The sequence below is a fragment of the Ancrocorticia sp. genome, assembly GCF_052089425.1.
Lineage (GTDB): Bacteria > Actinomycetota > Actinomycetes > Actinomycetales > Actinomycetaceae > Ancrocorticia.
Genome location: NZ_JBQCZW010000005.1, coordinates 58,021 through 113,226 on the forward strand (window position 1 = coordinate 58,021; position 55,206 = coordinate 113,226).

The window sequence follows — 55,206 nt, forward strand, 5'->3', positions numbered from 1 at the left end:
GTACGCCAAAATCGGCGTTCAGGTGGATCTTGCGTAGGAGAGCCCGTACGGGTCAGGATTGGACCACTTACGAAGGTTCTGGACAAGGTATACCTGCTCCAAGGAGTACATAAGTGGTCCAACTAGGCCGCGTGAGCTACGATTCCTCGCCCTGTGGCCGGTTCACGCGGCGGCGCTTGCGGTTACGGCGCGGGGACGCCTGCCGATTCACGTTCTCTTCGGACTTGTGGGTGTCACGCGACTTGTGGGAGTCTCCTCGGCTATTCCCGCGGCGATCCTGTCCGCCTTGGCCCCCACGGCCACCGCGTCCACCCGAACGGCCGCCTCCACGCGAGCGGCTCTGGTTTCGCCCGGCGGATTTGCCGGTTTCTCCAAGATCCTCGAGTTTCTCAGCTGAGAGGCCTTCACGAGTGCGCTTTTCCACGGGCAGCGTGCCGGTGATGTCGGACGGGATATCAAGATCCGAGTACAGGTGCTCGGAGGTGTGGTAGGTTTCCACCGGCTCGGGGTAGCCCAAGTTGAGCGTGTTGTTGATGACGGCCCAACGGGGAATATCGTCCCAGTCAACGAACGTGACGGCCGTGCCGGAATGCCCGGCGCGTCCGGTACGCCCGATGCGGTGGATGTAAATCTTGTCATCCTCGGGGCACTGGTAGTTGATGACGTGGGTGACATCGTCAACATCGATGCCGCGGGCCGCAACGTCGGTGGCAACCAACACATCAACCTTGCCGTGCCGGAAGGCGCGAAGCGCCTGCTCACGGGCGCCCTGCCCGAGATCGCCGTGGAGGGCACCGGCGGCGAATCCGCGCTCTGCCAGGTCCTCAGCAAGGCGGGCGGCCGTGCGCTTGGTTCGCGTGAAGATGATGGTGAGGCCGCGCCCGCGCGCCTGAAGGATGCGAGCGACTACTTCCACCTTGTTGAGCGCGTGGCAGCGGTACACAACCTGACGGGTCGTTTTAACCGTGGCGCCCTGATCGGTGGGGTCCTGCGCACGAATGTGGGTGGGTTTGCTCATGTAGCGGCGCGCCATGGCCACCACGGGCCCGGGCATCGTCGCGGAAAACAGCATCGTGTGCCGGTGTGGAGGAGTCTTGGACAGGATCGTTTCCACGTCCTCCAAGAAGCCCAGATCCAGCATCTCGTCGGCCTCATCGAGAACCACGGTGCGAATGGCCGAAAGATCGAGAGAGCCGTGGCGCTGAAGATCAATCAAGCGCCCTGGCGTGCCCACCACGATTTCGGCGCCCTTCTTCAGGGCATCCTGCTGTGGCTCGTAGGCGCGGCCACCGTATACCTCCACGATGCGGACCTTGCGGTACTTGGCGGCCATGGTGATTTCTGCCGCCACCTGCTTGGCAAGCTCACGTGTAGGGAGAACAACGAGTCCTTGAGGCTTGCCCTGCTGGGCCTCGGGGATCGCATCCCAGCCGTCTTCGCCATGTCCTACAGTGGCTTCCAACATGGGAATGCCGAATCCGAGGGTTTTTCCCGTTCCCGTCTTGGCCTGCCCGATAATGTCATGACGGCGCAGTGCGACGGGAAGGGTGAGCGCCTGAATGGGGAAGGGGTGGATAATGCCCTTGTCATCCAATGCGTGAGTAATAGGTTCGGAAACCTCAAAATCTCTAAAAGTCTTCTGGTCGAGGCCTTCGCTATCGCCAGTAATGTCAGCTTTCGCTTCCCGAACTTCGGGAACTACAGCAGCCGATGAATCGACAATGCCGGAGCTTGTGCTCATTCAGTCATCCTTTTCTATAGGCGCGCGGTGCGCGCATGGCAGCCGATCGTAAATGGCCTATGAGAAACGAGACGACCGGGCAACCCGTATTCAGTTAATTCTAAGACAAACGCCCCGCATGATGACTGCGGGGCGTTTGGTTTCACACTATTGGTGGATTGTGATGTTCGCTAGTCGGTCACCAAACCGAAGCCCACCCGGCGGGTGTGCGCTGAAGCAACTTCCACATAGCCGATCGCATCGGCGGGGATCACGATAGACCGTCCAGAGGAATCGGACAGACGCAGCGGGGTACTCGACGCCATGGCTTCGTCGACCAACTTGTCCAGTTCTTCAGCCGTGATATCGATATCGAGGTTCAGTTCGCGCGCAACCTGGCGAACACCGATGTTGATTTCCATAAGGATCCTCCCGGGAACGTGTGACGCAGCGCGCCGTGGCGGCGCACGCGGTGCTTGTGTCAGCTTAGCGCCCCGAAGCCGCCGGAATTGTTCGATGAGTTGCCTGTTCATTGATGGCCGAATACGCGCACGCGTGGAAGAACTGCCCGTCTGCCCAAAAGATGGTGGAGGCCCGCGATAGAGTTTCGGCGTGGAGTTAAACAACGTGGATGAATCGCAAGCCCGCGCACTGAGCGCCGCCGTAGCCCCCTGCCGCCTGAGCGTTATCGGGGCGCCCGGCACCGGTAAAACATTCCTGCTCAGCTCGCTGGTTCAGCGCGAGGTGGCGGCTGCCCAGCGCGCTCCCCGTATCGCCGTATTAACTCAGGACAGGCGCGCGGCAACGTTGCTGCGCAATCAGATCTCCCGCGCGCTGGGAGGCATGCCGGAGACGATCAAAGTCCAAACGCTGACAGCCTTTTGCTACGCGCTCGTTCAGGGGTACGCGCACGCGGTCAACCGCAGCGATCCGGAACTCATTTCAGGACCTGATGAAGATTCTATTCTGGGTGAGATTCTGGCGGCTTCACCCGAATTGGAGTTTCCTTCTTTTGTCGACGACGAGGTACGCCGCCTTTCCAGTTTCCGGGAAGAGATCCGTAACCTCATCACGCGGGCTGCCGAACTCGGATATTCTGCCGAGGATCTCGACGGCCTCTCACGGGAGTATGCGGAGCCTATGTGGCATGCCGGAGCGCAAGTCATGGAAGCGTACGAGAGCGTGACGGTCGCTCGTGCTGCCTACGCGGGTACCTCCGATGCGGCCGACATGCTCGATCACGCTCAGCTCGTGGGTATGGCGGCTTCCATGCTGGCCGGGTGGGAGCGGAGTGTCGCGGCGGCTCCCAGCGCAGACACGTTGCAGGTTCCCCGCCCTCGCTGGGACTGGGTTTTAGTGGATGATCTGCAGAACGCTCCGCGTTCGATACTCGCCTTGCTGAGTGAGTTGGCCTCCGATGGCGCCTCCATTGTGGTGGCAGGCGATCCGGACGCCGCAGTGCAGGGCTTCCGTGGGGGCGTGGCCAGCCTGCCAGGCGACGTGACGGCACCGGCGCCCACCGGGCTCGGGTGTACGCCGGTGTTCCTGACGCAGCGGCACCGTGGTGGTACGGCCATCGCGGATCTCAGCGATCGCCTTGTCCAGAGAATCCGGGTAGGAGGGCGAGTGACGGGGCACCGGCTGCCTCAGGAACGTGCGGCTGGTGGGGCTGTGGCTGATGAGGTGTCAGCTCACCGGTACGTGCACCGCGAAGAAGAGGTGACGGCCATCGCGCGGACGCTGCGGCTCCGTCATTTTCGTGACGGAGTTCCCTATGACCAGATGGCGATCGTCACGCGCTCGCGGTCAGATCATGGGCCTCTGCGCGGCTCTCTCATCCGCAAGTCGATCCCCGTCGAGCAGATCGGCTCCGACCGTCCGCTGCGTGAACACCCGGCGGTGTCCGGCCTCATTGACGTGATCCGATTGGGCCTGCGCTCTTCCGGCGAACAGGATCTTCCTAGCCTCGTGAGCGTACTGACCTCCTGCATCGTGGGAATCGATCCGCTAGAGCTGCGCAGAATCGGGCGGGTGATGCGCGGATACGAGGTAGTGAGCGATGGGAACCGAAGTGAATCGGACCTTCTGTCTCTGGCACTGAATGGACCGGATGCCGTGCGCGCGCATGCCCCACAAGGCGCTGAGCGTTTGTGTCACGCTGCCACAATCTTCGAGCATGTGCGCGTGGCCGCTGGTACTCACGGCCAACTGGCCGAAGAAGTCCTGTGGGCCGCATGGGATGCCAGCGGTATGGCAGAGGTGTGGCGCAGGCAGGCTCTATCAGGCGGCTTGGCTGGGGACTGGGCAGATATTGCCCTCGACTCGGTGATCCAGTTGTTCAGGGTGGCCCAGCGGATGGCTGACAGAGATTCAAGCACAACGATTGCCCTGTTCATCGCAGAAGTCATGAATCAGGACCTCCCGGAGGATTCGATCGCCCGGCTCGGAGCCAGCCAGGACGCCGTCACGCTCACCACACCCTCGGCCTCGCAAGGCCGTGAATGGGACGTGGTGGTCATCGCCGGCTTGCAAGACGGAACGTGGCCGAACATGCGGATACGTGACACCTATACTCACACGGCGAGGCTCACCCAGATCGCCACAGGGCGGCTGGTGCCGGGTCTGTCAGAGCGCGAGCAGAGATTTCAAGATGTCGAAGAGACGCTGGATGACGAACTGCGCCAGCTATACCACGCCCTTGGCCGCGCCCGAAAGCAGCTCATCCTCACGTGCGTGGACAGTGATGATTCCGCGCCCTCTCGCTTCTTTGAAGCGATGGACTTCGTTAAGGAAGAGGAGGCGGAGGAGGGCGAAGCGGCTGCTCATTCGCGCATTCTGCAGTCCGTGTGCGCCCAAAGCGCAGATCTGGACATGCCGGGTCTGATCGGTCAGCTCAGGCGTGCCGGCGCCACGGAGAGTGCAGAGGCGGCCAAGCAGCTCCTAGAGGAACTCGAGGATGCTGGCGTGCCCGGTGCACAGCCGCTGATGTGGTTCGATCAACTCAGCGCGCCGGAGGATTCATCTGGCGGTGGTGCGGTCTCCGTATCCCCCTCACGCGTTGAGAAACTGCTCGAATGTCCCCTGCAGGGCTTCCTGCAGGGAGTGGGCGCGGAAAGCGCCGAAGGGCAGGAGGCCGCAAGCCTCGGAACCTTTATTCACGCCTTGGCTGAAGAGCTTCCGCACGGCAGCCTGAGCGAATACATCGCGCTCATGGATGAGCGCTGGTACGCGGAATTCGGAGATCCCGAGGAAGGATTCAGCGCCGCGAAGCTTCATCGAAGGGCACGATCGATGGTGGAAACTCTGGCCGAATACGTCAAGGACCACCCCGAGCCAGTCAAACCCGAGGAGCGTGTGCATCTGGACGTGGATGCGAACACGGCGCTGAATGCCTCGCTGGACCGCGTGACTCTCACGGACGCTGGCGCCAGAGTCGCGGACTTCAAGACGGGCAAGACAGTACCGACAAAGTCCGCAGCCGCGGATCACATCCAAATGCAGATCTATCAGTGGATCGTAGAGAAAACCTACGGCGCATCAGATGGTGCGGAGCTGGTGTACTTGGGCAAGGCTATGGGAGACGGCAGCCCAGACTTCCGCGAGCAGGCGCCTTTGGACGCTGCAGGAAGAGAACGCGCCGAATCGCGAATCAACGAGGCAGCGAATATCCTTCGCGCGGCAGGCTTTCCGGCTCGGCCCGAAGAGAACGTGTGCAAGAGGTGCTCATTCAAAACAGTGTGCCCCGCCAAGTCCGAGGGAAGGATGTTCTCATGACCACCTATGAATCCATCATGAGGTGCCTGAATCCAGAATTTCTTCCCACGGAGGAGCAGCGGGCGGTCATCGAATCGGACTCCCCAGCCATCCTTGTGGTGGCTGGAGCCGGCTCTGGCAAGACGGCAACAATGGCCAACCGTATCGCCTACAAGATCGCGACGGGCGCCGTGAAGCCCAACGAGGTCCTTGGCCTGACCTTCACCCGCAAGGCAGCCGGTGAATTGGCCGAACGCGTTGATCGTGCACTCATCAGGCTGCGGGCTGGCGGCTTTGTGGGTGCGGGTGACGGTGGCATGCAGGCTCTACGCGAGCAGTTGGAGCGGCCCACGATCTCCACCTACAATTCCTTCGCATCCGAAATTGCGGCCAGCTACGGCATGCTCATTGGTACCGATCCCGGAGCCCGGCTGATCACCGATGCCGAACGCTGGCAGATCATGGATGAGATTGTGGAGACGTGGCCGCCCCGCGCCGAAGACGAGGTGCTCAATGACAGCGCCCAGTCCACGCTCACGGGCGCCGCACTCCAGTTAGCTGCCGCTCTCATCGACAACCAGTGCCCCGTGGATGAAGCCCGCGAGTTTCTCGATACTGAGGCACAGGCGATCGAGACCATGGCTCTCGATAAATCTCAGTTCAGGGGAGAAGAGCTACAAGCGATCAAGGATGGGTGGCCGCCTCTGAAGAAGGCGGTGTCACCACTGCGCATACGGCGCCAGCTCCTCGACATCGTGGAAGCATATTTTGCCCGAAAGAAGGAACTCGGCGTTGTTGAGTTCGCCGATCAGGTGGCTACGGCGGCAGCAGTGCTTGAAGCCCATCCCGCGCTCGGAGCTGAGCTTGCCGAACGGTACAGCTTGGTGCTTCTGGACGAGTATCAGGACACCTCTGTCAATCAGGCCACATTCTTGGCGGCAGCCTTAGGCCAGTCTCGCTCTGTCTGCGCCGTGGGAGATCCCTATCAGGCGATCTACGGCTGGCGGGGGGCAAGTGCGAGCGCGCTCGCGGATTTCGCCCGAGAGTTCGGCCGCCGCATGGGAACCGTCCAGCAGCTCTCTCTTGCCACATCCTTCAGAAACGACAGTGCAATCTTGGACGCGGCCAACGCGGTTGCTGGCAAGATTGACAGCACGCTAGATGTGGGCAAACTAGAACCCCGGAAGGATGCCGGTCCCGGCACCGTCACTGAGATACGGCCTTTGCTGCGCGAGGATTCTTACCGGGCTATCGCATGGCGGATCCGTGATGTCATGGCGGGCCGGGAGGGCTCGGATTCCGAGGCCGAGATTGCCGTGCTGTGCCGCAAACGCAAGTATTTCGAGCCGATGGTCGAGGCGCTCACAGAAGTGGGCGTTCCCTACGAGATCGTCGGCGGGGAGAGCCTGCTCCAACGCCCCGAGATCCTTACAATCCGTGCCGCCCTTGCCGCCGTGGCCACCCCCGGCCGTAACGATCAGCTGCTCCGGCTGCTCACCTATGCAGGAATCGGCGCGGCCGATATGCGGGCACTGAACCAGTGGGCGCGCGAATACGCCTCCGAGCAGATTGCTGCCATCTCAGGAAATCGCAAGTCCTCAACCGGTGCGGAGAACAAGTCTGGGGCCCACGAATCCGCCGTCGTCGTTCCTGACAACGAACCCACGAAGCAGGCTCTCAGCTCACGCGGCGAAAGCACTCTCATCGAGGCGCTCACCTATCTTCCTTCCGCTGGCTGGCATTCCCGTGATGGACAGCAGTTCACGGAGGCTGGGCGGGGGCGCCTGGAGAATCTGGCCGGCCTGATCCGGCAGGTGCGCGCTGCAATCCATAGTGATCTTCCGGATCTTATTGCCCACGTTTCGCAGATCTTCGGAATCGAATTAGCGGCCGCAACTCGCGCGACGGGCGGCCAACGCGTGCGCACCTCCATCGATTCCTTCGTGGCGCTGGGCGGTGGGTATCAGCGTGACCATCCGGGGGCATCGCTCGCCGATTTCCTTGCGTGGATGGAAACGAGTGATGAAAAGGAGCATGGCGGGGAAGAAGAGGCCGGCATCGAAAGCGTTCGTGCTCAAGAGGATATCGAGGTAAATCCGGGAGTTGTGCAGATCATGACGGTCCATTCGGCCAAGGGGCTCGAATGGCGCGATCTCGTGGCTATTCCGGAGGTGGTGGACGGGGAATTCTCGGACATTACCAGCGCGACGTCATGGCTGACCCGTTCAGATGTGTTCCCGTTCCCGCTTCGGGCCGATTACCAGCACCTTCCGCACTTCCGGCCATCGGACTACACGGACAAGTTCGATGCCGCAGGGCCCTCGCTTGAGTTCAAGAAAGTCGATCTTCCCAGATACGAGAGTCAGGAGGCGCGGCGTCTGGCCTACGTGGCGTTCACTCGGCCTCGCGGGGAGCTTGTTTTGGCTGGGTACGGGCTGAAATCCCCGGAAAAGGCCAAGCCTGTTGCGTCAGGTCGTGGGAAAAAGAACGTTGTGTCCGAGGACCCCCTCACTATTGAGCTGAAGGCGCGTTCAAGCTACCTGATGGATATGCGGGCGGACGCCCGCGCCCACGTGACTCCCATCGGCGATCTTGCGGGGCCGGACTGGCCCGCGGAACTGACGGAAGAAGTGGGCGAGGATGCGAGTGTCGAGTGGTTGAGTGAACGCCTCGGGGAGGATGCCGTCAATCCACCAGTACTTGAGCCTGTTCCCCACTACGATGATCTTCCCGATCTAGCGCGCTGGCCACAGGCAGTTCCGCGGACGCTCGGGGGCTTGGCTCCGCTGGCAACTGACGCCGGGCCGGATCAATGGCGGTGGCAGGCGAACGTTTTGATTGCGGAGCAGCGAGAGACGGGAGAGGTTGGTGTGACACGGCCGTATTACACGGCCACGGACATGGTGCACCTATCCGAGGATGGGGAGGCGTTCATCGCCAATCAGCGCAGGCCCATCCCGAACAAACCATCGCGAGCGGCCCGCGTTGGCACTAACACGCATGCGAAAATCGCCCATCACTTCACCGAGCCCGCCATGCTGGATATCGATTCGCTTCTCGATCTACCCGCCAGCGATGTAGATATGGATTCTGGCCGCGAGGAAACGATGTATGAGGCCTTCATGGCCTCTCCATGGGCCTCGTGTGAGCCACTGGCGATCGAGCAATCATTGGAGATCGTTGTTGCTGGGCACATCATCCGGTGCACGATCGATGCCGTGTTGGATACCTCCTCGATGGCAGGTAGGGGCGCCGTAACCATCGTCGATTGGAAAACGGGGCGGCGTCCGCGTGCTGCCGATCTTGCCTCCCGTGAGCTTCAGCTGGCGCTCTATCGGCTTGCTTGGTCGCGCGCGCATAAGGTGCCGCTTTCCGAAATCGGGGCGTGCTTCGTTTACCTCAGCGAGCCGGAGTCACGGCAGGTTCTCGAGGCAGGTGAGCTAACCGAAGAGCAGATTACCGAGAGGATTGCTGCGGCGTTGGACAGTTAAGTGGGTCAGGACGGGTTAACGTCCCATGAAGGCCCGGACTGTAGGTTGGGATCGGCTTCAACATCCGCGGCCAGATCCGTCAGCATGTTGCGGGCCTCGCGTTGGACCTCATCGTTTTCGGTGCGGATACCGTAGAAGAGCCACTTGGCCACGCTCAGCTCGGAGAGCAGGATGGCGCGCGTGTGGGTGTTGCCATCGATATCCTCGCCACGGGTGTTTTCGTAGGATTCGATCACCGTGTCAAAGGTCTGTTCCGGCAGTGACAGGAGCGGAGCGATGTCCACCGCAGGATCGCCGATGTGAGCACTGCCGAAGCCAAGGACAGCAGAAATGGTGCCACCGGACCACAGGAAGTTCTCCGAATCGACATCGCCGTGGAGAACGACCGGTTCGAACTGCCACAAGTCCGTGTTTTCCAGAGCTTCCTCCCAGCGCCTGCGCAGAAGGTTCGGGATGGTGGCCGCCTGATCGGCATCATGGAGTTCGGCCAGTTGACGCACGCGAAACTCTTCTGCCGAATAGTGGGGGAGCCCGGCGTGATCAATAGCGTCGTAGCCCAGCATGTGAATCGAGGCCAGAGCCCGGCCAACCTCGCGTGCCTCGCCCAACGTGATCGCTTCAAAATCGGTGGGGGTCCCAAACGGTTCCGGGTACACGATCGCGCGCCCGCCACTGGACACGGAGGCGAAGCCGGCGGGCCGGACAATATCGAAGGGGAGTTCCCCCTTGCGAAGTTCCTCCAGCAGGAGGGGCGCGATGGCCGCCTCGGCTTCCAGAGACGTTGCCGCGGTGGAGTTCAGGGGGCATTTGACGATCCAATGCCGTCCTTTGGAATCGAGGACGCCGCCGGTCACAAAATCGTCAGTGCGGACGTACGGGGGGCGAACTCCCACGGCGTTGAGGCCGTCAATAGCGCTCACAGCGAGTCCGGCAAGGTAGAGCTGCGAAGTTTTCACTCTCTCAACATACGTTGTTCAGGGTTGAATTGGCGAGTGAACAGGCCGCGACCACGCCACATTGTACGAGTTATCCACAGGCTGTGAATGATTTCTGCCGGAACTTGCGCTTTTCCCTACGGTGTGTTTGAGGGTGCGTGAAGGAAGGGCGATCCATGGCGGTTCAGTCTCAGGCGCGTGAAAGCATCGAGAGCGTGGTGCGGCATGTGGTGCGCCAGCGCGGCATCGATCCGCAAAGGGATGCGGGAGCCTTAGACGCGTTGATCGGGGAGGCCATCGCGGAATACGAGGGGCATTCGGTTGCCGGGCGCGCTGAACCCATCGAATCCGTTGAGCCGCTGAAGAACGAACTCCGCGATGCCATCGGCGGCTACGGCCCGCTCCAAACCCTCCTCGATGATCCCACCGTTGAGGAGATCTGGATTGATGAGCCGGCAAAGGTGTTCGTCTCCCGCGGCGGGACAAGCGAACTCACCACGATCGTCCTCCGCGATTCTCAGGTGCGGGATCTCATCGAAAAGATGCTGCGCTCATCCGGGCGCCGGCTCGATCTGTCGCATCCGTTCGTCGATGCAGCGCTGGCGGGTGGGGAACGCCTCCACGTGGTGATTCCGGATATTACCCGGCGGCATTGGGCGGTGAACATCCGCAAATATGTGCTCAGAGCGCGCACGCTTGATGAGCTGGTGGTGGCCGGGATGCTGCCGCCCGGGGCCGCGGCGTTCTTAGAGGCTTCTATGCGCGTTGGGCTAAACATTCTCGTATCCGGCGCCACTCAGGCAGGCAAAACGACGCTCCTACGTGCTCTCTTAGGCGCAGTTCCGGCCTCCGAACGCATCGTGAGCGCGGAAGAGGTGTTTGAACTCAATCTGGAGCACAGGGACGTGGTGGCTATGCAAACCCGTCCGCCCAACATTGAGGGCCGCGGGGAGGTCACGCTGCGCCGCCTCGTGCGCGAGGCCCTCCGCATGCGCCCAGAACGCATCGTCATTGGGGAAGTCCGCGCCGCGGAGGCATTTGACATGCTGGTGGCGCTCAACGCCGGAATCCCCGGAGCTTGCACCATCCACGCCAACACCGCACGCGAGGCCGTCATGAAGCTCTGTACACTGCCGCTGCTCGCAGGGGAGAACGTGACGTCCCAATTTGTTGTGCCCACGGTGGCCAGCGCCATCGATCTGGTCGTTCACGTGGAGCGTGACCACACGGGCACTCGCCGGGTCACCGAAATTGCCGGGGTCTCTGGCCGCATAGAGGCAGGCCGCGTGGAGGTATCGTCCATCTTTTCCACACGTACCCGCCCGTCTGATACGGGTTTCGGACCCGCGCACGGCATGCCCGCCCCGCAATCCCCGCCCGAGCTCGTGCGAGCGGGCGGCGAGATACCGCACATGGAGCGATTCTCCCGCGCTGGCATCAACCTTCACAAGATTCTCGGGGCATGATGGGACTGGTCATTGGCACGTTGTTTGGCGTAGGAATTCTGACCTGCGCTACCGCCCTGCGCAATCCATCACGTCCGCCATCCCCGCCCCGCTGGATGCGAGCGGTTCACGCCAATCGCCGCCAGATCGCCCTCACCACAATCGCTGGCTGCCTCGGCGGAATCATCGCCTACGCACTGATCCGCAACGCGTTCCTTGCGCTCTGTGTTGCCGCAACCTCTGGGCTGCTACCGCGAATCCTCACGCAGACTCGCGCACGGAAAGCGCGCGCCGAACGTGCGGCAGCGTGGCCAGATGCGCTAGACGATATGGTCTCGGCCCTACGTGCTGGCCTCGGGATTGGAGAAGCGTTGAGCTCCCTAGGCTCGCGCGGCCCTTCCGCCCTGCGCCCCGCGTTCGCTCAGTTCGGCGAACAGATTCAGGCAACGGGAAATCTTGAGCACAGCCTTGACGGTCTCAAAGAACGATTGGGGGACCCGGTGGCCGATCGCGTGGTGGAGGCCATGAGGCTCGCCAGTGCGCTGGGTGGCTATGATCTGGCCAACGTGCTGCAGGCTCTCGCCCGTAACCTGAGGGCAGAGAACCGGGACCGCGGCGAACTCATTGCCCGCCAATCGTGGGCCGTGAACGGCGCCCGCGTCGCGGCGGTAGCCCCATGGGTTGTGCTGGCGCTCTTGGCCTCCCGTCCCGGAACCGTCGAGGCGTTCGCCAACCCAACCGGAACCGCGATTTTGGTGGGAGGATTCCTCACCACTGTGGTGGCCTACGCCCTCATGGTCCGCTTGGGCCGCCTGCCCGAGGAACCCCGCGTACTTGCCGGGAGGGCCGAATGATTATCGGAGCGCTGGGCGGGCTAGGCATCGCCCTCATCATTACCGCGTTGGTGTCCCCGCATCCCACCCTTGAGCAGCGGGTGATGCCCTACCGCCACCACGATTGGCACCGCCCCCGCTCCCACCTACTCGACAAAGCGCTCCACGCGGCAGCAAACGTCCTCGAAAAGATCGGATCCACCAACAGTTCGGTAGAACGCAGGCTCGCCATGCTGGGCACGTCAACACTCCGCGATTTTCGGCTGACCCAGCTCCAATGGACGGGCGCAGGTTTCGCGGCAGGGCTGGCCGCCGCGCTTGTGCTACTCGCCCGAACCAACAGCCTCATCCTTGGGCTGACACTGGCGATCGGTGGAGGGCTAGCGGGCGCCTTGGCGGCAGATTCGCGGTTAACACGGCGGGCAACGAGGCATTCTCAGGCACTCACCGCCCAGCTGCCGGATGCCGCCGAACTCATGGCGCTCGCGGTTTCTGCCGGTGAACCCATGCGCGCTGCCTTGGAGAGGGTGAGCAGCATTGGCAGCGGGGAGCTGGCTAAAGAAATCGACCGCACGCTGGGAGAGGTCCGCGCGGGCTCTTCGATGGAGGAAGCGCTCGTGGTGATGGGAGAACGCTCCGGATCCGGCCAAGTTGGCAGGTTCTGTGACGCGCTCGTGAGTGCAACCCAACGCGGAACTCCCATCGCGCAGGTGCTGGCCGCCCAAGTCCAAGACGCGCGTGATCAGGCCCGCCGCGAGCTTCTGGAGATCGGAGGCAAACGGGAGATCACGATGATGCTACCGGTAGTCTTCCTCATCCTGCCCGTCACCGTCCTGTTCACCCTGTACCCAGGCCTGCAGGCCCTCACGTTTATCACCTAAGGCACAACCGCCACCACCCCAACAGAAGGATCTCCCAATGAAAAACCGCATGTTCCGGCCGCGCCGCGATCCCGATCCCACCGCCAGCGAACGCGGCGATGTCCCCGGCTGGGTCCTCGTCACGCTCATGACCGCCGGGCTGGTCATCGCCATCTGGGCTGTTGCGGGGCCTGCGCTGATTGACGTGTTTAACACAGCGATTAGCCGGATTACGAGTATTTGAGGAACGAACGTAGGTCCTCGTGTTGAGTATGTATGGACGACGACGGCGAGGAAGCTGCCACCAAGCTGGCAATGATCAAGAATCTGGGCAGGCAGTGGTCGGATTCGCGATGGTGATGCCACTGTTTCTGTTAGTTGCCCTCGCCCTGCTGGGCCTGGCGATGACGTTGCACGCTCGCATGATCTTGGTGGATAGCGCGGCCGAAGGTGCTCGGGTTGGAGCTGTTGGAGGCACTGCCCTTGCGGAGCAGCGCACCCGAGAACTCATCACGGCCGCATTGCCTGCGGAATATGCGCAGGATGTTGTAGCGAGCGAGTCCGTGATCGGGGGAGTGGCCATCCTCCGTGTGGAGGTGACGGCGCCGCTGCCAGTGCCGGGCATGCCTGGAGCGTTGGAGGTTCAGGCCGATGCGCCGATCGAGTAGATCTGAGACGAGGCAGAATGGCACGGGCGGCCCCGAACAAGGAAACGTGATCGTGGAATTCGTGGGGGTGATGGCCATACTTGTTGTTCCGGCGGTTATCGCGCTGCTGGCCGTATCGGCGCTCCTCATGGGGCAATCGGCGCTGAGTGCAGCGGCACGTGATGGTGCGCGCGCCTTCGTCCGATCTGATTCTGGCATCGATGCGTACGATCGCGCTCAGGCGGTGGCACAGCAGGCCCTCGATTCGCGCGGTGTTGATGCGGTGGCACACATTTCGGTGGTCTGTTCGGACGATCCGTGTTTGAGTCCGGGTGCAACGGTCACTCTCACGGTGCAGGCTGATATCGATCTGCCCTACGTGGCACCCGTGCGCTTGACGCAGGAGTCCACGATGCAGGTGGACGAATTTCGTCCGGTCCGAGAGTAGGCGATTGACATGCAACGCAGTGGCGAACGCGGAAACATGTTGATCCTCGGGATTGGCATCTGGACGGTGGTGTGCGCACTGTTAGTGGGCAGTGTGGCGCTCGCAATGGTCCAGCTGGAGCGGCGCGAACTGGTGGCTCAAGCCGATGCGATTGCGCTCGCGGTGGCCGATGATCTCAGCGATGAACTTTATTACGCCGGTGCCAATAGCTTCCCGCCGTCTCAGGAAACCGTTGTGGAAACGGCATCCCGGATGGTGCCGGCCGATGTACGGGTGGTCCACCCCACGGGCGTCAGTGATACGGCAGTGGAAGTTACTCTGAGCCAAACCCTGCCGCTCGCATTTGTGCCAGATGGGATGCCGCTGTCAGAGATCACTGTGAGTGTCACCAGCCGTGCGGAGTTAAGGGAAAGGTGATCCTTTGCGGTAGCCTAGGCCTGTGGCCACTGAATATCAGGCAGAAATTGACGCTCTGCGCAAAACGTTCCAACAAATCTGGATGGTAAGCAATCCCGATGGGCTCAAGGATACGGTTGCGCGGCTGACGGAGGAATCCTCTGCACCCGATCTGTGGGATGATCCCGAGAAAGCTCAGGAGGTTACATCCAAGCTCTCTCACGTTCAGGCTGAGCTGGACAAGGTGACAGGGCTTGACGAGCGCTTGGGCGATTTGGCTGCGATGCTTGAGATGGCTCAGGAAGAATCGGATGGAGATCCTGAGCTTGCTCAGGAACTGTACGCTGATCTTGATAAGGATCTGGCACGTACACGTGCGGAGTTGGACGATCTCCAGATCCGCACCCTGCTTGCAGGCAAGTATGACGAGCGTGACGCCGTCATCACCATCCGATCTGGCGCTGGCGGCGTGGACGCTGCCGATTTTGCCCAGATGCTTCAGCGCATGTACCTGCGTTGGGCCGAGCGCCGGGGATATGCGGCCAAGGTGCTCGATACCTCGTACGCCGAAGAGGCCGGCATCAAGTCCACCACCTTCGAACTTCATGCCCCATATGCCTACGGCACGCTCTCGGTTGAAGCGGGCACGCACCGCCTCGTGCGCATTTCCCCCTTCGATAATCAGGGACGGCGCCAAACATCCTTCGCCGCAGTAGAAGTGATACCCCTGATTGAGAAGACGGACCATATTGAAGTTCCGGAAGCGGACATCCGGGTGGATGTGTACCGCTCTTCTGGCCCCGGTGGTCAATCGGTGAACACCACAGATTCGGCCGTGCGCATCACACACATTCCCTCAGGCCTTGTGGTGTCTATGCAGGACGAAAAGTCGCAGATCCAGAACCGCGCGGCTGCCATGCGCGTGCTCCAATCGCGCCTGTTACTCCTCAAGCAGCAGGAAGAGGCGAAAGAAAAGAAGGAACTCGCCGGAGATATCAAGGCGTCGTGGGGCGATCAGATGCGTTCCTATGTGCTGCAGCCCTATCAGATGGTCAAGGATCTACGTACTGGCTTTGAGGCGGGTAACCCTGACCACGTATTTGACGGTGAAATCGACGGCTTCATCGATGCAGGGATCCGCTGGCGCGCTACCGGCGAAAAGGTGAGCAAGGCGGACTAAACCACTCGTGACCCGATCGGGCGGTGCCGCCAGATAACATTTTTATCACGGCGCGCCGCCATCACTCGTTTGTCCCAAACACGTATGCTCAAGGCGCACATGCCCACGACGTTTGGCGATTAAACACATGATCCGATTCGACGATGTCACGAAGGTTTACCAGAAAGGTGCCCATCCGGCGCTCGATCAGGTGAGCCTCGAAGTAGACCGAGGCGAATTCGTGTTCTTGGTGGGACCTTCGGGTTCCGGTAAGTCCACGATGATCTCGCTCATCCTAGCTCAGGAACGGCCCACATCCGGGCACGTTCACGTGCTAGGCAAAGACCTTTCTACGGTATCGGCACGCCGCGTGCCTCTCATGCGCCGTCAGATCGGCGCAGTGTTTCAGGATTTCCGTTTGCTTGGGGACAAGAACGTTTACGATAACGTGGCGCTCGCGCTTCAGGTGATTGGCGCCCCACGGCACCAGATCAAAACGGAAGTGCCAGAAGCCCTCAAGATGGTGGGATTGGACGGCAAGGAACGCCGTCAGATGACCGAACTGTCAGGAGGCGAACGCCAGCGCGTGGGAATCGCTCGCGCCATGGTGAACCGCCCACAGCTCCTCCTAGCGGACGAGCCCACAGGAAATCTCGATTTTGAAACAGGTCTCTCGATCATGCGCCTTTTGGACCGCATTAATCGCACAGGAACCACGGTTGTCATGGCCACCCACGATCAATCGATCGTCAACCAAATGCGCAAGCGTGTGGTGGAGCTGAACGAGGGGATCATCGTCCGCGATCAAACGCGCGGCGTGTATGGAGGTGATCAGCGCTAATGCGTCTCCGATTTATCCTTTCCCAAACATTCCGCGGGCTATGGGCCAACAAGGCCATGGCCGCTTCAGTGGCCCTCGTGACCTTTGTGTCCCTCCTCTTCGTTGGTGCCGCCTCACTTCTTCAAACGCAGGTATCCAATCTCAAGGGCGATTGGTACGACAAGGTGGAAGTGTCCGTGTTCATGTGCCCCATTAACTCGACGGCACCGCAGTGTGCGGCGGGGGAGGCAACTGACGAGCAGATCGCGGACATCGAGGAGTTCCTCGAAACTGACGAGATCTCTCAATACATCGATACGGTCCACTTCGAAACCAAGGCAGAGGCACTTGAAGACTTCAAGGACCAGATGGATGGCACGGCGTGGGTAGATTCCCTGTCCGAGGATCAAATGGAAGCATCCTTCAGGATCAAGCTTTCGGATCCGGAAGAATATCAGGTTGTCGCCGAATCACTTGACGGGCGTCCCGGTGTGCTTGAAGCCAAGGACCAGCGCGCTCAACTGGAACCGCTGTTCGATATGCTCAACCGCTTCACGGTGATTGCCGGTGTTCTAGCCGGTGTCATGATCATCACGGCCCTGCTCCTCATGCCCACCACGATCCGGCTATCGGCCATGTCCCGGCGCGATGAAACAGAGATCATGCGTTATGTGGGCGCCTCCAATGCGTTTATCGAACTGCCCTTCATTTTGGAAGGCATCATCGCCTCTCTCACCGGCTCGCTGCTGGCAGTGGGTGGCCTGTGGGTTACGGTCAAGTACTTCATTTCCGATTGGCTCGGCAACTCGATGGCGTGGATGCAGATCATTGGAACCGGTGATGTGTGGAAGCTTTCGCCGTTCTTAATCCTCGGCGCCATCGTGGTTGCCGGCATCGCTTCGTGGGTGACGCTGCGGCGTTACGCCAAGGTCTAACGCGTGGAAGGAAAACGAATGAACCGCAAGAAGCATCTGGGAGCACTCGCAGCGTTCGCGTTGGCACTGACCAGCTTTGCGGGCGTGGCTGGTCCTATGAGTCCAGCGGCCTTCGCAGACGACCGCGACGATCTGGTAGCCAAGCAGAAGGAACAAGAAAAGCAGATTGAATCCACCCAGTCCTCTCTCGAGGGAGTGGATAAGGATCTTCAGGCTGTTTATCTGGATCTTGAAGAGACAAAATCCAAGATTCCGGTGGCCGAACAGGAACTAGAGAACGCTGAGAATGAACTGGCTGAGGCCGAACGCGATCAACAGATCGTGGCCGGCCAGCTAGATGCGGCCCAAGGCGAACTGACAGCCATCAAGGATGAAATCACGCAGGGCGAAGAGAGCATTGAGGCCAGCGAGAACAACCTCGGTGAGATCGCTCGTTCACAGTACCGTGGGGACACCATGCCCTCCACCATGGATCTCATTGTGGGAGCAAGCTCCTCAGAGGATTTCCTCAACTCTTATCAGGTGTGGGAGGCCCTGTCTCGTAGCCAATCCACCAGCTTGACCGAGGCAGAGGTGGCCACCGCACAGAACACCACCCGCGAATCACGTCAATCGGACGTGGAGGAGCAGATTGCCGAACTGAAGGATCAGGCCGATGCTCTGGTGGTGGAAAAGGAAGAGAAGCAGGACGCGGCCAAGACCAAGCACGATGACTTGTTAGCTCTTCAAGCAGACTTCGAAAAGAAGGAAGAGAAGCTTCAGGGGCAGAAAGATGCCTTCGAATCTAGCTTGTCCTCCCTTGAGACGAAGCGTAATGACACGGCGGCTGAGATCGCGAAGATTGATGCGGAGAACGAGAAGCTCAAGCAGCAGCAAGAAGCTGCGAAGAAGCAGCAATCATCCGGATCGTCTAGTTCCGCGGCCAAGAGTGCTCCAGTGTCCAACCCTTCCGGTAGCTGGCTTATTCCTACCGTTCCGGCTCCGGTGTATGTGACCTCGCCGTTCGGTATGCGCCAGTACCCGTTCGGTGGAGTGTGGATGCATAACGGAGTTGACTTGCGCTCCTCGTGTGGCGAGGCACAGGTAGCGCCCGCCGATGGCGTGGTGGCAAAGACAGTCCCGGCCCCCGGAAACTCCACACACGGCAACCAGATATTCATTAATCTGGGCGTTGTGAACGGCTCCTCGTATGTGGCCGTCACGAACCATCTGTCCAGCTTCAACGTGAGCGCAGGCCAGTCCGTCAAGCAGGGCCAGGTCATTGGATGGACCGGTCAGACGGGACAGGTTACCGGCTGCCACGTGCACATGGAGGTCTGGAAGAACGGGAGCGTTGTTGATCCAATGAGCTTCCCCGCCTTCACTCAGCGCTAGACGAACGGGACCTTTCCCACGCACGTGGGAACCCGTCGTCGTTCTCTCAACTACGCAATGTCATCGAGCAGTGCGAGAGCACGTTCCGCGTTCCAATCGGCCTGCGGATCGGGCTCCATCTGGGCCAGCAGCGCGGAGGTCAGTGCGTAGGAAGCCGGCGTCCACTCTGCCTCGGTCTCCGAGCCGAATGCCCGCGCAGAAAACGGGTCACTCTGCACCCCAGTTGAGGCGTCAAGGACAAGCCCCGTCATAAGTGCCCCCATGGTTTCGGCGAGCAATGCGAACGCCTCCTGATCGGGCAGTGGGATACGGAACCGGTAACCGGTCAGGATGGGCAGGTGTGAGTACACGCGAGTCCGGTGGCGGATAAACTCCTGTTCCGTGGCACGCAGTTCGCGGGTCAAAGCGGTGCGCAGATCGGGATCGGTGAGCCCACCGCAGGTCAACCTAAGCGCGAGGTAATCGCGCCATTCCTGTGAGGACGCGAGGCGCTGGTGGTCCGCCCCGGTAGAAATACGCAATGCCTCGACAATCAATGTGTGCCTGTTTGTCGCGGCGCCATGGCTATCCCGATGGTGCTCCAGCAACGTCCGCAACTGCTCGATTTCCGGCTGTGCTTCATGTTCCAACTGGGCGGCGCGCACCACCCGAATGAGGACCTCCCGGGTGAACTCCGCGCGATTGGGCCAGCGCCGGTACGCAGTTGCGCGTGAAACGCCCGAATCCTTAATCGCATCCTCGAGGCTGATGCCTTCAAGCCCCACTGAGATTCCCCGGGTGCGTAGTGACCTCACGGCAGCATCTACCACGCGGTCGCGTGCATCTGGACGTGTCATGCAGACGATGATACCGTTTGAGACACAGTATCTCAAAAGACGTGCTAAGTAGATCAGTGAATAGGAAGGAATGGTTAACCATGAAGGTCTCAGTGATAGTCGAATCATGTTTCGGGAATACGATGCGCGTTGCGCAGGCCATACGTAGTGGTCTCGAAGAAGCGGGGGCCAAGGTGACGGTGATGGATGTTGCGACTGCGCCTGTTGCACCCGCCGGCGATCTGGTGGTGATTGCCGGACCAACCCACAATATGGGGATGAGTTCGGCTAAAACTCGGGCGCAGGCCCGGCAAAAGGGTGCGGATCACGCGCCAGCCATCGGCGTGAGGGAATGGATCAGTACACTTCAATCGGTATCTGGGCAGGTGGTTACCGCCTCAACCACCACTGGAGGAAGCGTCGCCGGATCTGCTGGAAAGGCCATGTACAAGGCCCTCAAGAGGAAGAAGATTGCCGCGCGGCAAGGCGAAGATTTCCGTGTGAATGGCACCAGTGGGCCACTTGCTGATGGGGAACTTGCGCGTGCGCGTGCGTGGGGATCCCGCTTGGCTGAGTAGGTTGTGGAAAACGCGGTGTTCCGCGTAGCATTGTCTATTCGTATGCGGATGTCGCAAGGGTTGGAGGTTCCTATGGCGAAGAAGCAGGGGAAGCTCTCTGCGGCCGAAAAGGCGAAGGTGGACGCTGACGCTAAGCACATGATTGCGCGCAACAAGAAGGCGCGTCATGATTACAACATTCTTGACACCTATGAGGCTGGGCTTTCGCTCACCGGAACTGAAGTGAAGGCACTGCGCATGGGGCGCGCCTCACTGATCGACGGATGGGTGGAGATTGATCGCGATAACGAGGCGTGGATTCACGGGATCAATATCCCCGTGTACGCCATGGGGACTTGGACCAACCATGCCCCTACTCGTAAGCGCAAGCTGTTGCTGCACAAGGACGAAATTGTCCGGCTGGGCAGCAAGGTTCAGGCCAAGGGCCACACCATTGTTCCGCTCGAGCTTTACTTCGTCAAGGGCCGCGCCAAAGTGGAAATCGGGTTGGCTCAAGGCAAGCAGGAATGGGACAAGCGCGAGACTTTGCGGCGGCGTGAAGCCGATCGCGAGGCGGAGCGAGCCATGTCTGCCGCAAGAAAGCGTGCGCGCGGTTAACGTGTGTTCGGCACCTGCGTCTGGGAATAGAATCTAGGGCGCGAGTGTTGTACGATGTGTAGGCGCTTCGTGCGCATGTTTCCGGATCAGCCGGTTTAACAACTGAATAAGGGGATGATCGGTTTCGACGGCGATTACTTGCCGAAGAGAAGCGGGTCGAGGATGTAGAGTCATCTCGTAAACGATTCTCTGCAAACCAATAGGTGCCAACTCAAAGCGCACCGATTTCACCCTCGCCGCCTGAGCGAGCTCTGAAATCCGTCAGCCTGAGGGTGCTTTTTCCTCAGGATCTGGCGCCGTTTTAGAAAGCCACTGCTGAGCACGCACGTCGCGGGCGTGCTCGGGACTTTTTCGCGACTAGGTTTGTCAGCGGCCTGTTTGTGAGAACGCTGGAGCCGAAAACAACGCTAAGCAAACTACACCCGTAGAAGGCTTTGACTTTGATCGTCGGACGGGAGTTCAATTCTCCCCATCTCCACTATGTATCCCTCTGACTGGACGAAAGATCTGGTCAGGGGGATTTTTGCTGTTCTGCGACGTGCGCTAGAGAATTCTGCAGTCTGAGCTCGCGTAGTGGGTTTGAGGCAACGACCCTTCAATATGTACATCTAGTTGGCTATCATGTTGGCATGACGGTCTACAACGTTTTCGAGGCACGTGACTCACTTTCGCATCTGATCAGTGAATCAGAGCGGGGTGCGGACGTAGTGATTGCCCGCAGGGGTAAGCCTGTTGCTCGGGTTGTGCCTTACGAGGATTCCCGATCTGCAATGACGGGTTCCGATTTCGCGCAATGGTTGGACAAACATCCCCTGCCTATGCGGCTGCGTTCTTCGATGGACGATATTGAGGCACGTGTTCATGAGAACCGGGACTCATGGGAATGATCTACCTAGACAGTTGTATCTTGATCTACGCTGTCGAGGCTGATGACAAAAAGGGCGATAAGGTTCGCGCGAAACCCGCCCAGACGGACCATAGACCGTGATCAGCAGATGATTGCCTGCCATCAGTAATGATATCTAGCCTGAATGATAACCAGATCGTCGCCTTGTACGAGGTAGACGAGCCGGTGCTCCTCATTGATCCGGCGCGACCATGCTCCTTGGGCTCCGTACTTGAGCTGCTCCGGCTTCCCGATACCCGCATAGGGCTCTCGCAGGCACGCGTCAATGAGTGTATTGATTCTCTTGAGAATACGGCGATCAGCAGTTTGCCAGTAGCGGTAATCTTCCCATGCTGATTTGTCCCAGACGAGGCGCACTCAGTCATCCTCTGTGAGCAGTTGATGCTCCTCAAACTCGCCAGCACGTGCCCGCTCGTATGAGTCGAGTAATCTGCGAGCGTTGCTTGGAGAACGGAATAGGTAAGCAGTTTCCTGCCAAGCTGCGTATTCGTCTGCAGGCATGAGAACGGCGTTTCCTTTTCGAGAGACGATCTCGATTGCTTCCTGATCATCGTTGATGCGCTCAATAAGTGGAAAGAGTGTCTTGCGAGCTTCGCTTGCACTGATGGACACGGGGAACCTCCTCTAGCCAGTATCTGGTACAAGGATACGGTACCAGATAGGGGTGGTGGCGCGATCGAGTTCGGCTAGTTGTGCTGCACTGCGCGCGTGGCAAAGCACTGCTGGCGCGCATGCTGGAGGGCAGATAAATGCGCATGAGCAGCCGCTCCCTGCTGCAGAAAAATCGCATTGAGCAAATCGTGAGCAGGATCTGAGCTGCCGGGATCTGAGATGGTTGTTGGGCTCGCGAGGCTCGCTAGGAGGAGCTCAAAGGTTGAGCGGCGGTGGATGAGCATCAGCCGCTCGGATCCTGAAAGCTCCACCAGCGAATCCAAGAAGGAGTACATAGAATCCTGCGCGTTGCGGCGCAGGGGACGCAAGTCGGGATCCTCTTGAAGGATGCGCATAAGGGCGAGGTTTTCGGTTGTTTCCAACAGTTTGATGATATCTGGGATGTCTTCTGGTTGGACTCTTGCCACAGTTGCCGGCATGTGGGGCTTGCGGTGGAGCAGGCCATCGCGTTCGAGTATTGCGATGGCGCTACGCACGGTTGGGCGCGCCACATCGTATTCAGCGGCCACAGTTTGTTCGGCCAGTTGGGTGCCGGCGGAAAGCCCGCCAGCCAAAATGCGGTCTCGAAGATGGACCGCAAGGTCATCTGCAAGCCTCGCGCTTGATGCCATGACGTGTCACCCCTTGATCGATCGTATACATACAATAGTACCGGCGGTCAGACACGAAGAGGAGTCTTGTGCAATTTCCGGATCGGTTCAGCCCTCGCGAGAGGCGCTCCATGGCTGAATATATTGGGGATCGCCGCATCGTCTTCTGTGTCGCCTACTTTGGGTACACCGTCTGCTATTTAGTTCGTAACAACTTCCGGCTAGTGAGTTCGCAACTTGGGGCGGATATGGAACTATCCGCAGTTGAGGTAGGAGTGGTGCTCTCCTTCTTCCCGATCGCATACGGCTTCGGAAAGCTGGCAATGGGGATTTTGGTGGACAGAACCTCGATGCCATTGATGCTGGGCGTTGCGCTTCTCGGTTCATCCGTCATCTGCTTCCTCATTCCCTTTGCTACTGGACCGCTGGCGCTCAAGATACTCTTGAGCCTCCTTGGAATTGTTCAAGGGGCTGGAGCCCCCGCCTGCCTCGCAATGTTGAATGCGTGGTATCCCAACGCCAGCCGGGGTGCCGCCGTTTCCGCGTGGAACACGTCCCAGAACCTTGGAGCTGCCGCCCTAGCTGCATTCGCCGCATGGATTCTCAGCCAGTTTGGGGACTGGCGCCTCGTGTTCTGGATTCCGGCTGCCGTGAGCGCGATCTTGCTTCTACCTCTGTATCGGTATGGGAAGGACAGGCCGTGGCGCGAAGGGTTCCCCACCCTCACGCAGATGTATGGAAAGGCCGGGGTGCCAGCACTTCACACGCCGGCGGGCGATTCCTATTGGCAGCTCATCTGGATGGCATTCCGGTCCTCTCCGGCCCTGATGATCCTTGTGGGGCTCAACGCCCTGCTCTACTTCATACGATTTGGTGTGATCAACTGGATGGTTAGCTACCTGCCGGAAGAGAAAGGCCTCCTGCTATCCGATTCACAATCCCTCTTCGGCATTCTGGAATTCGCTGCCATACCGTTTGTCATCATCTTTGCGGTGATCGCGTGGAAGATGCCGGCCAGAATGTCCAGTGTGGGTGTTGGATCAATGGCGGTGCTCGCAATTGCTCTCGTCGGGTATGCCGGTTTCGCCGGCGGATTGCCGCTGGGGGCCTCAGTGGCGGTTATCGGCGGCCTCATCTATGCGCCACAAGTAATCGTCAATATCCTGACGCTCAACTTGACCCCGCCACGGATGGTTGGCGCGGCCGTCGGGATTGTCGGGCTGTCCGGTTACTTGATCGGTGAAGTTGGGGCAAACCTCATCCTTCCGCGCCTTGCCGAGGGTGCCAGTTGGGACGCCGTGTACGTTCTTCTTTCCGCCGTGGCGCTGTGCTGCGCACTCTTGTACCGCGTCCTCAAGCCGTACGAGCGACGGGCCGTTGTGGTGGATTGAGGAAGGGGCCCCACCCCGGGGGAAAATGAGGATGAGGCCCCGTGCGCTCACGCCTAACTACGCCTGAACCACCGTCTCCTCTTGCTTGGACAGCGAGAAGTACAGGATTGCAGCAACAATCGACGTACTGGCGAGGAACATGAACGAAACGCTCCATGACATGTGCTCAGCCAAAATGGGCATGACCAGATTGGCGGCAAGCTCACCCACGATATAGCCGAATAGGCCAACAAATCCAACGGCGGTACCCGAGGCCTCAAGCGGAACAAAGTTCAGTGTCAGAATGTTGATGATGAGCTGAGGCCCGTAGATCAGCGCGCCCATGATTCCAGAGATGATCAGCAGCATCGTGTAGTTGGTATTGATGTGATAGGCGTACACCATGACGCCCAGAATAATCAGGCCAATGCCGCCAACGAGTGCCTGCCTATTCGGAAGCTTGACGGCAACCCATGCGAAGAAGAAGGATCCAGGGATGGCGATCCATTCGAGTACCGAGAATGCCATGGTGTATTGAGATTCTGTGAAGCCCATTTCCGATCCGAGGAATGCTGGCATCCAGTTGAGCACACCAAACCGCACGAAGTACAGGATGGCGTTAATGAGGCCAATGGTCACAATGAGGCGGTTGGTGAACACGTACTTCACCATGATTTGCCACGCGGTACCTTCGGGCTTGACCTCTGCCATCGGCACGCCCGTCTTGCCGTATATCTCGCGGAGGGTGGGTAGCCCCTCTTCCTCGGGACGATCGCCTCCGAACTTCCAGAACAGGAAGGAGAGTGCCAGCACGATCGCGGCGGGAATCCAGAACGAGAACTGGATGCGGTTGCTCATTGAGGAGCCCATAATGCCGCCCACCATGAGGGGGAGGAGTGCTCCACCGAGGTTCTGGGAGGTGTTCCATACGGCGATGGCTGCCCCGCGTGTTCTATTGGGGAACCAATTGGCGATCATCGATTGAGAGCCGGGCGAAAGCACACCCTGAATCGTGCCGAGTAAGAGCATCAGTCCGAACATGAGCCACACTTGGTTGACGACGCCCATGATCATGCAGACGATCGCCGATGCCCCGAGGGCCCCAGCGAAGATCTTTCGCAGTGAGACTCTGTCCACCACGATGCCCATCACGAACTTTCCGATCCCGTAGGAAATGGTAAATCCGGTGAGGATTAATCCGACCTGCGTGAGTGACCAGCCGTTTTCGAGCCGGAGGGTCTCTGAGGTGAGTTTGAAATTGTTTCGCACTAAGTAAGCGCACACATAGCCAAAATAGGCAACGGCGAACACTGTCCAGTGTCTTTTGATGTACTGAGAGAACTTCTCAGGATGTTCTTGTCTGAATGCCGATTCAGGTGCTGCGGCTGGTGGTTCTGACATTGCCTCTCCTTTGATTGCATTGCGCATCGTCGCACTACGTGAGTGATTGTAATACAACAGGAGAGAGTGTGTGTAGGCCCGAGACGATATGTGTAGGCCCGAAGAGGCAAGTGTTTCAAAGCCGTGAGTGCGGGTGGGCTTACCCGGCGAACTCAGTCCTCGTGCTGCTTGGCCAGTTCTTCGAAGGCGCTGTGAACAGTTTGAGCGAATAGATCAGATCCCGGGATATTGGGGTGAGTCTGATCAGGCTGGAGCATGTCAGGATTCTCGCTGGCGGCACTATTCCAATCGGCGATGATCGCATTGGGATAGTCCTCGACGATCTCAGCGAGCGTGTTGTTGGCTGCTTCGATGAATGTTGAGGTTCCGTACAGATTCACCACCACGATCATGCGATCGGGACCGAGCATGTCCAGTACGTTGCGCACCGTCTGTGGATCGGGAACTCCCGCGTTGGTCCCATAATCAATGATGACCGCCCGGCGCACGGTTCCGGCATCCAGATTCGATTTCACCACGTCTTCCGCGTGTTGCCATTGTCTGTTGGACTTGGCATCCATCTGAATATCGGGGAAATGGCGGGAAAGTCCGCCTGATGCCGTCACCAGCAGCGAATCGCCGAATCCCGTGATCTCGCTGCCCTCGGGAACGGTGAAATCAGCATTCGCCGCGCTGGTACCTCCCGGCATGTTCGCGGATAAATCATCCTTTGTAGGAGTTGCGCTGTTCAGGCGCTCCTCTCCCTGTTCGATAGCGGCCTGGGCGGCGGATTTCGTTGGAGCGGTGACGATGCCAACCGCACTGGTGACGATCAGGAGGGCAGTGCAGGCCGCCACGATTCGTGGTGCCTTTCCGCCATTCTTCACGGCGTTGACGCAGCGCAAGGTGGCCTCCCGGAACCCGAGGTTTCGCACGGGTTGTTCAACGGCGCGGTAGGACCATGCGGCGATGGTTAGCGTGCCTGCCAGTGCGAGGGCACGTACCACCCAGCTCATCCACGAATCAGATGCGGTGGCCGGAAACAGTGCGGTCAGCATCAGGAACACGGGCCAGTGCCACAGATAGATGCCATAGGAGCGCTCGCCGATCCACTGAACGGGCGCCGCCTCGGCCAGTGCCAGCAACACCCGGTTTTCGGGCAGGAGGGACGCAATAAGCACGGCGGTCAAGACACTGGCGAGAAGGAGCCCTCCGCGGAACGTGAAGGCGGAGTTTTCGTCCAATGTGAGCATGAGGATGATGATGCCCGCGCCCGACACAATGGCAAGAAGCGGGGAGAACCAAGAAAAGGCAGGCGAATCCAGCCACCGCGTCCCCGCCCAGATAAATGCCAGCCCAACACCCAGCAGCAACCCGAAGGAGTGGGTATCCGTTCCGTAGTACACGCGAGTGACGTCAACACCTGGAGTCACCAGAACGCCCATGAGGATCGCAGAAATGGCCGCCCCGCCACCGGCCAGCGCAATTCGCTGGACCCATGTGGTAGTGAACATCATGACGAGCACGAACAGGACAGGCCACAGGAGATAGAACTGTTCTTCAACCGCTAGCGACCAAAAGTGGGCAAACAGCTGCGGGGATGTTCCTGCGAAGTAGGAGGAACCGGCGGCGATCTCCACCCAATTCGTAGAGAAAGTCAGAGCGCCGATGGTTTGGCGCAATATGCCCACCAGCAGATCGTTGCCAAGAATAAGGCCACCGGATACGGACACAATCACCGTGAGGAACACGGCTGGCAAGAGCCGCCGCGCACGCCGGAGCCAGAACCTCGTGAAATCGATAGAGCCCTTGGAGGCGCGCTCGCGGATGAGGAGCGAGGTGATAAGGAAGCCGGATACAACGAAGAAGATGTCCACACCGATGAATCCGCCGGGCAAGGACGCTGGGCGAAGATGGAAGATGAGCACGGCGAGTACCGCGAGGGCCCGAATTCCATCGAGGCCTCGGATGCGCTTGGGCCTGCGGATCGCCCGAGCCGGCGCGACCGTTGATATCCGGCTGGTGCTCATAGCTCCTAGGCTAGAAGCTTCTGTGAAAACGATGGGCAGAAACGCGCCGCGCCCCGCAAATCCTGAGTGATCTTAGGCTCATTGCGCCACTTCAGCCGATGGCGAACCTAGGAAAAGCGTGGGATTGGACCTGAACGCCACGCCTACATACCCGAGCAATGTGAACGAAACGGACGGTTCTTAGCCGCGATGTTACGGCCCTCCCACGCGATCCGCGCGATCTCGCGGGAAGACGGCGAGCATTCACGAATCGCCATACACCTCCATTCTCTCGAAATGGCGGAATACCAACGTTTCTATACTCTCTCCCGCCGCGTTTGTCCGCTCATAGCCTCGTATATGGTCACTGACATGGAGGTGCGCGAGAGCCGTAAGAGACACCCAACTGCCCCTCAATTCCTTCGGTTTTCGTGGAGTTTGGCGGCCTGTCAATGTTCCAAGCGGGCGCCACATATGGAAAGATGCAGGTTATCTGAGGATTCGCTTGCAACGAAACTCGGCTGGCTCACAAGGCACATACCGGGATTTGATGCAGAATTTTTGGAGTTTTTCGGATAGATTCTTCCCAGTGGCCCACACGGGTCCTTGATCCTAGATAACGAGAGGTATGGGAATGTCCCTTAACCGCACTGAGCTAATTGCCAAGATTGCCGAGAAGGCTAACCTGTCGAAGACCGATGCTGATAAGGCTGTAGCCGCCCTTCAAGAGGTGCTGGTCGAGTCCCTGTCTGCCGGCGAAGCCGTCAAGATTACCGGCCTCATGGCTGTTGAGCGCACCGAGCGCGCCGCTCGCAAGGGCCGCAACCCGCGCACGGGCGAAGAGATCCAGATTCCCGCCGGCTTCGGCGTGAAGCTGACTGCTGGCTCAGCCCTCAAGAAGGCTGTTGCCAAGTAAGTATCAAACTATACAACGGGGGCTCGGCACATGCCGGGCCCTCTTTGTATGTTCGCACCACCGCCGCTGCCACCCCCACAACCGCCACCGCCAGCCCCACACCGTGCGGACTTTGACACACGCACGGGCCTTGGGAAGTTCGGCGGTTCACTCTAAACTAGCGCTATGAGCACTTCGTCTCCTGATCAAGATTCTGGCGCAACCGAAACCGGTGGTACAACGGAACTCCTTGAGCGCACTGAGGAACAACGCGTCCCGGGCGATGAGGAGCGTTATGCGCATTATGTGCGTAAGGAACGCATCACCGAATCGGCGGTTATGGGCCAGCCAGTGGTTGCCCTGTGCGGCAAGGTCTGGACTCCAACACGAAACCCGGATAGGTTCCCGGTGTGTCCCACCTGCAAGGAGATCTACGCGCAGATGAACAAGTCCGGTAAGGGTTGGCCTTTCGATTCTGGCGTCCCGGGAAACGGTAAGTGAACGCGGGGCATGCGCGCCCTGCTCTGAATCCTAAATCGGCATCGGTTTACGCTGCCGAAAGCCTCTCCCCAGCGTTTCCTCAGCGGGCCGCGTGGGGTACGGCAGGATCGCTGCGCGCTTGGCAGGCTGAAGCGCTCGAACGTTATCTCCAGGAATCGCCTCAAGATTTTCTTGCCGTGGCTACCCCCGGTGCGGGTAAGACTACTTTTGCGCTGCGGATCGCAACGGAACTGTTGTCCGCTGGCGTCATCCGCAAGATCACGGTTGTTTGCCCAACCGAGCACTTGAAAACGCAGTGGGCAGAATCGGCCGCTCGCGTGGGTGTCCAGTTGGATCCAGATTTCACGAACGTGCAGCGCGAAGAGGGCTCCTTCTTCGATGGGGTATGCGTGACCTATGCGCAGGTGGCCGCCAACCCGGAGCTTCACCGTTCGCGGACCCGCCGCCGCCCCACACTGGTGATTCTGGACGAAATCCATCACGGCGGTGACGCCCTGTCATGGGGCGATGGCATCCGCACGGCCTTCGATGCGGCCACGCGCCGCTTGTCCTTGACAGGTACCCCGTTTCGTTCCGATACGTCTCCGATCCCGTTCGTTCAATACGCGCCGGGCCCCGACGGCATCCAGCGTTCGCAGGCTGATTACACCTACGGCTACACGGAGGCGCTGCGCGACGGTGTTGTCCGCCCCGTCATGTTCCTCAGCTATTCGGGGCACATGCGGTGGCAGACCAAGCAGGGTGACGTTGTGGAGGCCACGCTGGGTGAGCCGCTGACCAAGGACATGACCGCCCAAGCGTGGCGCACAGCGCTCAACCCGTCAGGGGATTGGGTTCCAGCTGTCCTCCAGGCCGCGAACGATCGCCTGAGTGCGATTCGCGGGACCATTCCGGACGCGGGCGGGCTTGTGATCGCCTCCGATCAGAACAAGGCGCGGGCCTACGCGGCGCAGCTGGAAGCCATTTCCGGCACGAAGCCCACGGTGGTGCTTTCGGACGATTCCTCGGCATCGGGCAGAATCGCCGAGTTTGCCGAGGGAACGAATCGTTGGATGGTTGCCGTCCGTATGGTGTCCGAAGGTGTGGACGTTCCGCGTTTGGCGGTCGGCGTATATGCCACGTCCGCCTCCACCCCGCTCTTTTTCGCGCAAGCCGTTGGCCGGTTCGTCCGCGTGCGCAGGCGCGGCGAGACGGCTACGATCTTCCTTCCGTCCGTTCCCCAGCTTCTGGAGTTGGCAAATGAGATGGAGAAGTCGCGCGATCACGCCCTCCAGAACCCCCATACGTCCGAGGACGGTTTGTGGGACGACGACGAATTAGCCCGTGCTAACCGAGAGGACAAGGCATCGGATCAACTGGCCTTGCCGGGCTTTGAAGCTCTCGAATCGGACGCCTCCTTCGATAGGGCACTGTTTGATGGCGGCGAATTCGGATCGATGGCGGAAGTGGGTTCGGATGAGGAAGCAGATTTCCTCGGAATCCCTGGCCTGCTCGAACCCGAGGAAGTGACAACGCTGCTGCGCCAGCATCAGGCCAGCCAGTCAAAGCATCATGCAGCACCGGCTCAACCAGCCACCGAAAGTGAGACGCAGCGCCGTCGCAAGGACCGCAAGGAGCTTTCGGGACTGGTATCGGCGTGGGCCCGCAAATCGGGGGAGCCGCACGCACAGGTCCATGCCGAACTGCGCAGAATCTGCGGAGGGCCAGAGGTGGCCAGAGCAAGTTCCGAGCAGATCGAGGCCCGCATCGGTCAGGTGCGGCGCTGGTTCGTGGGCCGGACCTAGTTCTCTCCGCCGAAGATGTCCACCATCTTGGTGGGAACGGCCGGCTCTCCAGCGGACAGGCGCCAGCCATCGTAGGGCAGCTCGGCGCGCGAGGCATCGTGGCGCTTGGATGCTGCCCCGATCGCCTCCTTGCCTACGAACTCGCGATTGACCTGCCCGCCGGAGACCAGCTTGCGCTGGAGGGGGCGGGCCCCGGATCGCTCCAAATAGGCGAGGCCGTCCTCCCAATTCTTGGCTGAGACGATGAGCTCTTGGGCTGAGTGGCCGCGTTGATCTCTCACGCGGCCAGCAACCTTGAGTCCGCCAACGCTCTTCTTATTCGAGGAAGCCTTCGCAACCTCGTGCATCTGGCCCTCGTCATCTGCACGTGCCACCAACTTGTACACCAGTTCGGCCGTCGGCTGGCCGGAACCCGTGACGAGTTTGGTGCCAACGCCATAGGAATCCACAGGTGCAGCACCTAGGGCGGCGATTGAGAATTCGTCAAGATCTGAGGTGACGGTAATCTTCGTCGTCGTCGCCCCTAAATCATCTAACTGTTGACGTACCGTAAACGCTTGCGCAATCAAATCCCCGGAATCGATCCGGACGGTGCCGAGTTCGCCGCCGGCGGCCCGGGCCGCCGCCACGGCGCGCTCAACTCCGGTGGGAATATCGTAGGTGTCCACAAGCAACGTGGTTCCCGCGCCCATGGAAGCGATCTGGGCGGAGAAGGCTTCCTCCTCCGAATCGTGGAGCAGCGTGAAGGAATGAGCGGAGGTTCCGGCGATGCTGAGGCCGTAGCGGCGCCCGGCCTCCACATCCGACGTTCCCACGAAGCCACTGATCACGGCGGCGCGCGCGGCGTGCACAGCGGCCATTTCGTGGGTGCGCCGTGCCCCGAACTCTAGGCAGGGCCGCTCGCGGGCCGCCGCCGTCATCCGCGAGGCCGCGGTGGCCACGGCGGAATCGTGATTGAGGATGGACAGGATAACGGTTTCCAACATGCAGGTCTCGGCAAAGGTTCCGGTGACCGTGAGGATCGGGGAGTGGGGGAAGTAGCATTCACCTTCCGCGTATCCGTACACATCGCCTGTGAAATGGTAATCAGCCAACCATTGGAGAGTGCCATCGGAAACAATCCCAGTATCGGCTAAGTAATCGATCTCCTCAGCGCCGAAATGGAAGTTCTCGATGGCCTCCAAGAGGCGCCCTGTCCCCGCGACAACTCCGTAGCGCCGGCTCCCCGGCAGGCGCCGGGCGAAGGCCTCGAACACGCTCGTGCGCTCGGCTCGCCCTGATTTCAGAGCAGCGTCAAGCATCGTCAGTTCGTACATATCGGTGAGCAAAGCAGTGCTCGCGCCTGTAGTCATAGGTGACAGTTTAACCCTCGCCACTGTGATCTGCTCGCCAGATCGCTAGACTTACCGCGTGAACAACCAGCCATCGGGGGCGCCGGCCCCCACTCCGGCCCCTGAAGCCACAGCCAGCCCTTCGGTGGGTTGGCGTACCGTGGTACACAATGATCCCGTGAACCTTATGAGCTACGTGGAATGGGTATTCATGAACTATTTCGCTATGCCCAAGGAACGGGCCAACGCCCTCATGCTGCAAGTCCATGAGCAGGGAAGGGCCATCGTTTCGCGCGGACAGCGAGAGCAGATGGAGGCCGATGCCCAAGCGATGCATCGCTTCGGTTTGCAGGCAACGATCGAGGAGGACCCTGAGTGATCGCCTTTCATATCGAACGCGGCGGATACGTGGGGCAGGCCGATCCCACCGAACGCAGGCTGATGCGCGGGCTTGCCTCAGATGTGGGCACGCTGTTGGGCATTTCCCTGACCGATATCATCGAGCGGCGGAACACCCGGCGGGAGGCGGAGATTTCTGGGGACGTTGACCCCAACGATCCGCTTGCTCAGTATGAGAGCGAGTTGGGAGATCTGGCCGAACTTAAAGAGGACATCGTGACAGAGCCTCTTGGTGTGGATCCGGACGCCTTCGACGATTCGATACGTCAGATCCCGATGGATGATGCGATTGCTCGGCTCTTGCCCGATATGTCCGAAGATCCGGAGATTGCCCGCGGGCTGAGGGCCATGACGCAGGATTCTTTGGCCGCTGAGAAGGCTGAGAACTTGGCAACGTTTTTTGCTTCTTTGGATAACGATAACAACGTTGTGTGGGTGGATAACGAACATGTTGGAGCCTGGATGGCTGGAGCGAATGACATCCGAATTGTCCTTTCTTCGCGGCTCGAAATCGTGGATGAGGCAAGCTCTGAAGCCGTTTATGACCGAGCATCATATCTAACTGGTGAGCAAGCGGTCGCGGATGGTAGGGAGATCGAGGATGGCGATGATCTTCTGGCCGTGCTATACGCGATGCTGACGTGGTGGCAAGAGTCACTGCTGATTGCGGTGGGGATTAAGGCAAGGCGCCGCTAGAGTCCAGAATATGGATTCACGACCCATAGGAGTGTTCGATTCGGGAGTTGGTGGGCTTACGGTAGCCCGCGCCATTATGGACCAGCTGCCCAGCGAATCCATCACGTATATCGGCGATACAGCCCATACTCCCTACGGCCCCCTGCCGCTGGCGAAGGTGCGTGAGTATGCGTTGGATATCATGGACGCCCTTGTGGCTCACGGCGTGAAAATGCTGGTGATTGCCTGTAATACGGCAACTGCCGCCGTGCTGGCGGAGGCCCAAGAGCGATACGACGGCGAACTTGGCATACCGGTTCTTGGGGTTATTGACCCCGCCGTGCGGCGGGCAGTTTCCGCGACAACCTCTGGGCGGATTGGCGTGATTGGCACACAAGCCACCATCAACTCTAGGGCCTATCCCGCGGCGTTTGAAAAGTATCCGGAGGCCTACGAGGCCTATCCGGATCTGGAGATCACTTCGGTGGCATGCCCGGCATTCGTCCAGCTCGTGGAACACGGCATCACGGCGGGTCCACACGTTCAGCGCGTGGCTTCCGGATACTTCGGACCATTACTCGAGGCTGAGGTGGACACGCTGGTTCTGGGCTGCACGCACTACCCGCTGCTTCAGGGAGCCATTGGATATGTGATGGGCGAACACGTGACGCTCGTGTCCTCGGCCGATGAAACGGCGCGCGATGTGTACCGCCAACTCGCCGAACATGACATGTTCTCGCATCAAACCGAGCCCGTCCGCGAGTTTTATGCCACGGGTGACCCTGGTTCTTTCGGCCCATTGGCTAGGCGCTTCATCGGACCAGACGTGGGGTACGCCCGATCAACGAAGGAGTTGGATCAATGAAACTGACAATTCTGGGCTGCTCGGGATCAATGTCTGGGCCTGAAGGCGCCGCCTCGGCCTATCTGCTCCAAGCCCAAGGCGTTGATGGCAACGGCAAGGCGAAAACCTACTCCATTACCTTGGATTTTGGCCCGGGGGCGATGGGTCAACTTCTGCGTCACCTCGACCCGGCGGATCTGGATGCGATGTTCTTTTCGCATCTGCACGCGGATCACTGCGTGGATATTATCGGGATGCATGTATACCGAAGGTGGTTCCCAACCGGCCCGCTCCCGGCCATTGATGTGTATTCTCCCGCAGACGGCTTGGTTCGCACCCGGCAAATCGGCGGCGATTCCGATGAGGAAACCTACGCCAACGAGTATCGGTTCCAAGAGTTCGGTCCGGGAGCGAGCGTCAACGTGGGACCCATGCAGATCGAGGCCTTTGCCGCACAGCATCCGGTGCCGGCAGTTGGTTTGCGTATAACAGGCCCGAGCGAGGCAGATCCGCGAGCTGAGGTAACCTTCGGGTTCACCGGTGACACGGACATGTGCGAAGGTGCGGTGCAGATGGCCCGCGGCGTGGACTTGCTGCTCTCAGAATCTGCTTTCGAAGATGGCCGCGACGATGCGCGCGGCATTCATATGACCGGTACGCGGGCTGGGCAACTTGCTCACGAGGCTGGGGCACGCCGCCTCCTACTCACGCATTTGCAGCCGTGGACGTCCCCAGAGAACGTGCGCCGCGCCGCCGAATCCGTGTACGCGGGGCCAGTGCGTCCCGTGGTGGCCGGAGAGTCCTACACAATCTAACGGCGGGTAGAGTGGCCACATGAGTTTGTGGACACGCGCCGATGGGCGTGCAATCGATGAAATGCGTCCCGTTCGAATCCAACGCCGATTCCTTGATGAAGGAGAAGGCAGCGTGTTGGTGAGTTTCGGGAAAACAACCGTTCTGTGTGTGGCATCTTTTACCCAGGGCGTACCGCGCTGGCGCAAGGATTCCGGCTTGGGCTGGGTAACTGGCGAATACGCGATGCTTCCGCGCGCAACCAACGATCGATCCTCCCGTGAATCAGTGCGCGGCAAGGTAGGCGGGCGCACCCACGAGATCTCGCGGCTTGTTGGCCGGTCCCTACGCGCGGCTGTCAACATGGAGGCACTTGGCGAAAACACCATCGTGTTGGACTGTGATGTGTTGCAGGCCGATGGCGGGACGCGAACCGCTTCGGTGACAGGCGCGTTCGTTGCGCTCGCGGATGCGGTGAACTGGGCAGTGGCGAAGGGAATCATGAAGCCTTCGGCCAGCAAGCCGATCCTCAGCGATTCCATCTCCGCGGTGTCCGCGGGAATCGTGGACGGGCACGCCGTGCTTGATCTTCCCTACGAGGAGGACTCACGGGCCGATACGGATATGAACGTTGTGGCAACGGGCGCCGGTAAGTTCATTGAGATTCAGGGGACGGCTGAACACGAGCCCTTCTCGCGTGATGAGCTGGGTACCATTCTGGATCTGGCGGCAACCGGAAACGCGCATCTCGCTGGCATTCAGCGGGAGGCCCTCTTGGGCACCGATCCCATCGACACCCGGATTATTGGCGGTCAATGGTGAGCATGAATTCGGCTGAACGCAGGCCGCCGCGCCTTGTCCTTGCCACGCGTAATGAGCACAAAGTCATCGAACTGCGCAATATCCTCCAGCCGCTGTTGCCGGGCTTAGAGCCCGAAGCGGTGGCGGGCGCCGGCGCCTTCGATCTGCCCGAGCCGGTAGAGGACGAGGTAACCTTCGCGGGCAACGCGCTCATCAAGGCGCGGCAAATCGCGCGCGAAACCGGGATCCTCGCCATCGCGGATGACTCAGGGATCTGTGTGGACGCCATGGGCGGGGCGCCCGGGGTATTCTCTGCGCGCTGGTCCGGGCACCACGGGGCGGATGCTGAGAATCTGCAGCTGCTCTTACACCAGCTGGGAGATGTTCCTGATCGCTATCGTGGGGCGGAATTCCGCTGCGCGGCGGCGCTGGTCCAGCCGGACGGACGTGAGATCGTGAAGGAAGGGGTGATGCGCGGGATGCTCCTACACGAGCCGCATGGCGCTGGTGGTTTCGGCTATGACCCGATCTTCATGCCAGATGGCCTCACGGTATCCTCCGCAGAAATCTCTCCGGCAGAGAAGGACGCCATCTCTCACCGAGGTAAGGCCTTCCGCGCGCTTGCCCCTCATATCGCCGAGGCTCTGGGACATCGGGCCTAATTTACCCCCAGTAAACACAAAATGTAAGCCAGATCACCCCATTTAAGTGATAACCATCTTGCTTAAATGGGGTGATGTTCGGATACCCTAACTTACGGTTGATTGTTTACCGAGAGTGAAACCGTGAATCCAGATCTGTCGCTTTACCCGAATCGTGGTGCTCTAGACCCTGCGCTGTGGCATGAGAGGAGCGTCTCTACCGCCTACCGGCTCTTGTGCGGACTCGGTCAGGCAGAGTTGGTTGCCTACCACGTGAGTCCCATGGCAACCTTCGCCGCGGTGTCTCATGGCATGACGTCGAGCGGAGAACTGGTTGTTGCCGTATCCGGTTACGATCCGGCAATGGCAGCCTTGGGTGGAGAGCTTCCCACGGATGTCCGCCTCTCCATAGAAAAGCAGGCGCCGCGCCTTGATCTTCACATCGTTGCCTCGTCCGCACACCTGTTAGGCAAGGCTCGTTGGCTCGGCCCGGCGGAAAAAGAGCGCATGCTGATCTCCGATGAGATTCCAGCCCGTGTGGCTGATTTGGCCAGCATGGGGGAGATGGCGTTCATTTCCTTCGAACGCGTCCTACTTCACGATGCGTGTGGCGTTACCCCTCTGTGCTCTGATCTGATTCGCGATGAGCACGAATGGGCGCAGGAACTTCAGGAGCATCACCTGTTCTGCGATATTGAGCCGGACCTGTTCGGCTGCCCCGAAAATGAACTGTTGGCGGTGGAAACTGTCACTAATCCGGCAGTTGTGAACTTGCGGGAAGCGTTCGATGGGGTAGTGCTGGGCACGGTTCAAGGAGCCTTTCTAGCACGCCAGGAGATCTCCGGGGTGTGCGAGCATGCTGTGGGAGTCACATGCCTTGACGTGGACCGGACGGGTATCACTCTCATGTGTATCGAACAGGACGGCGCCGTTACCGCCTTCATCCCCTTTGCTTACCCGGTTTCGAACCGCACGGATATTGTGCGTGAACTCAGGCAGCTGGGATGAACAATGGGGGACCCGGAAGGTCCCCCATTGTGTTGGCCGCGAAGCCCCTGTGCGGCGTTGTCTGAGATCAGCGCGCCTCGAAGGTTGTGCAGTCTGCAGTATCGCCTGCGATAGCAACTTCACCTGCGGTGCACAGGAGATCCTTGTTGTGGACGCATTCGAGGCGCTTGCAGGCACCAACGGTGCCGTGCGTGCCCTCGATGCCGCCGCGGGCATCAATGTCAGTGAATGTGCCGCATGCGGGCTTGGCGGCAGTGCCTCCAACGGTGATAGCAAGTGCGGTGCAGCCGCCGTTGTTGAAGGAGCATCCGGTAACGGTGCAAGAAGAAACGAGTGTTTGAGTAGCCATGAGGGACTCCTTATGTTGACTAACTAATCTGCCTACACCTTCAAGTTAGACAGTTTGGGACTTCGTGCCTAGGCGGGTAAGGCTTACCGAACCGGGGAATTGCTTTTCACGTACCGCGCCATATCAACGTTTTCAGCCGATTTGACATTTATGCGCGACTTTGTTTGCAAATATCGATGTTGGTTATCTGTGGCAGCTGTGTGAAACAGGCAACAGTAAGCGCTCTGCCGAGAGCAGAGGGCGGCGTACTGCGCCGGACGCCGCCTTAGGATGAAGTATGGACGAAATGAAGCACGGGCATCAAGTTATCGCGGGGGCCCCGTTGTGGAGGCACATGCTAGGCGAGGAATTTCGCCGCGTCCGCCACGATCACGGCGAAACCTTGGCCCAGACTGCCGCTCGGGCAGGGGTTTCTCCGCAGTACCTCTCTGAGATGGAACGAGGTGTTAAGGACCCATCCAGCGAGATGATCGCTGCGGTTGGCCGCGCACTGGACGTGACGCTCATCGACCTGACAACTGCCGTTTCCGAGCGGCTCGCGTCCTGTGGGTATCCCACTAGCTCCGGACCAACTAATTCGCTGATGCTCGCCGCTTGATCATCTCTGCTGGATATTCGCGGGATTTAGCCACCGTGGAGCTGGCGGCGGTTGATCACATGATCGATCAGCCCGTATTCGCGTGCTTCCTCTGGTGTAAACACGCGATCGTGATCCGTATCCTTGTGTAACGTGTCAGAGCTCTGCCCAGTGTGATGAGACAGAATATCCTCTAGTTCTTCGCGGATCCGCACGGCTTCGTCAGCCTCAAGGATGAGGTCAGGGATGCTGCCTCGACGGCCCTGTTGGCCCGGCTGATGGAGAACCACCCGAGTGTGGGGTAGGGCAAGCCTGCGGGAACCTGATGCTAAGAGGATCGCCCCTACACCCACTGCTTGCCCAACACACGTTGTGCATATATCTGACCGCACATAAGCCATCGTGTCGTACACCGCCAGCATCGCACTGGGATCACCTCCTTCGCAGTTGATATACAAATCGATGTCCATTTCTGGGCTCGCCGATTCGAGGAACAGGAGTTGGGCGATCAGACTATTGGCCACGCCACCATCGAGTGGTGTACCAAGATAGATGATGCGCTCGGTTAACAGGTGAGAATACACATCCATGATCCTGTCTCCGCGGGGATCCTTGGAAACAACGTTGGGGATCGTATATGTTTGACTCATTGGGCGTTCCTCTCTGCTTGCACTGTGCTCCCCTGCTGCCCGTCTGTCGGGTGGAAGCCTGCCGCTCTAGGGTCAGGCTGAATGATTTCCTCGAAGCCCGAGACAATCGAATCGATAAAGCCATACTCTTGCGCCTCGGCTGCTGAGAACCAGTGATCGTGCAAAGAATCCTCGAATATTTTATGTAGGGGTTGGCCCGTATCCTCACTCGTGATCCCAAGGACGGTATCGCGAGTGTGCTTGAGATCCTCGGCCTGTAGCTCAACATCGGTGGTGGAGCCGCCTATCCCAGCTGATCCCTGATGCATAAGAATCCGGCTATGTGGCAGCGCACGCCGCTTGCCCGGTGTGCCAGCAGTCAAGAGAAATTGGCCGGCGCTGCATGCTATCCCGAGTGCCAGAGTCGCAACATCGTTCGGGATCACCCTGATGAGATCGCGGATTGCGAGCATCGCGGGGACAGATCCGCCGGGGGAGTGTATCCAGAGGTTAATGTCAGAATGTGGTTCCTCGGCTGCGAGGCTGGCCATCTGTACGGCCAGCAGCGTGCCATTGTCATCGTCCAGTTGCCCGTCGAGGACCAGAGTTCGGCGGGCGTATAGCTCGCGTCGGTACGGTTCCGAAAACACGGGAGGTTTTGAATCTTCGCTCATACCGAGATTCTGGCAAATGCCGCCGCACACTTGAACGGATGCTGCTGAGGGCAGCTCCGCTCATAGCTGCGCCCCACGCCTCAACGAGAAAGCAGCGCCAGATCGTACCCACCCGGAAGATGCTCTGGGGCCGCACGGTTCACGCGAGCCCGAAGCTCCGCAACGGTGGGGGCACCATCACCGCCCAGTGTTTCGGTGCTGAGCGCCCCGGCAACACTGGCCACGCTGACCGCCTGGCGCAAATCCCCGCCCCGCAGAAGCGCCCATCCAAGCGCTGCCGAAAAAACGTCCCCGGCCCCCGTTGCGTCGATTGCCTGGGCAGGGAAGGCTGGGAGCGCCGAGCCACCCATGTTCCCGCTGGCCATCGCCACGCCCGCGCTTCCTCGGGTCACAACCACCCGTTCCACCCGATCGGCCAGTGCCCGTGCGGCCTCCGCCGCCGAATTGGTTCGCGTGTAGGCACGCGCCTCATCCTCATTGGGAACGAATGCATCAACCAGATCCAGCGGCTCCAAGTCCGCCACGTCCCACGCCCCGCTCCCGTCCCAGCCAACGTCACCGATCACGCACGTTCCCTGCTGGCGCCACTGACGCACAACCTCACGGCCCTCCCCAATGGCCCGCAGATCGGCCATCAGAAGATCGGGGGCTGGGCCACTCAGCGGTGGAGCCTCATTACTTCCGCTGGAGACCATCGCACGGTCCGATTGCACGCTGATGGCCGCTGTCACGGCCTGCTTCTTCACGGGCTGCAAGAGCCGGCTGCCCACGCCGTCGTCGTCCACAATCGAACGTACGAAAGTTCCCGCGGCGTCCTCACCCACGTATGAACACAACTCCACCTGAAAACCCAACCGTGCCAACGCGCGCGCCTGATTCGCAGCCCCACCGGCCGTGAGCCCGCACTCATCGCACCACAGTTCCTGCCCGGGTTCGGGCATCCGGTCAAGGGAGGCGAAAATGACGTCCAGAAACAGTGGACCACTCACCACCGCGGTGAAGGTTTGCGCGTCATCCGCGAATCGCCGCATCGGGGCCTCCTTATGCCGGACGTTTGTCCTAGACTTTAGTCTTGATTACGCGCCCGGGCATCACGCGCCCGCTCGCCACATATTTGTATCACGCGAATACGGAGGCACGACCGGATGAAACTCACGATTGTTGGAGGCGGCGGTTTCCGCGTGCCACAGATCGTTGAAGCGCTCAGCCACCGCCCGGGGGACCAGCTGGACGTGAGCGAGCTGTGCCTGTTCGATACCTCGGCCGAGCGACTGCGCGTGATGATCCACGTGTTGGACCAACTCCCGATCGTTCGCAAACCCCGCATCACTGCCACCGCTGACCTCACCGAGGCAGTCACAGGCGCCGATTTTGTGTTTTCCGCGATTCGTGTGGCCGGAACCGAAGGGCGCGTGCGCGATGAACTGATCCCGCTCAGCCACGGCATCATCGGCCAAGAGACGGTAGGGCCGGGCGGCTACGCCTACGCGATGCGGACAATCCCCGCGGCCCTTGACCTGGCCCACCTTGTCAGCGAACGGGCCCCCAACGCCTGGGTCATTAACTTCACGAACCCGGCCGGTATCATCACGCAGGCGATGCGCCAGATTCTGGGAAAAAGAGTGATTGGCATTTGCGATACACCCATCGGGCTGGTGCGCCGTGCCGCGCGCACACTTGGTCACCGCGAGGCCGAACTGGACTATGACTACATTGGTCTCAACCACCTAGGCTGGCTGCGCAGCGTCACAGCGAGCGGCAAGGAACTGCTTCCACGCCTGCTTGATACCCCGGAGCTACTCAGCCAAATGGAGGAGGCTCGCCTGATCGGCCCGCAATGGGTTCGCGCCCTAGGCATGATCCCGAACGAATACCTGTTCTACTACTACCGCAATCGCGAGGCAGTGGCCCAGATCGCGGCAGAAGAAAAGACCCGCGGCCAATTCCTTTCCGATCAGCAGAACGCCTTCTATCGCGCCGCGCTGGCCGAACCTACCCGCGCCGCCGAACTGTGGGACGCCGCCCACCGCGAACGCGAGGAAACCTACATGGCCGAAGCCCGCGAGGTGGCAGGCGATGGAGCTCGTGAGGAGGACGATCTGGAGGGCGGCTACCAAGAAGTGGCCCTCGACCTGATGGCGGCGCTTTCCGGAGGCCCGTCAGCTCGCATGATTCTGGGCGTGAGTAACACGGAGGCCTCAACGGGTTCCGGGCGGCGCATCATTCCCGCCCTCCCGGATGACGCCATTATCGAGGTCCCGTGTTGCGTGGATACGGACGGCCCCGTTCCCGCCCCCGTGGCACCGCTGGACGGCGCAGAACTTGGGCTTGTCACTCAGGTCAAGGCGTGCGAAACCATGGTGATCGATGCCGTGACAACTAAGAACAGAGAGCTGGCGTGGAAGGCGATCGCCCTCCACCCGCTCGTGGATTCGGCCTCCGCAGCGCGTCAGATACTAGATGAATATTGCGAGGCGATCGCCGAGGTCGCCGCCGTTTTTGAGTAAGAGCACTTTGAGAAGGAACCTTGAGAAAGGGGAGTAAAGCAGTGGATCACGAGAGAATTCTTGGGGTGTTCGCGCATCCGGACGATGCCGATGTGGGTTCGGGCGGAACGCTCGCAAAGTTCGTGGAGCAAGGGGCGCACGTGAGCCTGTTGGTGGCCACGGCGGGGGATGCCGGCGGCTTCAAAGCCGAGGGGCAGGACCAGATTGCCGGCGTGCGTATGAAGGAACAGCGTGCTGCCGCAGCCCAGCTAGGAATCACGGACGTCACCTTCCTTGGGCACATGGATGGTGAGCTGCGCGTGACATCCTCCCTAGTTCGCGACATTGTGGCTCAGATTCGTATTCACCAGCCAACACTCGTCATCACGATGTCCCCGGAACACAACTGGACTAACCTTGCCGCTAGCCACCCGGATCATCGCGCCGTGGGGGAGGCCGCCATTCAGGCCGTGTACCCGGCCTCCCGCAACCCGTTCGCCTTCCGCGAGCTCAAGGCCAGCGGCATGGACCCGTGGATGGTGGAGGAAGTGTGGCTGCAGGGCCACCACGCCCCCAACCACTTTGTGGAACTGAGCCGGGCTGAAGTGGAGAAGAAGGTCCAGGCCATCCAGTGCCATGAAACCCAGTTTCAGGACATGGATTTCATGACGCAGTACATTTGGGAAGTGGCGCGCCAGTGCGCCGTGAGTGGCGGGCTAGGTAGGGACCGTTACGCTGAGGAGTTCCTCAGGTATTCGGCGAGAGAGTAATAAGATACGGTGAATCCATGAGTGATTTACAGCTGAGCGTTCTTGACCTGATTGGGCTGCGCCGCGGGCAGACTAGCCGCCAAGCCCTTCTTGCTAGCGGGGCGCTGGCCCGCGAGGCTGACCGCTTGGGCTATACCCGCTATTGGGTGGCCGAACACCACAACATGGAATCGATCGTCTCCACAGTTCCCGCCGTGCTGATTCCGTTCCTTGCTCAGGGCACCGAGCGCATTCGTTTCGGTTCTGGCGGTGTCATGCTGGCCAATCACGCCCCGTTCGCCGTAGCCGAGCAGTTTGCCCTGCTCTCGGAAATGTTTCCGGGCCGCGTGGATTTGGGGCTGGGACGCGCCCCAGGCTCCGATCAGTTGACCGCCGCCGTGTTAAGGAAGGCACTGCCCGGTGACGGTGTCCAGAACTACGTTCACGACGTCACGCTGCTGCGCGAGCTGCTGGGCGGTGGCGAGACCCCTGTGGGCGACCGCGTGCACGTCGAGATCGCTGGCAACCCGTATGCCTTGAGCGCCACGCCAGCCATGAGCACCTCGCCGGACATCTGGCTTCTGGGTTCCTCGGCGTATTCAGCCCAAGCCGCCGGCCAGCTGGGTTTGCCCTACGTATTTGCCAACCACTTCGGCATGCCGGGCATCGATGAGACGCTTGCGATGTACCGCGAGCACTTTGTCCCCTCTGCGAGTTTCCCCGAACCGAAAACATTGGTGCCTGTTAACGCCGTCGTCGCCACAACTAAGGAAGAAGCGGACAAACTTGCCCTGCCCCAAAAACTGATGAATGCGCGGCTGCGTAGCGGTGGAAAAAACGAGCCGCAGGCTCCCGTGGAGGAGCTGGAGAACTACTCGTGGCAGGCCCGCGAGTTCATGGCTCCCGCTCCCGGTCCGGATTCGCTGTTCGTGGGCACGCCCGAGCAGGTGGCCGAAGGGATTTCGGCGCTTGCGAGCAGGCTCGGCGCCGATGAGGTCATGGTTTCACCCGTGGCTGGTGCCTACGCGAACGATGATCTGGAGCGTGGGGTCAGGCGCGAGGAGACCCTCCAGCTTTTGGCCGAGGCGCTTTTATAACGACGACGACGGACTAGCTCGCCATTCGACCGCCCTACAGGACCCGCGGAGCTTTTGTGCCACCATGGGCCTATGACGTCTATACAGAACAAGGCGCGATTCTTGGCACCCGGTGTGCTGCTTGCGCTGGCGGCGGCGGCCGTTTCCTACGGTGTGGGGCAACTTGTTCCCGTGCTCAGCCCGATGATCGTGGCGATTCTGCTGGGGATTCTCGTGACCAACACGGTGAAGCTTCCGGCCAGCTTTGGGCTGGGTATTGATTTCTCCTCGAAGAAGCTGCTGCGTGCGGGAATCGTGCTGCTGGGGTTGCGGCTGGTGTTGTCCGATATCGCTGATCTGGGCGTGCCGGTGATTCTGGTTGTCGTGTGCGTTGTTGCTGGCGGACTGCTCGGTACCCTGCTTCTGGGCAAGCTCTTGAACGTATCGCCGCGGCTGACTCTGCTGGTGGCGTGTGGCTTTTCCATCTGCGGGGCCGCGGCTGTGGCCGGCGCGGCTGGCGTCACGGACCCCCGCGAGGAGCACGAACAAGATACGGTCACGGCGGTTGCCCTCGTGGTGATCTTCGGGACGATCATGATCCCGCTCGTCCCTTTCCTTGTGGGCGCGATGGGGCTAGATAATCCCACCGCAGGCATGTGGGCTGGAGCTTCCACGCACGAGATTGCTCAGGTTGTGGCCATTGGCGGGATCCTCGGCGGCAGCGCGCTGACCGTGGCCGTTGTGGTCAAGTTGGCCCGCGTGTTGCTTCTGGCGCCGGTTGTTGCGATCCTGAGTGTTCGCCAGCGCCGCATTTATCGTCAGGCTTCGGCTGAAGAGAAGGCGGCTGGATCGGATGTGCAGGCGAAGATGCCTCCCATCGTCCCGTTGTTCATCATCGGCTTCTTGGCGATGGTACTTCTACGCTCGTTCGTGGACCTCCCGGGCGCCGTATTGGATATAGGGAACGCCCTCCAGACGGCCCTGCTAGCCGCCGCCATGTTCGGGCTTGGGTGCGGTGTGAAGATCCGCAACCTTATTCAGGTGGGTATCCGGCCATTTGTGCTGGCCGCGCTGGCTACCGTGCTGGTTGCGGCAATCGCCTACGCCGGAATCATGTTGGTGGCCTGAGCTAAAGTAGCGCCTTCCAAGGGGTGTATGGTCGTCACTATCATGAAGGTCGATTTGTTTAGTTCCAGTTTCTGTGGTCCGTGCCATCGCGCAGCATCCGTGCTCGATCAGGCAAGCGGGTTGGTTTCTGAACTGAGAGTTTCCGAGCACAACGTCGCGATGGAACCCGCCCTAGCGGAAGCTGAGGCGATTCGCTCCACTCCCACAACCATCGTGCGTACTGACGAAGGTGACGAAGTGTTTCGCTCTGAGGGAGTACCAACGCTGGATCAGCTACTGAGATCTCTCGCGCTTGCGACGGATGCGTAAGAAGGCACTTTCGATCTGGGTGGGTGCCGGTGCTACTCAGCGTCGGAGAAGATCTCCTCGATGGTGCGCTCGAAAACATGAGCAAGCTGGAACGCCAGCGGTAATGAAGGGTCAAATCGTCCGCGTTCGATGGAGATGATTGTCTGGCGCGAAACCCCGAGCTTGTCAGCAAGGCGTTGTTGGGACCATCCTCGTTCCCGGCGCAGATCCGGCAGGATATTTCGCATCGGTTAGCTCTGGCGCTTTTGGATGAGGTACCGGATCGCGAACGATCCCATCGCGATCAGGATGACGCCAGCGAGGACAAGGACGGTGGACATCTCGATACCCGTGAACGCAACGGCCGCTGTCCCGAGACCGATGATGAACAGGATATCCGAGAATGCACCGCTGGCGGCTTTCTCGTACCACACGGACTCGACGGACTGCTCGGGATCGGCGGTGGCACCTCGGAGCGTGTCGCGATCAACGATCATGGCCCAGACAAGGCCGAGGCATGGCCAGATCAACACAACCGTGATGGCCGTGCCGCCAACAATAGGGCGGGGTCCGGCGCTATTCGTTGCTACCGCTACCGCTGCGATAGCGATCGCGAAAATCAGGCCGATCGGTGCGGCGAGCCACAACGCAGGTAGGTGCCCACCACCAAACTTTACGCGCCCATACTGGCTGCGATCATCCGTTTCGGCAGGGATTTCGCTCTTTTGATCTTCATACATACTGACGTTCCTATGTAAAGCGTGCTTGACTTTCCAGTCAAGGATGGCATGTCAAGTGTGCTTTACGCTAGGGCCTAGTTCGTTGTATCTTATGGCAACGTGAGAATCAGGAATTCTCTGACTCGTCTGTGGGGAGTTCGGTAGTGAGCGGCGTCCAATTATCTCCGAGCTCGTGCCGGCGTTTGAGTTCGGCGAGGCTGGCGAGCCACCCCCATTCGGAGCAAAGCCGTTCGCGTGTTCCCATACCGCATCTTGTACGACGTGACGGGAGTGAGTGAATGCCTCCAGAGATAGGCAAAACCACCAGAGATGCCGTACAACGCCAACACTCACGACGCTCACTCACTCTCGCGGAACTGACTCACTCTCGCGACACGTCAGGTACAGCCGACCGTCGAAGAAGGACTCGTATCCGAAAATGACCCCCAACCCGGAGAACTAAATTCCAGGTCAGGGGCCATTTCATTCGCGTGCGCGAGGGGGGACTTGAACCCCCACACCCGAAGGTACTAGAACCTAAATCTAGCGCGTCTGCCAATTCCGCCACTCGCGCGAGTCAACTCATCAAGTGTATAGGACGCCGTGCCGCTTCAAGGAATTGGCTGAGTGTGAGCTTTGTGGCTACCCCTTGCCTACGCGTCGATTCCTAGAGCCTTGCGAAGCCGGGCCACGTGCCCCGTTGCCTTGACGTTGTACTGAGCGGAGGAGATGGTGCCGTCTTTTGCGATGACGAAGGTGGATCGGATGACGCCCTGAACGGTTTTCCCGTAGTTCTTCTTTTCGCCGTAGGCTCCGTATGCCTCAAGTACGCCGCGATCGGGATCGGAGGCGAGAGGGAAGTTGAGGTTGTCACGGTCAGTGAACTGACGAAGTGAATCCACGGGATCCGGGGAAATGCCGATCACTGTGTAGCCCGCGGACTTGAGAGAGTTTTCGGAATCGCGAAAATCGCACGCCTCGGTGGTACACCCGGGGGTCATAGCCTTGGGGTAGAAGTAGACAACAACGCCTTTGTCAGCCTTCTCCAGTTCGGCAACCAAGTTGACCGAACCGTCGATTGTTTCAAGAGTGAATTCTGGAGCGCGATCGCCCTGTTGCAGTTTTCCCATGACTTAATAGTGACATCCGCCGCCATACGTGAAAAGGGTGTCCGCTACGAGGTGAGCATTCCGCCCGGTTCACCACCGGAGAAACAGCGAAAGTAGGGATGTCCCACGCGTGCTGCAAGCTGGCATCATTGACCTATGAACGAGATCGATTCAGCTGATATGGGTCCATGGCTTTCCCCCGAGGATCTTGAGTTTGTTCGGGGCAAGGTGCCAATGGTGTACGTGGATATTGTTCCTGTGCGTCTGGACGAATTCGGCAAGCTCGAGGCCATCGGCATGCTGCTATGCGTCACTGGTGACACGATCTTGCGATCATTTCCTTCTGGCCGGGTGCTCTTCCACGAGGGGCTCCGTGAGGCACTGGCTCGGCACATCGAAAAGGATCTAGGGCCGATGGCCCTGCCACAGATACCGGCGGCAACAGTCCCATTCGCTGTGGGAGAGTACTTTCCAACACCGGGCGCCGGATATCTCGATTCTCGCCAGCACGCGGTTGCGCTGTCCTATATCGTCCCGATGCAGGGAGACTGTAACCCGGGATCCGATTCCCTTGAGTTCACATGGTTTACCCCTGGAGATGCTCGGACCCGTGAACTTCAGGCAGAACTAGGCGAGGGCCATGCCGCATTGCTACGGCAGGCCCTCGCTCAGATGGGTGAACTGTAAAGATCAGCGAACTTAGTACAGGATGTGCGCCCAGGTAAATCCAACGATGCACGACGTGAGAACACAGATGAGCCCCGGAACGAGGAAGCTGTGGTTGATCACGTACTTGCCGATGTGCGTGGTACCCGAGCGATCGAATCCGATGGCCGCGAGATCCGAAGGATAGGTGGGCAGCAGGAAGTATCCATAGGATGCCCCGAAGAACCCGACGATTGTCACGGGATCAACGCCTAGCCCCAGCCCGATCGGCACGAACGCCGCAACGGCCGCAGCCTGCGAGTTCAGGAGCTTGGACACGATAAACAGGACGAGCGCATAGGTCCACGGGGCCGATTGGACAACTCCGCCTAGCCACCCCTCGAGATCCTCGATGTGGGCACCGAAGAATGTTTCGCTCATCCACGCAACACCGAACACGCAGAAAATCGCAACCATTCCAGCCCTGAACACGGCCGAATCGGGAATGTCTGTGGGCTTAACCTTGCAGGCCAACAGAATGATGGCACCAGCGAAAAGCATGACCATCTGGATCGTCAAGTTCATGTTGAGCGGGGCGCTGCCGCCTTCGCCGTCTCCCACAACGGGACGTAGGGATTCAAATGCTCCCAGAAGCACCACAACGGCGATGCCCGTGAAGAAGATCCCGGTTGCCCAGTAGGCGTGCTTCGTGGACTTGGTATCCAACAGTGTGGACTCGCCACCGTAGATGAATTCGCGCTGGACCGGATCAGCGATCCGTGCTTGGAAGGCTTCATCCTTGTCCAGATCCTTGCCGCGGCGCAGGGACCACAGAGCGCCCAAAATCACGCCAGCAAGAGATGCTGGGATAGAGACCGCAAGGATCTGCGGAATGGAGAAAGACTGATCGATCGTGCCGGCGCGCTCGGCAAGGATCGAGCTGAGTGATACGACGGCCACCGATACGGGGGACGCCGTGATACCCATCTGAGCGGCCACTGACGAGATCGCCATGGGCCGTTCGGGACGGATGTTCTTCTTCAGGGAAATGTCCGCGATGATGGGGAGCATTGTGTATACCACGTGGCCGGTTCCGCACAGCACTGTGAGGAACCACGTGACGAGTGGGCCCAAGAGCGTGATTTGCTGAGGATGCTTGCGCAAGAGCTTCTCAGCAAAGCGCATCATGACGTCCAAGCCACCGGAGGTTTGGAGGGTGGCAGCACAACCAATCACCGCGAGAATGGTCAGCATGACCTGGATCGGCGGTTCGCCCGGGGTCAACCGGAAGCCAAACACAAGGATGATGAGGCCTACACCGCCCATCAGGCCGAGGCTCATCCCTCCCTTGTGAGCTCCAACCAGCAGACATCCCAGAACAACTAAGAACTGTACGGCAAGTAGTAAGCCATCCATGTTTGTTCCTTAATAAAGACATTGGGTATTGAAATACAACGTGTTCAGTGTATTTTCAGCCCAGAGCGATACGTCGGGAAGCAAGTCCTAGATAGCACAGTTTTCAGTAATTAGATGGAGCTGAACACCTGCTCCCTCACGAACCCCACCGGCATGGTCCGCCCAAACCAGATTTCTTCGGCGATGGCCGCCTGCCACAGCAACATCCCCAGCCCGTCAATGGGAGTAGCCCCAGCCTGAGCAGTCACCCGCAAGAGCTTCGTCTCCAGCGGGTGATAGACGGCATCAACAACGGCCTGCCCGGGCCGTAGCCACTCGCCGCGCACGTTGGATTGATTGGCCAGCGGCGCCATACCAACCCGCGTTGCGTCAATCACCACGAGGCTCTCGCTAATTTCCCGCTCCAACCGGTCTGAATCGGAGAGCCGATAGAGTCCCAGAGAGGAGCCGCTGCGATCCGCCAGCACCTCGATGCGTTCCTCCATCGCATCGAAGCCAGCCTCTCGCGCTTTGAAAACCGATATTTCGCCGGCACCGTCCAGTGCCGCCTGAGTAAAGACCGCCGATCCCGCCCCGCCCGTCCCGATCACCGTGATCTTCTGCCCGGCCACATCAAATCCGGCCTCCGCCACCGAACGCAGCATCCCCGCCCCGTCCGTGTTGTGCCCGATCAACGCTCCGTCCTCTACGGAAATGGTGTTGACGGCCCCCATAAGCTCCGCGGCAGGCGAAAGACCATCAAGATGATCCATCACGGCCCTCTTACACGGCATCGTCACGTTCAGTCCCAGCAGCCCGAGCGCACGCGCCCCAGCGATCGCTTCGCCCGCCGTTTGCTCCGTGGCTTCGGCAACCACATACACGGCATCGATGCCAAGCTGACGAAACGAACAATTGTGGATCGCGGGGGACAGGGAGTGCTCCACGGGAGATCCGAGGAGCGCCACCACCCCAGTGCGTCCGGAAATATCCGGCATTACTTCGCCTTCTTTCCTTGCGGCTCCTCGTTTAGCTCCCCGCCGTACAGCTTCTCGATGTATTCGCCATAGCGCTCGAACACGCGCTCGCGCTTGACCTTGAGGGAGGGCGTCAGCAGCCCGTTATCCTCCGTGAAATCGCCGGGAATGATCGAGAACTTGCGGATAGATTCGGCTCGAGAGACCTGCTTGTTCGTGCGATCAACCGCGCGTTGGAGCGCTGCTAGAACGTCCGGATTGCGTGAGGCTGCGGCGGCGTCCATGGCAGGCAAGTCGTGCGTGTCCAACCAGCCGGGCAGCATCTCCGAATCGATCGTCACCAGCGCCCCAACGAACGGACGCTGATCGCCTACCACCACAACTTGGGAGACCAGCGGGTGGCCGCGGAGCTTGTCCTCAAGCACGGCGGGGGCAACATTCTTGCCGCCCGCGGTTACGATCAGTTCCTTCTTGCGCCCAGTGATGGTGAGGAACCCGGCCCTATCGATGGTCCCCACATCCCCGGTTCGGAACCAGCCGTCAGCTCCCAGAACCTCCGCCGTGGCCTCAGGATTTCTGTGATAACCGGCCATGATATGCGGTCCCTTGAGGAAGACTTCGCCGGATTCATTCAGCTTCATCGCCGTGCCAGGGATCGGCTGGCCAACGGTGCCCATGACGAAGCTGTCTGGCCGGTTCGCCGTTGCCGGCCCCGTGGATTCCGTGAGCCCGAACGCCTCAATCACCGTGAGTCCGATACCGCGGAATACGTGCCCTAACCTCTTACCGAGCGGCGCTCCCGCGGACACGGCGAATCGGCAGTCCTTGCCAAGAATTGCGGTGAGCTTGGACCACACGAGTTTTCTGGCCACGCTTCGCTTGACCCGGAAAATGGGCCCGTGATGCTTGCGTTCGGAGTTTTCCGCGGCCACTTGGGCAGCCCACCGGAAGATCTTGAGCTTGACGCCGCCACCCGATTTCGCTTCTGCGGCGTTGTATACCTTTTCCAGCACGCGCGGCACCACGAGCAGGGCAGTGGGCTTGAACGTTCCGATATCCGCGATCAGGTTGGCGGTTCCGCCAACATGCCCAACACGCCCCTTCGAAGCCAGCGCATAGAAGAACACGATGCGCGCCATGATGTGTGCTAGGGGCAGGAAGAGGAGGATCCGCGTGTGTGCCACGTTGATGATCTCGCGTTCGGATTTGAGGATCGTCAGCGCGGAGAACACGAAGTTTCCGTGGGTGAGTTCCACACCCTTCGGGCGTCCCGTTGTGCCCGAGGTGTAGATGATGGTCGCAAGCGAATCCGCTGTGAGCGCCGCCTGATAGCCTTCCACCACCGACGGTGCAACATCGTTGGCGGCTTCGTAAATGGAGGAGAGGCCGTCGTCGTCAAAAACTATCGTCCGCGCGAGGTCCTTCGTACGTACGGATTCCACGAGCGCTGCGTGGGCTGCGGTATCCGTGACCACGAGTTTGATCGAGGAGTCCTCGAGAATCCAGCTGATTTGTTCGGCGGAGTCCGATTCATAAATTGGGACGACGACGATTCCCACACTCAACGCGGCCACATCAATGAGGCTCCACTCATACGAGGTGGCGGCGAAGATGGCCAACGAATCGCCCGGGCGCAGCCCCAAACCTACGAGCCCGCGGGCAATCTGCTTCGCATCGGTATGAAACTCGGAAATAGTGACGGGAAGCCAGCGTGAGCCGAAGCGTGATTTCCTTTCGATGCATACATCGTGTGGCCGGGCCTTCAATCGGTGCTCGATCATCCAGGGGATGGTTTTGTGAGATTCTAAGGTGACGGTTGGAGCCTCACTCCAAGACCCGTCGCGTTGCTGTTTCACAGTGCCTCCTCATGTCTATGGAGTCACGATCTTACCGTGGCATGTGTGGGTAGTAGGCTAGCGGCATGAAGATTGCACGCCTCAGCCTTGAACAAGGGCCCCGCTACGCCATTTATGACGCCGATACCCGCCAGTACCTCGTCCTGACCGACGATCCGATGTTCGGGAACGTGGAAGTGTCCGGCCAACGGGTTGCCGAAGATGAGGCCCAGATTCTTTCTCCGATGATCCCGCGTTCTAAAGTGGTGGGATACGTGGGGACGTACGGTAGCGATGAGGGCCAGCCTGCATCGCTGGGCGATGTGGAGATGTTCTTGAAGCCCAACACCTCCGTCATCGGGCCAGACGATCCAATCATCCTTCCCACGTGGGCTCAAACGGTTCGCCACGAACCCGAACTAGCCGTAGTGATCTCCCGGGCATGCAAGGATATTCCGGCATCCCGGGCCAGCGATGTTATTTTCGGCTACACCGTAGCCAACGATGTGACCGCCGTGGCTGGCGATAAGGCGCGCGCTAAGGCCTTCGATACGTCGCTCCCCACCGGTCCAGTGATCGAAACCGATCTGGATGTGGCCGATCTGCACGTGGTGTCCCGGATCGACGGGGAGGTGGCCCGCGAGGGGCGCACCAGCCAGCTAGCTTTTTCCGTTGCCGAGCTGGTGGCTTACGCTTCCGGCATCTTCACTCTCCTGCCGGGGGACATCATCCTGACCGGGGCACCTGCTGGTAGCGCGGAGATCGAGTCCGGTCACAGCGTGGAGGTGGAGGTTGAGGGGATTGGTGTGGTATCCAATCCTGTCATGCGCCGCGGTTAGGCGCCGTAGAGTGCGTTTTCGATGCGGTCCAGTGCCTCGGTCAGGACGGGCAGCGGGGTCGCAAAGATCATGCGGCCGAAGTTCGAGTAATCGGCGCCGCACAGGCTGCCCTCGGTGAGGGAAACCTTGGCGTTTTCGCGCAGATAAGCGGCTGGGGTAGCCCCGTTGAACGTGCCGCGCTGGGCCAGCTCGGTGAAATCGATCAATCCGATGTAGGTTCCTTCGATGGGAGAGAGTGTCACCCCGTCCCATCCAGCCACGCGTTCGGCTAGGGTATCGCGATTGATGCGCAGGTAGTCGCGCACTTCATCGTTCCATCCTTGTGATTCGGTGTAGCTCACGCCGGTGGCGCGCACGCCAACCGTTGATGTGGGCTCGGAGGCGGCGTGGGCCCATGGCTGGAACGCATTCCAGTCCTCTTCATTATTGAAGATCAACTGCGCACACTTCAGGCCTGGAATGTTCCATCCCTTGGAGGCCGCCACGGCCGTGATGGTGTGGGCCGCAGCTTGGGCGGAGACGGTGGCATACGGGATGTACGTGCCATCCAGAATCAGAGGGGCGTGAATCGCATCCTCGAATACACGCGCGCCGTGGGCGGTGACGATCGTATCCAGAGCGGCGAGCTCGTCAAGTGACAGGCAGCGGCCGGTGGGATTCCACGGGTTGCACAAGATCACGGTTTCGGCTCCCGCGGCCAGCGCCGCATCGATGCCGTCAAGGTCAAGGCGCCAGTAGCCATCGGCATCGCGGGTGCTGGGCACCTCAATGATCTCGCGGTTGAACTCCTTGGGGATGGAGAGGAAAGGCATGTAGGCAGGGGTGGGGACAACCACGGCCGAGCCGGGGGAGGAAAAGTGCTCGATCTGGATTCGCAGGCCAGCTAGTACTTCTGGGAGCAGCAGCATGTGGTCGGGGTTGGGTTCCCAGTTAAAGCGGGTGAGCCACGTTGAGGTGGCTTCGAGCACGCGGCGGCCATCGGCAGGCGGCAGATACCCAAGCGATCCCCGGTTGGCTTCACGAACCATGTAGTCGCGGATCTCATCGCTGACTCCAAAGTCCATCTCGGCAACCCACATGCCAATCGTGCCGGGGAACGCACTCCACTTGTGGGAGCCTTCCGAAATGAGCTGTTCGAGTGAGCGTGAAGAGAAATCGTAAGCCATGGTTCAAGCCTATCCTCCCGGCTGGGAAGTGGGTAAATGCAGCTCACAATGCGCACCTTTAGTCTCCCGCCCGAACTCGGGCTATCCTTGAATAATCATGGCTATTACCACTGCTGCGGGCTCAGATATCCGCGTTCGCTTCTGTCCTTCACCTACCGGCACGCCCCACGTTGGAATGGTGCGTACGTGCCTGTTCAACTACGCGTATGCGCGCCACGTGGGCGGCACCTTCGTCTTCCGCATCGAAGATACCGATGCGGCCCGCGATTCCGCCGAATCCTTCGAGCAGATCATCGAATCGCTCACATGGCTGGGCTTGGACTGGGATGAAGGCGTGGGTATCGGTGGTCCGCACGGCCCCTACCGCCAGTCCGAGCGTATGGACATCTATCAGGACGTGGCCGCCAAGTTACTGGCCGGAGGCTACGCCTACGAATCGTTCTCCACGCCCGAGGAGGTGGAAGCCCGGCACAAGGCCAAGGGCGAGGATCCCAAGTTGGGCTACGATGGTCACGATCGCAACCTGACCGAGGAAGAAAAGGACGCCTTCCGCGCCGAGGGGCGCAAGCCCGTCCTGCGCATGCGTATGCCAGATTCGGACGTCACGTTCGATGATCTGGTGCGCGGGGAGATCACGTTCAAGGCCGGGTCTGTGCCCGATTATGTGATCGTGCGTGCCAACGGAGATCCGCTCTACACGCTGACCAATCCCGTGGACGATGCGATGATGAACATCACCCACGTGTTGCGCGGCGAAGATCTGCTGTCCTCAACCCCGCGTCAGGTGGTGCTCTACGCCGCTCTCGAGGAGCTGGGTGTTGCCGGCTTCACCCCACGATTCGGCCACCTTCCCTACGTGATGGGCGAGGGCAACAAGAAGCTTTCCAAGCGCGACCCCAAGTCCAACCTGCTCATTCACCGCGAGAACGGAATGGTGCCCGAGGGACTGCTGAACTATCTGGGGCTGCTCGGCTGGTCCATTGCCGCCGATCGGGACGTCTTCTCCAAGGAGGAGATGATCGAGGCCTTCGATATCGCGGACGTGAACCCGAACCCCGCCCGTTTCGATGAAAAGAAGTGTAAGGCCATCAACGCTGACCACATTCGCTTGCTGGATGGGGACGATTTCCGCGGGCGGCTCGTGCCCTATCTGGGGGCGG

Annotated in this window: 57 protein-coding genes, 1 tRNA gene and 1 other RNA gene (1 of these 59 only partly in view); 37 read left to right on the forward strand and 22 right to left on the reverse strand. The window is 60.0% G+C overall.

All coding sequences use genetic code 11. The annotated features are described in order from the left end of the window. Positions 1–136 precede the first annotated feature (136 nt). Both ACTHV6_RS03365 and ACTHV6_RS03370 read right to left on the reverse strand, forming a co-directional pair. Positions 137–1,741: a DEAD/DEAH box helicase gene (locus tag ACTHV6_RS03365; protein WP_441385854.1), complete on the reverse strand. Its 1,605-nt coding sequence runs from the start codon at positions 1,739–1,741 to the stop codon at positions 137–139. Between the two features lie 170 nt (positions 1,742–1,911). Further along, positions 1,912–2,142 carry a DUF3107 domain-containing protein gene (locus ACTHV6_RS03370; protein ID WP_441385855.1) on the reverse strand — a complete coding sequence of 77 codons (231 nt, stop codon included), beginning with the start codon at positions 2,140–2,142 and terminating at the stop codon, positions 1,912–1,914. A gap of 190 nt (positions 2,143–2,332) precedes the next feature. On the opposite strand from ACTHV6_RS03370, the gene ACTHV6_RS03375 reads away from it, so the two are divergent. After that, positions 2,333–5,494, forward strand: a complete 3,162-nt coding sequence (locus tag ACTHV6_RS03375; RefSeq protein ID WP_441385856.1) for an ATP-dependent helicase — start codon at positions 2,333–2,335, stop codon at positions 5,492–5,494. Next, positions 5,491–8,964: a UvrD-helicase domain-containing protein gene (locus ACTHV6_RS03380; RefSeq protein WP_441385857.1), complete on the forward strand. Its 3,474-nt coding sequence runs from the start codon at positions 5,491–5,493 to the stop codon at positions 8,962–8,964. Before ACTHV6_RS03375 ends, ACTHV6_RS03380 begins: the two co-directional genes overlap by 4 nt. A 5-nt stretch (positions 8,965–8,969) precedes the next feature. Here ACTHV6_RS03380 and ACTHV6_RS03385 read toward each other — a convergent pair whose 3' ends face one another. Further along, entirely contained in the window at positions 8,970–9,920 is a 951-nt protein-coding gene (locus ACTHV6_RS03385; RefSeq protein ID WP_441385858.1) for a phosphotransferase, read from the reverse strand. A gap of 155 nt (positions 9,921–10,075) precedes the next feature. Between ACTHV6_RS03385 and ACTHV6_RS03390 the strand changes: the two genes are divergently transcribed. The 11 genes from ACTHV6_RS03390 (at position 10,076) to ACTHV6_RS03440 (ending at position 18,816) form a co-directional block, all read left to right on the forward strand. Beyond that, a complete protein-coding gene (locus ACTHV6_RS03390) occupies positions 10,076–11,365 on the forward strand; it encodes a CpaF family protein (RefSeq protein WP_441385859.1) in 1,290 nt (429 codons plus the stop codon). Continuing rightward, positions 11,362–12,198, forward strand: a complete 837-nt coding sequence (locus ACTHV6_RS03395; protein WP_441385860.1) for a type II secretion system F family protein — start codon at positions 11,362–11,364, stop codon at positions 12,196–12,198. Before ACTHV6_RS03390 ends, ACTHV6_RS03395 begins: the two co-directional genes overlap by 4 nt. Then, positions 12,195–13,058 carry a type II secretion system F family protein gene (locus ACTHV6_RS03400; RefSeq protein WP_441385861.1) on the forward strand — a complete coding sequence of 288 codons (864 nt, stop codon included), beginning with the start codon at positions 12,195–12,197 and terminating at the stop codon, positions 13,056–13,058. The genes ACTHV6_RS03395 and ACTHV6_RS03400 overlap by 4 nt, the downstream gene beginning before the upstream one ends. Positions 13,059–13,095: 37 nt before the next feature. Continuing rightward, on the forward strand, positions 13,096–13,281 hold the full coding sequence (locus ACTHV6_RS03405; protein WP_441385862.1) for a hypothetical protein: 186 nt from the start codon (positions 13,096–13,098) through the stop codon (positions 13,279–13,281). A gap of 94 nt (positions 13,282–13,375) precedes the next feature. Continuing rightward, a complete protein-coding gene (locus ACTHV6_RS03410) occupies positions 13,376–13,705 on the forward strand; it encodes a TadE/TadG family type IV pilus assembly protein (protein WP_441385863.1) in 330 nt (109 codons plus the stop codon). Further along, positions 13,689–14,132 carry a TadE/TadG family type IV pilus assembly protein gene (locus tag ACTHV6_RS03415; protein ID WP_441385864.1) on the forward strand — a complete coding sequence of 148 codons (444 nt, stop codon included), beginning with the start codon at positions 13,689–13,691 and terminating at the stop codon, positions 14,130–14,132. Before ACTHV6_RS03410 ends, ACTHV6_RS03415 begins: the two co-directional genes overlap by 17 nt. A 9-nt stretch (positions 14,133–14,141) precedes the next feature. Beyond that, a complete protein-coding gene (locus ACTHV6_RS03420) occupies positions 14,142–14,549 on the forward strand; it encodes a hypothetical protein (RefSeq protein WP_441385865.1) in 408 nt (135 codons plus the stop codon). 22 nt (positions 14,550–14,571) lie between these two features. Then, a complete protein-coding gene (gene prfB, locus ACTHV6_RS03425) occupies positions 14,572–15,708 on the forward strand; it encodes a peptide chain release factor 2 (RefSeq protein WP_441385866.1) in 1,137 nt (378 codons plus the stop codon). Between the two features lie 127 nt (positions 15,709–15,835). Further along, complete coding sequence (gene ftsE / locus ACTHV6_RS03430) at positions 15,836–16,528, forward strand: cell division ATP-binding protein FtsE (protein ID WP_441385867.1); 693 nt, start codon at positions 15,836–15,838, stop codon at positions 16,526–16,528. After that, positions 16,528–17,442, forward strand: a complete 915-nt coding sequence (gene ftsX / locus ACTHV6_RS03435) for a permease-like cell division protein FtsX (RefSeq protein WP_441385868.1) — start codon at positions 16,528–16,530, stop codon at positions 17,440–17,442. The genes ftsE and ftsX overlap by 1 nt, the downstream gene beginning before the upstream one ends. Positions 17,443–17,460: 18 nt before the next feature. Beyond that, positions 17,461–18,816: a murein hydrolase activator EnvC family protein gene (locus tag ACTHV6_RS03440; protein WP_441385869.1), complete on the forward strand. Its 1,356-nt coding sequence runs from the start codon at positions 17,461–17,463 to the stop codon at positions 18,814–18,816. Positions 18,817–18,866: 50 nt separating this feature from the next. On the opposite strand, the gene ACTHV6_RS03445 is transcribed toward ACTHV6_RS03440, so the two are convergent. Continuing rightward, positions 18,867–19,652 (reverse strand): TetR/AcrR family transcriptional regulator, encoded by a 786-nt coding sequence (locus ACTHV6_RS03445; protein ID WP_441385870.1) that lies wholly within the window; start codon positions 19,650–19,652, stop codon positions 18,867–18,869. Between the two features lie 80 nt (positions 19,653–19,732). Between ACTHV6_RS03445 and ACTHV6_RS03450 the strand changes: the two genes are divergently transcribed. From ACTHV6_RS03450 to ACTHV6_RS03465, 4 genes are all read left to right on the forward strand, one after another. After that, complete coding sequence (locus ACTHV6_RS03450) at positions 19,733–20,209, forward strand: flavodoxin family protein (RefSeq protein WP_441385871.1); 477 nt, start codon at positions 19,733–19,735, stop codon at positions 20,207–20,209. Positions 20,210–20,281: 72 nt separating this feature from the next. Continuing rightward, positions 20,282–20,806: an SsrA-binding protein SmpB gene (gene smpB / locus ACTHV6_RS03455; RefSeq protein WP_441385872.1), complete on the forward strand. Its 525-nt coding sequence runs from the start codon at positions 20,282–20,284 to the stop codon at positions 20,804–20,806. A 110-nt stretch (positions 20,807–20,916) separates the two neighbouring features. Continuing rightward, positions 20,917–21,287: a transfer-messenger RNA gene (gene ssrA, locus ACTHV6_RS03460) on the forward strand. A 148-nt stretch (positions 21,288–21,435) separates the two neighbouring features. Next, positions 21,436–21,693 carry a type II toxin-antitoxin system Phd/YefM family antitoxin gene (locus tag ACTHV6_RS03465; protein ID WP_441385873.1) on the forward strand — a complete coding sequence of 86 codons (258 nt, stop codon included), beginning with the start codon at positions 21,436–21,438 and terminating at the stop codon, positions 21,691–21,693. Between the two features lie 122 nt (positions 21,694–21,815). On the opposite strand, the gene ACTHV6_RS03470 is transcribed toward ACTHV6_RS03465, so the two are convergent. The 3 genes from ACTHV6_RS03470 to ACTHV6_RS03480 form a co-directional block, all read right to left on the reverse strand. Then, positions 21,816–22,070 carry a Txe/YoeB family addiction module toxin gene (locus ACTHV6_RS03470; RefSeq protein ID WP_441385874.1) on the reverse strand — a complete coding sequence of 85 codons (255 nt, stop codon included), beginning with the start codon at positions 22,068–22,070 and terminating at the stop codon, positions 21,816–21,818. After that, on the reverse strand, positions 22,071–22,325 hold the full coding sequence (locus ACTHV6_RS03475) for a type II toxin-antitoxin system Phd/YefM family antitoxin (RefSeq protein WP_441385875.1): 255 nt from the start codon (positions 22,323–22,325) through the stop codon (positions 22,071–22,073). It abuts the gene before it with no gap. 74 nt (positions 22,326–22,399) lie between these two features. Further along, positions 22,400–22,996: a GntR family transcriptional regulator gene (locus ACTHV6_RS03480; RefSeq protein ID WP_441385876.1), complete on the reverse strand. Its 597-nt coding sequence runs from the start codon at positions 22,994–22,996 to the stop codon at positions 22,400–22,402. 110 nt (positions 22,997–23,106) lie between these two features. Here ACTHV6_RS03480 and ACTHV6_RS03485 point away from each other — a divergent pair, with 110 nt between their 5' ends. After that, positions 23,107–24,366, forward strand: coding sequence for an MFS transporter (locus tag ACTHV6_RS03485; RefSeq protein ID WP_441385877.1), 1,260 nt, complete (start codon positions 23,107–23,109; stop codon positions 24,364–24,366). A 57-nt stretch (positions 24,367–24,423) separates the two neighbouring features. Here ACTHV6_RS03485 and ACTHV6_RS03490 read toward each other — a convergent pair whose 3' ends face one another. Beyond that, positions 24,424–25,746 carry an MFS transporter gene (locus ACTHV6_RS03490; protein WP_441385878.1) on the reverse strand — a complete coding sequence of 441 codons (1,323 nt, stop codon included), beginning with the start codon at positions 25,744–25,746 and terminating at the stop codon, positions 24,424–24,426. A gap of 152 nt (positions 25,747–25,898) precedes the next feature. Then, a complete protein-coding gene (locus tag ACTHV6_RS03495; protein WP_441385879.1) occupies positions 25,899–27,755 on the reverse strand; it encodes an acyltransferase family protein in 1,857 nt (618 codons plus the stop codon). A gap of 613 nt (positions 27,756–28,368) precedes the next feature. Here ACTHV6_RS03495 and ACTHV6_RS03500 point away from each other — a divergent pair. The 3 genes from ACTHV6_RS03500 (at position 28,369) to ACTHV6_RS03510 (ending at position 30,914) form a co-directional block, all read left to right on the forward strand. Next, entirely contained in the window at positions 28,369–28,650 is a 282-nt protein-coding gene (locus ACTHV6_RS03500) for an HU family DNA-binding protein (RefSeq protein ID WP_441385880.1), read from the forward strand. A gap of 165 nt (positions 28,651–28,815) precedes the next feature. Beyond that, the gene (locus tag ACTHV6_RS03505; RefSeq protein ID WP_441385881.1) at positions 28,816–29,130 is read left to right on the forward strand and encodes a DUF3039 domain-containing protein; all 315 of its coding nucleotides are present in this window, start codon (positions 28,816–28,818) and stop codon (positions 29,128–29,130) included. Beyond that, on the forward strand, positions 29,127–30,914 hold the full coding sequence (locus ACTHV6_RS03510; protein WP_441385882.1) for a DEAD/DEAH box helicase: 1,788 nt from the start codon (positions 29,127–29,129) through the stop codon (positions 30,912–30,914). The genes ACTHV6_RS03505 and ACTHV6_RS03510 overlap by 4 nt, the downstream gene beginning before the upstream one ends. On the opposite strand, the gene ACTHV6_RS03515 is transcribed toward ACTHV6_RS03510, so the two are convergent. Further along, entirely contained in the window at positions 30,911–32,266 is a 1,356-nt protein-coding gene (locus ACTHV6_RS03515) for a nicotinate phosphoribosyltransferase (protein WP_441385883.1), read from the reverse strand. The two genes, ACTHV6_RS03510 and ACTHV6_RS03515, sit on opposite strands and share 4 nt — an antisense overlap. 58 nt (positions 32,267–32,324) lie before the next feature. On the opposite strand from ACTHV6_RS03515, the gene clpS reads away from it, so the two are divergent. The 7 genes from clpS to ACTHV6_RS03550 all read left to right on the forward strand — a co-directional run bounded on the left by clpS (position 32,325) and on the right by ACTHV6_RS03550 (position 37,405). After that, the gene (gene clpS, locus ACTHV6_RS03520) at positions 32,325–32,624 is read left to right on the forward strand and encodes an ATP-dependent Clp protease adapter ClpS (RefSeq protein WP_441385884.1); all 300 of its coding nucleotides are present in this window, start codon (positions 32,325–32,327) and stop codon (positions 32,622–32,624) included. Then, positions 32,621–33,340 (forward strand): DUF2017 family protein, encoded by a 720-nt coding sequence (locus ACTHV6_RS03525; RefSeq protein WP_441385885.1) that lies wholly within the window; start codon positions 32,621–32,623, stop codon positions 33,338–33,340. Before clpS ends, ACTHV6_RS03525 begins: the two co-directional genes overlap by 4 nt. 10 nt (positions 33,341–33,350) lie before the next feature. Then, the gene (gene murI, locus ACTHV6_RS03530) at positions 33,351–34,184 is read left to right on the forward strand and encodes a glutamate racemase (protein WP_441385886.1); all 834 of its coding nucleotides are present in this window, start codon (positions 33,351–33,353) and stop codon (positions 34,182–34,184) included. Further along, on the forward strand, positions 34,181–34,978 hold the full coding sequence (locus tag ACTHV6_RS03535) for an MBL fold metallo-hydrolase (protein ID WP_441385887.1): 798 nt from the start codon (positions 34,181–34,183) through the stop codon (positions 34,976–34,978). The genes murI and ACTHV6_RS03535 overlap by 4 nt, the downstream gene beginning before the upstream one ends. Before the next feature lie 19 nt (positions 34,979–34,997). Then, entirely contained in the window at positions 34,998–35,777 is a 780-nt protein-coding gene (gene rph, locus ACTHV6_RS03540; protein ID WP_441385888.1) for a ribonuclease PH, read from the forward strand. Between the two features lie 2 nt (positions 35,778–35,779). Further along, the gene (gene rdgB / locus ACTHV6_RS03545) at positions 35,780–36,418 is read left to right on the forward strand and encodes an RdgB/HAM1 family non-canonical purine NTP pyrophosphatase (protein WP_441385889.1); all 639 of its coding nucleotides are present in this window, start codon (positions 35,780–35,782) and stop codon (positions 36,416–36,418) included. 123 nt (positions 36,419–36,541) lie between these two features. After that, a complete protein-coding gene (locus ACTHV6_RS03550; RefSeq protein ID WP_441385890.1) occupies positions 36,542–37,405 on the forward strand; it encodes a hypothetical protein in 864 nt (287 codons plus the stop codon). 67 nt (positions 37,406–37,472) lie between these two features. Here the strand turns inward: ACTHV6_RS03550 and ACTHV6_RS03555 are convergent, their stop codons facing one another. Further along, positions 37,473–37,754: a DUF1540 domain-containing protein gene (locus ACTHV6_RS03555; RefSeq protein ID WP_441385891.1), complete on the reverse strand. Its 282-nt coding sequence runs from the start codon at positions 37,752–37,754 to the stop codon at positions 37,473–37,475. A gap of 277 nt (positions 37,755–38,031) precedes the next feature. Between ACTHV6_RS03555 and ACTHV6_RS03560 the strand changes: the two genes are divergently transcribed. After that, positions 38,032–38,352, forward strand: a complete 321-nt coding sequence (locus tag ACTHV6_RS03560; RefSeq protein ID WP_441385892.1) for a helix-turn-helix domain-containing protein — start codon at positions 38,032–38,034, stop codon at positions 38,350–38,352. A 26-nt stretch (positions 38,353–38,378) separates the two neighbouring features. Here the strand turns inward: ACTHV6_RS03560 and ACTHV6_RS03565 are convergent, their stop codons facing one another. The 3 genes from ACTHV6_RS03565 to ACTHV6_RS03575 form a co-directional block, all read right to left on the reverse strand. Then, the gene (locus ACTHV6_RS03565; RefSeq protein ID WP_441385893.1) at positions 38,379–38,981 is read right to left on the reverse strand and encodes a ClpP family protease; all 603 of its coding nucleotides are present in this window, start codon (positions 38,979–38,981) and stop codon (positions 38,379–38,381) included. Beyond that, entirely contained in the window at positions 38,978–39,634 is a 657-nt protein-coding gene (locus ACTHV6_RS03570; RefSeq protein WP_441385894.1) for a ClpP family protease, read from the reverse strand. Before ACTHV6_RS03570 ends, ACTHV6_RS03565 begins: the two co-directional genes overlap by 4 nt. A gap of 80 nt (positions 39,635–39,714) precedes the next feature. Further along, on the reverse strand, positions 39,715–40,665 hold the full coding sequence (locus tag ACTHV6_RS03575) for a carbohydrate kinase family protein (RefSeq protein ID WP_441385895.1): 951 nt from the start codon (positions 40,663–40,665) through the stop codon (positions 39,715–39,717). 114 nt (positions 40,666–40,779) lie between these two features. On the opposite strand from ACTHV6_RS03575, the gene ACTHV6_RS03580 reads away from it, so the two are divergent. The 5 genes from ACTHV6_RS03580 to ACTHV6_RS03600 all read left to right on the forward strand — a co-directional run bounded on the left by ACTHV6_RS03580 (position 40,780) and on the right by ACTHV6_RS03600 (position 45,382). Further along, entirely contained in the window at positions 40,780–42,141 is a 1,362-nt protein-coding gene (locus tag ACTHV6_RS03580) for a 6-phospho-beta-glucosidase (RefSeq protein ID WP_441385896.1), read from the forward strand. Positions 42,142–42,182: 41 nt separating this feature from the next. Beyond that, positions 42,183–42,890, forward strand: coding sequence for a PIG-L deacetylase family protein (locus tag ACTHV6_RS03585; RefSeq protein ID WP_441385897.1), 708 nt, complete (start codon positions 42,183–42,185; stop codon positions 42,888–42,890). A gap of 17 nt (positions 42,891–42,907) precedes the next feature. Then, complete coding sequence (locus tag ACTHV6_RS03590) at positions 42,908–43,966, forward strand: LLM class flavin-dependent oxidoreductase (protein WP_441385898.1); 1,059 nt, start codon at positions 42,908–42,910, stop codon at positions 43,964–43,966. A gap of 72 nt (positions 43,967–44,038) precedes the next feature. Continuing rightward, positions 44,039–45,073 carry a YeiH family protein gene (locus ACTHV6_RS03595; RefSeq protein WP_441385899.1) on the forward strand — a complete coding sequence of 345 codons (1,035 nt, stop codon included), beginning with the start codon at positions 44,039–44,041 and terminating at the stop codon, positions 45,071–45,073. 27 nt (positions 45,074–45,100) lie between these two features. Then, positions 45,101–45,382, forward strand: a complete 282-nt coding sequence (locus ACTHV6_RS03600; RefSeq protein ID WP_441385900.1) for a thioredoxin family protein — start codon at positions 45,101–45,103, stop codon at positions 45,380–45,382. Positions 45,383–45,414: 32 nt separating this feature from the next. Here ACTHV6_RS03600 and ACTHV6_RS03605 read toward each other — a convergent pair whose 3' ends face one another. From ACTHV6_RS03605 to bcp, 4 genes are all read right to left on the reverse strand, one after another. Further along, positions 45,415–45,609: a helix-turn-helix transcriptional regulator gene (locus tag ACTHV6_RS03605; RefSeq protein ID WP_441385901.1), complete on the reverse strand. Its 195-nt coding sequence runs from the start codon at positions 45,607–45,609 to the stop codon at positions 45,415–45,417. Between the two features lie 3 nt (positions 45,610–45,612). Beyond that, positions 45,613–46,101, reverse strand: a complete 489-nt coding sequence (locus ACTHV6_RS03610; RefSeq protein ID WP_441385902.1) for a hypothetical protein — start codon at positions 46,099–46,101, stop codon at positions 45,613–45,615. 471 nt (positions 46,102–46,572) lie between these two features. Beyond that, a tRNA-Leu gene (locus tag ACTHV6_RS03615) sits at positions 46,573–46,654 on the reverse strand. Positions 46,655–46,733: 79 nt separating this feature from the next. Beyond that, the gene (gene bcp / locus ACTHV6_RS03620) at positions 46,734–47,210 is read right to left on the reverse strand and encodes a thioredoxin-dependent thiol peroxidase (RefSeq protein ID WP_441385903.1); all 477 of its coding nucleotides are present in this window, start codon (positions 47,208–47,210) and stop codon (positions 46,734–46,736) included. A 135-nt stretch (positions 47,211–47,345) separates the two neighbouring features. Here bcp and ACTHV6_RS03625 point away from each other — a divergent pair, with 135 nt between their 5' ends. Further along, on the forward strand, positions 47,346–47,876 hold the full coding sequence (locus ACTHV6_RS03625; protein ID WP_441385904.1) for a DUF4916 domain-containing protein: 531 nt from the start codon (positions 47,346–47,348) through the stop codon (positions 47,874–47,876). A 12-nt stretch (positions 47,877–47,888) separates the two neighbouring features. On the opposite strand, the gene ACTHV6_RS03630 is transcribed toward ACTHV6_RS03625, so the two are convergent. From ACTHV6_RS03630 to ACTHV6_RS03640, 3 genes are all read right to left on the reverse strand, one after another. Further along, entirely contained in the window at positions 47,889–49,250 is a 1,362-nt protein-coding gene (locus tag ACTHV6_RS03630; protein ID WP_441385905.1) for an anaerobic C4-dicarboxylate transporter, read from the reverse strand. 110 nt (positions 49,251–49,360) lie between these two features. Continuing rightward, complete coding sequence (locus ACTHV6_RS03635) at positions 49,361–50,227, reverse strand: shikimate dehydrogenase (protein WP_441385906.1); 867 nt, start codon at positions 50,225–50,227, stop codon at positions 49,361–49,363. Then, complete coding sequence (locus ACTHV6_RS03640; RefSeq protein WP_441385907.1) at positions 50,227–52,062, reverse strand: AMP-dependent synthetase/ligase; 1,836 nt, start codon at positions 52,060–52,062, stop codon at positions 50,227–50,229. The genes ACTHV6_RS03635 and ACTHV6_RS03640 overlap by 1 nt, the downstream gene beginning before the upstream one ends. Before the next feature lie 65 nt (positions 52,063–52,127). Between ACTHV6_RS03640 and ACTHV6_RS03645 the strand changes: the two genes are divergently transcribed. Then, complete coding sequence (locus ACTHV6_RS03645) at positions 52,128–52,880, forward strand: fumarylacetoacetate hydrolase family protein (RefSeq protein WP_441385908.1); 753 nt, start codon at positions 52,128–52,130, stop codon at positions 52,878–52,880. Here the strand turns inward: ACTHV6_RS03645 and ACTHV6_RS03650 are convergent. After that, entirely contained in the window at positions 52,877–54,046 is a 1,170-nt protein-coding gene (locus ACTHV6_RS03650; protein WP_441385909.1) for a MalY/PatB family protein, read from the reverse strand. The genes ACTHV6_RS03645 and ACTHV6_RS03650 overlap by 4 nt on opposite strands. Positions 54,047–54,143: 97 nt before the next feature. Here ACTHV6_RS03650 and gltX point away from each other — a divergent pair, with 97 nt between their 5' ends. Continuing rightward, on the forward strand, positions 54,144–55,206 hold the 5' portion of the coding sequence (gene gltX / locus ACTHV6_RS03655; protein WP_441385910.1) for a glutamate--tRNA ligase. The gene runs 446 nt beyond the window's last position; 1,063 of the gene's 1,509 nt are visible here — the first part of the coding sequence; it begins with the start codon at positions 54,144–54,146; its stop codon lies beyond the right edge, outside the window.

What these genes read in the sequence shown, in the direction of transcription:
- ACTHV6_RS03365 (WP_441385854.1), bottom strand. Translation starts at nt 1,741, where the DNA reads ATGAGCACAAGCTCCGGCATTGTCGATTCATCGGCTGCTGTAGTTCCC.
- ACTHV6_RS03370 (WP_441385855.1), bottom strand. Translation starts at nt 2,142, where the DNA reads ATGGAAATCAACATCGGTGTTCGCCAGGTTGCGCGCGAACTGAACCTC.
- ACTHV6_RS03380 (WP_441385857.1), top strand. Translation starts at nt 5,491, where the DNA reads ATGACCACCTATGAATCCATCATGAGGTGCCTGAATCCAGAATTTCTT.
- ACTHV6_RS03390 (WP_441385859.1), top strand. Translation starts at nt 10,076, where the DNA reads ATGGCGGTTCAGTCTCAGGCGCGTGAAAGCATCGAGAGCGTGGTGCGG.
- ACTHV6_RS03395 (WP_441385860.1), top strand. Translation starts at nt 11,362, where the DNA reads ATGATGGGACTGGTCATTGGCACGTTGTTTGGCGTAGGAATTCTGACC.
- ACTHV6_RS03400 (WP_441385861.1), top strand. Translation starts at nt 12,195, where the DNA reads ATGATTATCGGAGCGCTGGGCGGGCTAGGCATCGCCCTCATCATTACC.
- ACTHV6_RS03405 (WP_441385862.1), top strand. Translation starts at nt 13,096, where the DNA reads ATGAAAAACCGCATGTTCCGGCCGCGCCGCGATCCCGATCCCACCGCC.
- ACTHV6_RS03415 (WP_441385864.1), top strand. Translation starts at nt 13,689, where the DNA reads ATGCGCCGATCGAGTAGATCTGAGACGAGGCAGAATGGCACGGGCGGC.
- ACTHV6_RS03420 (WP_441385865.1), top strand. Translation starts at nt 14,142, where the DNA reads ATGCAACGCAGTGGCGAACGCGGAAACATGTTGATCCTCGGGATTGGC.
- ftsE (WP_441385867.1), top strand. Translation starts at nt 15,836, where the DNA reads ATGATCCGATTCGACGATGTCACGAAGGTTTACCAGAAAGGTGCCCAT.
- ftsX (WP_441385868.1), top strand. Translation starts at nt 16,528, where the DNA reads ATGCGTCTCCGATTTATCCTTTCCCAAACATTCCGCGGGCTATGGGCC.
- ACTHV6_RS03440 (WP_441385869.1), top strand. Translation starts at nt 17,461, where the DNA reads ATGAACCGCAAGAAGCATCTGGGAGCACTCGCAGCGTTCGCGTTGGCA.
- ACTHV6_RS03445 (WP_441385870.1), bottom strand. Translation starts at nt 19,652, where the DNA reads ATGACACGTCCAGATGCACGCGACCGCGTGGTAGATGCTGCCGTGAGG.
- ACTHV6_RS03450 (WP_441385871.1), top strand. Translation starts at nt 19,733, where the DNA reads ATGAAGGTCTCAGTGATAGTCGAATCATGTTTCGGGAATACGATGCGC.
- smpB (WP_441385872.1), top strand. Translation starts at nt 20,282, where the DNA reads ATGGCGAAGAAGCAGGGGAAGCTCTCTGCGGCCGAAAAGGCGAAGGTG.
- ACTHV6_RS03465 (WP_441385873.1), top strand. Translation starts at nt 21,436, where the DNA reads ATGACGGTCTACAACGTTTTCGAGGCACGTGACTCACTTTCGCATCTG.
- ACTHV6_RS03480 (WP_441385876.1), bottom strand. Translation starts at nt 22,996, where the DNA reads ATGGCATCAAGCGCGAGGCTTGCAGATGACCTTGCGGTCCATCTTCGA.
- ACTHV6_RS03485 (WP_441385877.1), top strand. Translation starts at nt 23,107, where the DNA reads ATGGCTGAATATATTGGGGATCGCCGCATCGTCTTCTGTGTCGCCTAC.
- ACTHV6_RS03490 (WP_441385878.1), bottom strand. Translation starts at nt 25,746, where the DNA reads ATGTCAGAACCACCAGCCGCAGCACCTGAATCGGCATTCAGACAAGAA.
- ACTHV6_RS03495 (WP_441385879.1), bottom strand. Translation starts at nt 27,755, where the DNA reads ATGAGCACCAGCCGGATATCAACGGTCGCGCCGGCTCGGGCGATCCGC.
- ACTHV6_RS03500 (WP_441385880.1), top strand. Translation starts at nt 28,369, where the DNA reads ATGTCCCTTAACCGCACTGAGCTAATTGCCAAGATTGCCGAGAAGGCT.
- ACTHV6_RS03505 (WP_441385881.1), top strand. Translation starts at nt 28,816, where the DNA reads ATGAGCACTTCGTCTCCTGATCAAGATTCTGGCGCAACCGAAACCGGT.
- ACTHV6_RS03515 (WP_441385883.1), bottom strand. Translation starts at nt 32,266, where the DNA reads ATGACTACAGGCGCGAGCACTGCTTTGCTCACCGATATGTACGAACTG.
- murI (WP_441385886.1), top strand. Translation starts at nt 33,351, where the DNA reads ATGGATTCACGACCCATAGGAGTGTTCGATTCGGGAGTTGGTGGGCTT.
- ACTHV6_RS03535 (WP_441385887.1), top strand. Translation starts at nt 34,181, where the DNA reads ATGAAACTGACAATTCTGGGCTGCTCGGGATCAATGTCTGGGCCTGAA.
- rph (WP_441385888.1), top strand. Translation starts at nt 34,998, where the DNA reads ATGAGTTTGTGGACACGCGCCGATGGGCGTGCAATCGATGAAATGCGT.
- rdgB (WP_441385889.1), top strand. Translation starts at nt 35,780, where the DNA reads ATGAATTCGGCTGAACGCAGGCCGCCGCGCCTTGTCCTTGCCACGCGT.
- ACTHV6_RS03555 (WP_441385891.1), bottom strand. Translation starts at nt 37,754, where the DNA reads ATGGCTACTCAAACACTCGTTTCTTCTTGCACCGTTACCGGATGCTCC.
- ACTHV6_RS03560 (WP_441385892.1), top strand. Translation starts at nt 38,032, where the DNA reads ATGGACGAAATGAAGCACGGGCATCAAGTTATCGCGGGGGCCCCGTTG.
- ACTHV6_RS03565 (WP_441385893.1), bottom strand. Translation starts at nt 38,981, where the DNA reads ATGAGTCAAACATATACGATCCCCAACGTTGTTTCCAAGGATCCCCGC.
- ACTHV6_RS03570 (WP_441385894.1), bottom strand. Translation starts at nt 39,634, where the DNA reads ATGAGCGAAGATTCAAAACCTCCCGTGTTTTCGGAACCGTACCGACGC.
- ACTHV6_RS03575 (WP_441385895.1), bottom strand. Translation starts at nt 40,665, where the DNA reads ATGCGGCGATTCGCGGATGACGCGCAAACCTTCACCGCGGTGGTGAGT.
- ACTHV6_RS03580 (WP_441385896.1), top strand. Translation starts at nt 40,780, where the DNA reads ATGAAACTCACGATTGTTGGAGGCGGCGGTTTCCGCGTGCCACAGATC.
- ACTHV6_RS03590 (WP_441385898.1), top strand. Translation starts at nt 42,908, where the DNA reads ATGAGTGATTTACAGCTGAGCGTTCTTGACCTGATTGGGCTGCGCCGC.
- ACTHV6_RS03595 (WP_441385899.1), top strand. Translation starts at nt 44,039, where the DNA reads ATGACGTCTATACAGAACAAGGCGCGATTCTTGGCACCCGGTGTGCTG.
- ACTHV6_RS03600 (WP_441385900.1), top strand. Translation starts at nt 45,101, where the DNA reads ATGGTCGTCACTATCATGAAGGTCGATTTGTTTAGTTCCAGTTTCTGT.
- ACTHV6_RS03605 (WP_441385901.1), bottom strand. Translation starts at nt 45,609, where the DNA reads ATGCGAAATATCCTGCCGGATCTGCGCCGGGAACGAGGATGGTCCCAA.
- ACTHV6_RS03610 (WP_441385902.1), bottom strand. Translation starts at nt 46,101, where the DNA reads ATGTATGAAGATCAAAAGAGCGAAATCCCTGCCGAAACGGATGATCGC.
- bcp (WP_441385903.1), bottom strand. Translation starts at nt 47,210, where the DNA reads ATGGGAAAACTGCAACAGGGCGATCGCGCTCCAGAATTCACTCTTGAA.
- ACTHV6_RS03625 (WP_441385904.1), top strand. Translation starts at nt 47,346, where the DNA reads ATGAACGAGATCGATTCAGCTGATATGGGTCCATGGCTTTCCCCCGAG.
- ACTHV6_RS03630 (WP_441385905.1), bottom strand. Translation starts at nt 49,250, where the DNA reads ATGGATGGCTTACTACTTGCCGTACAGTTCTTAGTTGTTCTGGGATGT.
- ACTHV6_RS03635 (WP_441385906.1), bottom strand. Translation starts at nt 50,227, where the DNA reads ATGCCGGATATTTCCGGACGCACTGGGGTGGTGGCGCTCCTCGGATCT.
- ACTHV6_RS03645 (WP_441385908.1), top strand. Translation starts at nt 52,128, where the DNA reads ATGAAGATTGCACGCCTCAGCCTTGAACAAGGGCCCCGCTACGCCATT.
- ACTHV6_RS03650 (WP_441385909.1), bottom strand. Translation starts at nt 54,046, where the DNA reads ATGGCTTACGATTTCTCTTCACGCTCACTCGAACAGCTCATTTCGGAA.